The following is a 55,796-nucleotide window of genomic DNA, read 5'->3' on the forward strand; positions in this document are numbered from 1 at the left end:
CTATTAAGAGCAACACCACTAGGTGTCTCACTCAAAAAAGCACTCCACTCCTCACTCGTATTACTAGGAATAAAAATCTGATCATTCCTACTATTAACAACTCTTCTAAAATCATCATACAAACAAATATCAAACGAAGTATTTACATCAATATAAGTACCAAGAACTTTACCATCAGAATCAGAAACTACTTGACTAACACCTGTTTTAATATTGATTATTTGTGTGTTAAACGAAGCTGTTTGAGCGTTAACTATTGTTAAAATTGAAAGAAGTATTATTGCTATAAATATTAGTAGTGATTTTATTTTTTTTTTATTCATAATTAATCCTTTTAAGAGTTTATTAGTTTTGTTAACTCGTTGATTGTTTGTTGTTGTTCTTCTAGTTTTTGGGTTAGTTCGTTGATTTGTTCTTGTTGTTCTTTTATTGCTTGTATTGCTGGAACTACGAGTAATGAGTAATCTACTCCTTTGTATTCTCCTTTTTCGTGTACTAGTTCAGGGTATATTTTTTCTAATTCTTGCGCTATTATTCCTATTTGTTGTTCTTTTGATTCTTTGAAGTTGAATGTGTACGTGTTTAGAGATGTTATTTTGTTTAATGCATTGTTTAGTGGTACAAGGTTTTCTTTTAGTTCTATGTCTGAATCGTGTATGAATGCTGACGCGTATACATTACCTGTTACGATTGCGTTTCCTTTTACATGTAATTTTTCAGTAGGCGCATCTATTCCTATACCTACATCATCGTTAAAATAAGATTTTTTATCTGCTTTTAGCACAAGATTTGGTTGACCTCCTGATACACCTCTAGCCCTATCACCTGTTATGAATGCCATATAAGCAGAATCTCCTCCAGTGGCCATAATATAGTTAGCATCATTTCTACTAAATTCTAAATGATTTTGATCATCTGTAGCTGTTGATATTAATCTAGTCCCCGCTATATCTCCCGATACATCTAAAGCTCTGCTTGGTGATGTTATTCCTATTCCTAGTCTTGAATTAGTATTGTCCCAGTGTAGATTCGTAGGACTTATAACTGCGTCTTCTCCGTTTCCTACTAAGACTTTGTTTGCTGCGAGGATTGTTTTGCCTGTTCCTCCGCGAGGTACAGTTACAAGATCTAAATTTATTGTTACTTGTCTTGTTGATCCTGCTACTGTGCTTATTCCTGTTCCTCCTGTGATTGTTGCTGTTTGCATACTTCCTATTGTTTGTGCTGTTCCACTATCTCCTGCTAATGTCCAACTCGCGTAGTTATCTGCGCTATCTGGGAGTCCGTCTAATTTTGATTTATCAGCTGCACTCATCACTCCTGCAAGAGTATCTGTTGCTATGTTTAGCGTTGCGGGCGTTCCTGTGCTTGATGTTATTAGAACTGTTGTTGCGGTTCTTGTTCCTTGCGCTATGTTTGTTGGTGAAACATCTAATTTGTTTGTGTCTGAATTCCACGTTAAAAAAAGTCCCGCTATTTGACTTCCTCTTTGTGCAAATGCCGTGTTCCAGTTTCCTGAGTTTCCTCCTAGTGCTATTATTGTATCTGATACATCTAGTCCTCCGCTAATCGCTACTCTTCCACCCGAACCTAGATCCATATTAGTTATTGTGTCTGTATATAGAATTGTGTGGTATCCTGCTATTCTAGCGTTGTTTGATTGCGCTAGTGTTAGTGTTGAGCTTATTAGTATAAGCAGTGTTATTATTGTGATTGTTAAGATTCTTGATTTTTTTAAGTTAGCCATGTTGTTTGTTCTTTTCTTTTTTGTTTATATACTTTTCTATTATTTGTCGTCTTTACCACTTCTTAGTTAATTCTTTTTGTTTTGTTTTTTTTATGGAAAGTTATTTAAATAACTTAATTAATTGTTTTGTTATTATTTTTTTTTTAATTGTAGGTGAGTTGTTATGAATAATAGGTTTAAGAAGAGGTTTAAGAGGGATTTCTTGATGTTTTATCTTGGTATTTCTTTGTATATTATTTTTTTAGTTCTTTGGTTTGTTACTTTGCCTAAGCCCGAGAAATCTTTTGATGCTATGACTGTTGGTGAGAAATTGGATAGTGTTAGGGCTAGTGAGTCTAAGATGCTTGATGATTCTAATTATTTGAGAGCTGTTAACAGTAATAACAATGTTTACTGTGATAAAATCGTTGATGTTAAGCTTAGAGAAAAGTGTTTTAAGGAAGTTACTTCTTCTGAGGTTTTAGTTGTTGATGATAGGTCTGAGCAAGATATTCTTGATGATTCTAATTATTTAAGAGCTGTTAACAGTAATAATGTTGTTTATTGTGATAGAATATTTGATGTTGATTTGAGATATGAATGTTTGGTTGAGGTTCAGTCTTTAAGTAATTGATCGGTGTTTTTGAGAATGGTTGCAGGAATTATTTTATTGAATGCTTTTTTTGGGATTTTGTCTGTTGCTTGTTTAGTTTTTTCTTTGTATAAATTGGTGTTTATTATTTCTCAGTATAAGAAGTATGAAGTTGTTATGGCCAAGGTTCTTGAGTTGTCTAAGGATAATAATTCTAAGAGTTTTGTTAAAGCTAATCTTATTAGTGAGGATTATGCTGAGTACGTTGTTGATGATATTCTTGATGAGTATTATTCTAGTGAATAATAATATTTTTTTTGGAGAATTAATATTTTTTTGATTTATATGTTTCCTTTAGTTAATAAGAACATTGCGAATGCGCCTACTAATAATATTACTATCATTCCTAGTACTTTTGGGTGGAATAGTGTGGCCGTTACGTCTTCTCCGAAACTTGATGGATCAGAACTTCTTGTTGTTGTCGTAGTTGTTGTGTAGTCATCTCCGTAGTATATTTGTCCTGGTTCTCCTGTGCTTGGCGTAGTTGTTTCTGTGAGCGTGGTTGGTCCTGTTGTTGCTTCTCTTGTTGTTTGTCCGAATGCTGCGCCTAATCCGAATAACATTAGTACCACAGTTATTATTATAACCCATGTTCTTAGTTCTGATGTTGTTCCAGCTACTAAATCTTTTTGTTTTAGTCCGAACATCATTAGTACGAATAATATAAAGAATCCTATGAATATTATTGTGAAGAACCATGGCGTTATGTATGCTATTAGTGTTATGAATCCTTCGCTTGTCATACTTATTATTGCGAATCCGAATGCTATTAGTGCGTAGAGTCCTTGGTTTTTGTCTCCAAATGGTTTGGTCCAGGAGAGGAAGCCGTACATGATTACAAATACTAATATTATCATGAATAACGAGCTCACTGCTCCTAGTAAACCTATATCTAGAAACGTTACCATTTTAGGTTTTAGTTTCCTCCGAACATTTTGTTGAATTCTTTTGCGAATCCTTTTAGTCCTGAGTTGTCATCTTTTGGTTTATCTTCTTTTGTTATGAAGTTTATTATTAATGCGAAGACTAGTAATGTTACTATTAGTGCTTGGAATTGTGGATCATACAAGAAATATAGCCATCTTGGTATGTATCCTCTTCCTATCCATCCTGCTGCTATTGCGAATATTAATCCTACTGCTAGTATTGATAATGCTACGAATCCTCCGCCTAGGTAGCTTTTACTTGTGTTTAGTGGGTTTCCAAAAACGCCTGTTACTAATAATACCATCACTACTCCTACTACTAGTAGTGCTACGTTTGGTATTGCTCTGTTTATTACATCTACTACGTCTAATCCGTAGATGTATCTTCCTGTTATGTGTGGTATTACTACTCCTAGTGCCATTACTAGTGATAGTATTACGTTAAAGTTTTTTCTTGGTTTATCATGTTCATCTGTTCCTAGTATTTTGGTTTTTTGTAATACCGCGAATACTAATGTAAATATTAGTATAAATGGTAGTAGTACATCTAGAAGTCCTATTGCTTCTAAGTTTTGTATCATACCTCTGAAGTCTAAATACATTCGTGATCACCTTTTTTGTTTTTTTGTTATTTTTTAGTGTTATTTTTTTATTTGTTTTTTTTGTTCTTTTTATTTGTTTGTTTTTTTTAGTCTTTCTTTTTTTCTTGTTTAGGATTTGGATCTTTCGTTATGTACCATATAAATCCTATGAATATCGCCATCATTAGTACAGTTGCTAATATTTCTCCGCTCCAATTACTTTGTAAATACGCGTATATTTTGTCTAACCATCCTAGTGAGTTTAGGAATATTAATGCTATTCCTATGAATACTATTACTTCGAATATTATTGTCCATGTTTTGTTTAGGAAGAAACCGTCTTTTTCTTGTTTTTGGAATGCCCCTATTGTGAGTGTGAATGAGAATACTAGCACTATTAGTAGTACTACTTTTGATGTTACTTCACTTATTAGTGATACAAGTTGTGCTGATGCTACTACGAAGAATGCGATTACGAATGCTGTCATGCTGTTTAGGTTTTTTCTGGTTACTTGGTGTATTTTTCCGTCGTTTTCTGATCTGTATTCTTCTGTTCCATATATTTTTGTTTTTTCTAGGAATGCGAATACCATTGTGAATACGAGCAGGAATGGTAGTATTATTTCGAATACGCCTAGTTCAACTAAGAAATTCATCGCGTTACCTAGTACTGTGTTAGCCATAGTTGATAACTGGCGTTTAAGAGTTTATAAAACTTTTGTTTTTTTCTTAGTCTTATTTTTATTTTTTTGTTGGTTTGGAAATTTTTAAATAATACTGTTGTTTCTTTGTTTTTTATGAAGAGCAGAATTCGTAATGTGTTTTTTATTTTGATTATTGTTAATATTAGTGTGTTTTTGTTGCAATTTTTGTTAGGTGATTCTTTTACTAGGGCTTTGATGCTTGTTCCTGAAGATATTCTTAGTAGGCCTTGGACTTTGTTGACTTCTATGTTTCTTCATGGTAGTCCTGCTCATTTATTGTTTAATATGTATGCTTTGTTTATTTTTGGTGGTTTGATTGAGCAAAGAATTGGTACGTCTAGGTTTTTAGGTGTTTATTTGTTTGCTGGTTTGTTCGCAGGTGTTTTGTATTCTGTTTTTTCTTCTGTTCCTGCTCTTGGTGCTAGTGGTGCTATTATGGCTGTTCTTGGTTTGGCTATTATGTTGTTGCCTGATCTTCAGGTTTTGTTTTTCTTTGTTATTCCTATGTCTCTTAGGACTGCTGGTATTATTTTTGCTGCTATTGATATTTTTGGTTTGTTTAATCCTGGTTCTGGTATTGCTCATCTTGCACATCTTGGTGGTTTATTTGTTGGTTTGGTTTATGGTTTTTATTTGGTTTCTAAGAAAAAGAAGCTTGTTGCTAAATTTGTTAGGCCTCCTAAGAAAGTTTTTGGTAAGAAAGACACTATTGAGTTAAGTGATGAAGATATTGAAGAATATATTAAGAATGGTCGTCTTTGATTATTTTATTGTTTGTTTCCTTTCATCATGCCCGCCATGTCTAGTAGTGATGCTTTGTTGTTTCTTATTATTTGGCCTGTTTCTGCGTTGATTCTTATGTTTATTATGTTCATGCTTTTGCATATGAATGTCATGTTCCATACTGGTTCCATGATGTGTTGTAGTATTATTATTTTTTTGTTTACTAGTTCCGCAGAGTGTTCTTTTTTTAGTATTTCGTTTGTTTTTTGTGTTGCTTCTTCGTAGTTAATTTTTATTTTTTTTATTTCTAATTGTTGTATTGTTTTTCCTTCTTTGAATATGTCTTCTTCTTTTTGTTTTGTTATCGGATTAGTTTTGAATATTGTTATTTTGTCTGTTCTTGGATTGTAGTATCCTATTTCTAGTTCTTGTTCGTTTTCTGGTACTAATATGTGTACTAAGTAGTATTCTTTGTTGTTTCGCATGAATTTTTTGTATTCTATGTTTTGCGTGAGTTTTTCGTATTCTTTTATTACATTCATTATTTTTTAGAATGCGTTATTATTTATAAGTTTTTTTGAGGCGTAAAAATTTTTGTTAGTATTTAGAAAAAAGTATTTAATAATTTTAATTATGTTTTTAAATACTGTTTTTAATATTTCAAATAAATGCGAAGGATGGGATTCCTCGAACGTAGCTGAGAGGTGCCAAAAATATTTCTTGATTTTTGAGCATGTTCAAATTCCGTTTGTTGCATTTAGAATAAATGCGAAGGACGGGATTTGAACCCGTGTCCCAGCCTTGGCAAGGCCGAATACTAACCACTATACTACCTTCGCGTTTTTATTCTTGGGATGTGGTTTTTTATTTTAAAGGTTTCGATTGGTTTTAGAATTGTTTATTTTTTTAGTTCTTTTGTTATTCTTGAGAGTTCCGCGACGTTTTCTGCGAATAATGGTAGGACTTTTGAGAATACTTTTTCCATTGCTTTTACTTCTGCTCCTACGTTAGTCATGTTTCTATCGTAGTCTTCTACTTTTGATATTATTACTGTGTGTACTTTGTCAAATTCTCTTCTTAGGTCTTCGAATTTTTGTTCAAGCGTGGTTACTCTCGTTGTCATTGTGTTTTTCCATTCTGCTAGTTTTGTTAGGTCTTTTAGTAGGTCTTCCCATTTTTCTTCTATTATTGCTTCTATTAATTCTTCGTTTCCCGTCGTATTTGTTAATTGTTGAGGTTGTTGAGGAGCGTAATTTTTTTCTTGTAGTTTTTGGAATGGATTTTCATCGAATTGATTCATTGGGCACACCTTGTTTTTTTGTTATTTGGTCGAACGCGTCGAATATTGCGTTGAAGCAACAGCCTTGTTGTTTTAGTTGTTGTATTATTTTTTTGTTTTTTAGTCCTTGTTCTTTTTTTGTTTTTATTATGTTTGTTAAATTTTTTATTGAACAAAAATTATTGTTTTCCATGTCTTCTTCCTCTTGTTATTTCTGTGTTTTTGTCCTTTTTTTGTACGCTTTTATTTTTTGGGTTTTGTTTTTATAAAAAGTTTTCTAATAATTTTTTTGTTTTAGTAGTTGTTCTATTTCTTTTCTTGTTACGAATTGCATGGGTTCCCATAAGTCTAGGTATGTGTTTAGTACTTTTAGGTCTTTTTGTTTTGCTGTGTCTTTTAATTCTCCTTTCATTACGTGTAAGTCATCTGTTAATTCTTGTATTTTTATTTTTGCTTCTAGTAATTCTTGGTTTAAGTGTTTTTTTTCTTTGAAGTATTCTTTTTGTAGTTCCATGAAGTTTTGGTCTGTTAGTTGTGATTTTTTTCTTAAATTTAAGTATCTATCTTCTAGTATTCTTATGCTTGATGCTACTTCAGATATTGTTTTTGTTACTTCGTCACTGTCTGGTTTTGCCCATGCTGCTTTTGTTTGTGGAAAATTGTTTTGGAAATTAGCTTGTTCTGGTATTATTGGCTTTTCGTTATTTGGTTCCACTTAATTTCCACCTTTGTTTTTTATCTTCCTAGTTGTTCTTCTTTTTCTGCTATTGTTATTCTTGTTTTTACAACTGTGTCAGGATTTAGGCTTATGCTTTGTATTCCTTCTTCTACTAAGAATTCTGCGAAGTCTGGGAAGTCGCTTGGTGCTTGTCCGCATATTCCTATGTATTTTTCTTTATCGTTTGCTACTTTGATTACGCGTCTTAGGAATTTTTTGACTGCTTCGTTTCTTTCGTCGTATACGTGACTTACTAATTCTGAATCTCTGTCTACTCCTAATGTCATTTGTGTTAAGTCATTGCTTCCTATGCTGTATCCATCGAATACGTCTAGGAATTCTTCTGCTAATATGACGTTGGAAGGTATTTCACACATAGCATATACTTTTAATCCTTTGTGTCCTTGTTTTAATCCGTTTTCTTCCAGTATTTTAAGTACTTTTTTTCCTTCTTCTACTGTTCTACAAATAGGCACCATTATGATTATGTTGTCTAATCCGTATTCGTTTATTACTTTGTGGAATGCTTTACATTCTAAATCAAACGCTGGTTTATACTTTGGGTCGTAGTATCTTGATGCTCCTCGCCATCCTATCATAGGGTTATCCTCTACTGGTTCGAATTCTTTTCCTCCTAGCAGGTTTGCGTATTCATTTGATTTAAAATCTGACAATCTTACGATTACATCTTTTGGGTAGAACGCGGCCGCAATTGTTCCTATTCCTTGTGCTAATTTATCTACGAAGAATTGTTTTTTATCTTCGTATCCGTACGTTAGTTCTTTAATTTTTTGTTTAGCTTCTTGATCTTTTAATGTATCGTAGTTCATTAGTGCAAGAGGGTGTGCAACTATGCTATTGTTTATTATGAATTCCTCTCTTGCTAATCCTACACCTTCGTTTGGTATGAAGCTTAAATCGAATGCTTGGCTCGGGTCCCCTACGTTCATCATTATTTTTGTTTTTGGTTTTTTTACTGCGCCTAAGTCTAGTTTTTCTATTTCGAAATTTAGTAAGCCTTTGTATACGTATCCTTCATCTCCTTGTGAACAATCTACTGTTATGTCTTCTCCTGTTTTTAGTTTCTCTGTTGCGTTTCCTGAACCTACTAAGCAAGGTATTCCTAATTCTCTTGAAATGATTGCCGCGTGACAGGTTCTTCCGCCTCTGTTTGTTACGATTGCTGAGGCTATTTTCATTATTGGTTCCCAGTCAGGATCAGTCATATCTGTTACTAGTACTTCTCCTTTTTTGAATTGTCTTATGTCTTTTACGTCTTTTATTACGTTTGCTTTTCCTTTTCCTATTCTTGAGCCTACGCTTCTTCCCGTTACTATTCTTTCTCCTTGTTCTTTCATTACGTAAGTTTCTAGTACGTTAAGGTCTTTTCTGCTTTGTACTGTTTCTGGTCTTGCTTGTACTATGAATAATTCTCCGCTTTTTCCGTCTTTTGCCCATTCCATATCCATTGGTTTAAAGTATCCTGCTTTCTCTGAGTAATGGTCTTCTATTATTTGCGCCCATTTAGCAAGTGTTAATACGTCTTCGTCGTTTATGCAGAAAACTCTTTGTTCTTCTTCCGGTACTGGTATATTTTTCACGGTTTTGTTTCCTTGTAAATCGTAAACCATTCTGATTTGTTTTGATCCTATTTTTTTTGTTATTATTGGTTTGTATCCTTCTCGTAGTTTTGGTTTAAACACGTAGAATTCGTCAGGGTTTACTGCTCCTTGTACTACGTTTTCTCCTAATCCGTAAGCCGCAGTTATTAGTATTGCGTCTTTGAATCCTGTTTCTGTATCTATTGAAAACATAACTCCTGACGTTGATAAATCTGATCGCACCATTTTTTGTACACCTATACTTAGTGCTATGTTGAAATGATCAAAGTTCTTGTCTTGTCTGTAGCTTATTGCTCTGTTTGTGAATAATGATGCGAAACATTTTTTGCAGGCTTCCATTAACATTGATTCTCCTTTTATATTCAAATAAGTTTCTTGTTGTCCTGCGAAGCTAGCATCAGGTAAATCCTCAGCTGTAGCGCTACTTCTTACTGCGACGTCAGTATTATTTCCGTATTGAATGCACATGTGTTTGTATCCTTCTTTTATTGTATTTTTTAGATCTTCTGGGAATTCTGCGCTTCTTATCATATCTCTTATTTTGTGTCCTCTTTCGTATAAATTATCCATGTTATGAGTATCTAAGTCTTGCAGTGTTTCTCTTATTTTGTCAGGTAAATGATTGTGTTCTAAGAATCTTCTATAAGCGTGCGCTGTTAATGCAAAGCCATTAGGTATTTTTACTCCCTTCGGCGTTAATAATCTGTACATCTCTCCTAATGATGCGTTTTTTCCACCTACTATTGGTACGTCTTCTATTCCTAATTGATCAAACCACAGAATTAAAGCATTATGTTTATCCAAATTAATACACCTCTTTTAAGTAACCCTCTTTTTTATACTTTCTTTAAATTGATGTTGTATATAAATCTTTCTGAATGTTTAGAGTAAAAAATTAAATTATTTTTAGTACTAAGTAAGCTGTTAATCCGAGTAAAAAAGGATATATTATGAATAAGAAAAATATTGATAATATGCTTTCTTGTTTTATTGCGCTGATACCATGTTTTGTTACATTGTTTAACAAATCATACCAAGTTGTTATTTTCAGGAGGTTTGCTAACACGTTTAGTATTATAGCCATGATTAATATTGCGAAGCCCGTTGTTAGTATTTTTATTATCGTTGTTATTTCTGGTTGCATGTTTCTTGTTTTATTTTTGGATCATTTATATTTTTTTAAAAGAAAAATGCCCCCGCCGGACTCCGAACCTTTCAGGTTCGAATCCCTCTCTTTTTTATAAATATTGCTTGGATCATAATTGTTTAATTTTTTCTTGGATTTTTTGTATTTCTGTTTTTTTTAATGTTGCTATTTTCTCTCTTATTTCTGTGTTGAATTCCTCTGCGATAATTATTCCTTTTTTGACATCTTCTTTTGTTGCTTTGAAGTCTGTGTAATATTGTTTATCTACTCTTTCTTTTTTTGCTTCTTGTAATTTTTTATTATCTATTTTGAAAAATTCTTTTAATAAAATTATTGTAGCCGTGTGATTTTCTGATTTTATTCCTATTTTATATAATAATGCCAAAGAACAATAGTACATAGAATAATATGTGAGTGCTACGGCATCATCATAATTTTCTATTTTTGTTAATGTTTTTGCTGATATTAGTGATTTTTCTGATTTTTCTAAATAAGCAAAGCAAATTTCTTGGCTTGGCTCTGTTATTTTTATTTTTTCTTCTTTTTTTAGTTTTTTAATAAATGAGTTCATAGTATCTGTCTACACCTTTTAAAATTATATGATTTTTTATTATTTCCTTTGTTAATAAACTTTCCTTGTTAAAATCCCCTGTTTTTACGTTAATTTTAGAATCTTGTAATTCTATTTCTTTTTTTATTTGTTTATTTTTTGTTTCAACATATATATCAATATCGCTACTTTCTTGTTGTGTGTGTTTTGCATATGAACCAAACAATATTGCTAATTTTATGTCTGGGTTTGATTTTATTTTTTCTACTATTTTTCTTAGTCTTGGTTGTTTTTTTATTATTTCTAAGAGTTTGTAGTGTTCTATTATTTTTTTGTATTCTTTTGTTTCTAAGTTATTTTTTAAGAAATAAACTTTGTTTTTTCCCTCATAAACATAATCAACAAGGTTTTGTTGTTCTAACTCTTGCATTTTTCTCGCAATGGTTGTTTGATTCGTGTTTAGTGCTTTTGCCAATCCTCTTATATGGTTGTTCTTTTTTATTAGTTCCAAAACGATTTCGTAATTTATTTGTGACATATGTAACATAAAAGTTACAATATTATTTAAATGTATCGAAAAACTCTGAGAACAACTCGATCATTAACCTAAAAGGAAAGTGCTCCCACCGGACCCTTTTCAGTCTAGTTTCTTTTTGCTTTTTTGTTTTGGTAAAAAATTATCTTCAGAGATTACGCTTTTCCCCAGATTTTTTTCTAAGTCTTCTCTAGCTCTTTTCGCAACATTTCCGCCTTTGTTTGCAGAGTTTTTGCATTCTTGGAATCCTTGAGAATCTTTTTCTTTAGTTATCACAGTCGTAGAAGCTTCACCGAGCATGGTAAATATTAGTTCTAAGTCAGTCATGTGATCTCTTAAATTTTGATTCTTTTTTTGTAGTTGTTTGAATTCTTTATATTCAGGAATTGTTTTACCAAATGTGGCTTTACTAATCTCGTTAGTTAGTATCGCAAATTCTTGTTCTGTTTTTATATCCCTATTTTTCCACTCTTGTGTTAGTTCTTGTCTAATCGCGATTCCTCTAAGTCGCTTATCTATCCACTCTTTAGGATATCCTTTTAATTCATAATAATTCTTTATTCTATCCTGACCTAGTTCTGGGTTTTCTATTTCTTCAATACGTTCATAACCAACTTGCGCAAGCCATTGCTTGAATGGCTCGGCTTTCTTTGATGGAATTGATTGAATTATTCTAAAAAGAGATTTTGTGTTCGCACAATCAGTAGCATAAAATTTACCATCGGAGGATTCTAATTTGAGTTGTCGACAATTTGTCGATAACTCAACGCCGACTTCTGATTCTCTCTTTTTTAGCCTGTACCAATAATCTTTCGCATCCGAACTATCTGTTAAAACTCGCACCACATCAACAACAGAAAAAAACCACTCTTCATTATATCTTATTCGTCTGATTTTTTTATTTTGAAATACTACTAAATTATTGGTTTTATTATTTTGATTCATTTTAAAGTTTGATAGTATTAATTCATTTATATATTTCACGCGCGTACTTGTTCTTGTGCTAATGAAAAAACAACCATAAATATCTCATCTATAAATGCACTCATTGTTTTAGAAAAAAGAAAAGTGCCCCCGCCGGGATTCGAACCCGAGTCTTAGCCTCGAAAGGGCTAAATGATTGGCCGGACTACACCACAGGGGCGTGGTTTGTTTGTTTTATTGGAAAATTATTTTATTTATAAATTATTATGTTTTTTTTTAAGAGTGGGCCTGGGGAGATTTGAACTCCCGACCACTGGCTCTCTTAGAGCAGTTGTTTTTTTTTGTTTGAAACGTTGTCATATAAGACCAGCGCTCCACCAGACTAAGCTACAGGCCCGGTTTACTTAGTCTTATTTTGTGAATAGTTGTTCTTTTTTAAAGTTTATTAAAGTTGTTTTTTTTGGTTTTTTAGGTTTTTTATAGAAAAAGATTTAAATTGAGAGCATTATAGTGTTTTTTAGTTTAGAGGTGAGTTTTTATTTTGTTTCGTAATTTTAAGGGTCAGAGTTCAGTTGAGTATCTTAGTATTGTAGCTATTGCTTTGATGGTTCTTGTTCCTGGTTCTTATTTGTTTTTTAATTATTCTAAGAGTACTAGTGATCAGGTTGCTGCTAATCAGCTTAATCTTGCTGGTGTTGAGATTCTTAATGAGGCTGAGAAGATGTATGTTTTAGGTAAGAATTCTTGGGTTACTTTGGATGTTAGTTTTCCTGGTATCTTTATGGATGCTGGTATTTATGATGAGCGCGAATTATTTTTTAGGTATAGTACTGGTTCCGGGGAGTCTTATGTTGTTTTTTTCGCGGTTGGTTTTAATATTTCTAATAGTACTGTTGCTTGTGGTGAGTATTGTTCTTTGGGTTTTAATCCAGGTGTTAATAGGGTTAGGATTCAGTCTCAAGGTAATTATGTTAGTATCGTGAAAATATGATTTGGTTTAGTTTTTCGAGGAAGGGGCAGTCCGCGATGGAGTTTCTTATACTTGTTGGTTTTGCTTTGATTATGATTGGTGCTTTAGTTGTTGTTTTTCATAATAATATTGTTTCTATGGAGAAGGTTCGTGAGGATGTTTTGATGAATCAAGTTTTTAATATTGTTTTTAGTGAGTTCGAGTTTGCTAGGTTGGCTATGCCTGTTTATAATCGTACTTTTTATTTGCCTAGTGGTATTGATGGTAATGTTTATAATATTTCTATTTATGATGATGTTGAAGTCGTTATTAATTATAAGGGTAGGGAATATGTTAAGTTTTTGAGTGATGATGTTGTTATTGTTGGTGATTCTTTTTTGGTTCCTGGGCCCAATTATTTGGTTAAAGAATGTGTTGATTGCGCGCTTTTGTTAAATTAAGATTTTTTTGAGTGAGTGGTTGTGTGCTTCTACGTAGTTTTTTATTAGGTCTTTCCAGTCCGCTGTGTTTGCTAGTTTTTTGGCTTGAATTTTGTGTTCTACTCTTTCTGAGTGTGTGTATTCGGTGTATTCTTTGAATACTTCGTATAGTTCTTGTATTGCTTTTTCTTTGTTTTTGTAGTCTCTTTTTATTATGTATATTCCTTTTTGTTCTTCTTGTTCTTGTTCTTGTATGTATCTTCCGAATCCTGCTAGGTCAGTTGTTATTGCTGGCACTCCTAGTGCTGCTGATTCTAGGGGTGTATATCCCCATGGTTCGTAGTAGCTCGGAAATACTCCTAGGTGTGTTCCTGGTATTAGTTCATAGAATTCTTTGTTGAATAATCCGTCTGCTCCGTTTAGGTATGCAGGGTATAGTATTATTTTTACTGGGTTTTCTTTGTTGTTGTTTAGTCCTTCTTGTTTGGCTAGATTTATTATTGGGTCTTGTTCTTCGTTTTGTATGTTGTGCGTGCATATTTCTGGGTTTCCTTGTTTTTTGAATCTTTTTATTTCTTTTTTTAGTTCTTCTATGAATTCTTCTGTGAATAATTCGCAAGGTTGTGTTTTTTCTCCGTTTGTGAAGTGTTGTATTATTTTTTGTGGTAGTGATTTGTTGTTTTGATGTATATATTTTTTTATGTGTCTGTAATAATTTTTTTGTTCTAATAGTTCTTTTTTTACGCCTTGGTTCGGCATTGCTATTAAGAATAGTGCCGTGATTGTTATTTTGTTGTTTTTTTCTTTTAGGTGTTGGTTTAATTTTGATAGTGCTTTTATGAATATGTCCATTCCTTTGTTTTCGAATTCGTATCTGCTTGCTAAGTAGAATGTTAAATTATTATTTGTGTCAAACGAATAATAGGGGAAAAACATGTATTCTAGGAATTCTTGTATGTCTTTTTTTTCTTTTCTGTGTCTTATTGATGCTTCTTCCATTGATGGGAATAAATCTGTGTCTAATCCGTTGAGTGTTAATACGTGTGGTTTTTTACTTAGTATGTATTCTGCTTCTCTCGATGTTATTTGTGATACTGTTGTGAATGTTTCTGCTGTGTGTGCGCATGCTTTTTCTGTTGTGTGTTTGTCTTCTACGTTTAGTTCTTTTGCTTTTTCTTCTGGGTTGAATTTTCCTAGTGTTCCGTACAAGTCTTGGTTATTTCCTGCTATGCTTCTTCCTAGCATCGTCGCGTGCGTTGTGAAAGTTGTTCCTATCTTGGTTTGTTTGTTTTTTAGGAATAGTATTGTGAACCCAGTCATCCATTCATGTGTTTGTAGCGCTGTTTTTTGTTTTTTTCTTTGTTCTAATTCATGTATTAGTTCTGCTGCTGCGTATGAAAAAAGCATTGGTTCTTCGAAGTCCCATCTTGATTTGTATGAATCTATTTCGTGTTTTTCCCATAGCCATTGTTTTAGTTCATTTATTTTATTTATTGTTCCTGAGAATTCTAATAATATCGTGTTTGGTTGTCCTTTTATTAGCCACGTGCCGTATCTCGCGTTTATTCCTTTGTTTTTTATTGTGTTGAATGCTTCTTGGTATTCTTTGGGTGGTTCTTTTTCTTGAAATTCTTGTTTGGCTTGTTCTTCTATGTATGGCCCTATGCAAGTGTATTCTTTGTATATTTCTTTTGTTTTTTTAGCTTTTGTTGAGATTACTGAGTAGATTCCGCCTACTTTATTACATATCTCCCAAGATATTTCTATTAAGTGTTCCGCTTCTGGAACTAAGTTTTTTTGATTCATTTTTTCTTGGGTGTTTTTTTTACTATGTGTTTGTATATTGCTAGTCTTATATGGTCTTTATTTTTTAGTCCTGCTATTTCTTCTGCTAGTTCTACTTCTTCAAATACATCTTTTACCCAGTTCACGAAGTCGTTTCTGTTTTCTGTTACGTGATGATTAAATACTTCTTCTTGTATGTTTTCTAATTTTTCTGCTAGTTGAGTCACGTTTCTTACAGGATGCCCATCACAAAACACGAAGTATTTGTTTTCTGGGGCGTCTTTTAGTATTTTTGATGCTTTCTTTGTTTTTGTTGTTTTCCTGGTTGTTTTCTTTTTTGGTTTTGTTGATTTTTTCTTTTTTTCCATTTTTTTCACCTTCTTTATGTTTTTGTTCTTTTTTTCTTCGTTAGTTCGTTTTTGTTTCCAGGAGTAGTTCAGGGTTCTCCCTGATTTCGTAGGTGAATGTTGTATCTTTTTGTTTTTGTTGTTTTTGGTGTATTCTTCTAACGAAGTCGTTTAGAACCGTCATGAATATTATGTATGCGTCATATGGGCTGTCGTATGGGCTGAAGTATTTGTGTACGTCTCCATCATTGAACCACTTTGTGCACATGTAGTATACGTGGTCTGATGTTGTTAGGTTTCTCCAGTCTCTTATTAGTTCTTCGTCTTTTGTTTCTTTAACGTGTTTTTCTATTTTGTATAGTGCTTGCATGGCTGAATCTTGTAGTGGGTTTCCTAGCCACGCTGTTAAGTCACGTTCTATGTCCGCCCATGATACGTAGTTATGTACATCTATTGTGTCTCGTATAGGATATTTTTCTGCTGCTTCTGTTACTGTTAAGAATTCGTTGTGTGGATGTTTTAGTAATTCTTCTGGTAAGTGTTTCATGAATTCGAAGATTCCTGTGTCTTCCCATTGGTGTTCTCCGAATGTTTCATAATCCATGAATAGGTTTACTAGTTCTCCTCCTCCATTTATTTCATTTATCCATCTTGAATATTTATCAACGGTTAATGGGTGTTCGTTCCATTCTTTGTTGCTGAATCTGAATGCTATGTCATCGCTTAATTTGTAATTTTTTAATAATAATTTTATTTTGTCTGCGAAGACTGATTTGTAAACGTGGTTGGGTGTTCTTCCGTTCAATACGTGGTCTGCTCCTTCTGCTAGTATTGCTTTGTATCCTAGGTCTTGTACGAATTTTGCTAGTTCGTTGTTGAATATTAGTTCTGTGTTTCTGAATACTTTTGGTTTTATTCCGAATAGTTCTTTAATTTTTTTTTCGTGTAATTTTACTTGTTCTTTGAATTCTTCTTTTGAGAATATGTATGCTAGGCTGTGGTGGTATGTTTCTCCTACTATGTCTACGTGTCCTGTTTTTATTAGTTCTTTGAAGCTTTCTAGTGCTTCAGGGGAGTATTTTTCCATTTGTTCTAGTACTGTTCCTGTTATGCTGAAGCTTATTTTGAATTTTCCTTTATGTTTTTTTATTAAATCTAATAATACTTTGTTTGTTGGTAAGTAGCATTTCTTGGTTACTTTGTGCATTATTTCTTTGTTTTTTTGTTCGTCAAAATAGTTTGAGTGTTCTCCGAAGTCTAGTACTCCGTATTTTCCTAGTCTGTGTGGTTGGTGTACGTGAAAGTAAAAGCATATGCTTACCATTTTTGTTTTTCCCCTTGTTTTATTTTTTTGATTTTATTTTTTCATGTTTATTGCTTCGTTGTATACTTCTATGCATCTCGTGGCTGGTTTGTCCCATGTGGATAGTTTGGCTTCCCAGTATCCTTTTTCGCTTAATTCTTTGTTTAATGTTGTATATTTTAGTAATGCTAGTATTTTGTTTGCTAATTCTCTGACGTCCCAGAAGTCTACTTTTAATGTGTGGTATAGTACTTCTGCTATGCCTGATTGTTTTGATATTATTGTTGGTGTTTTTTTGATTTGTGCTTCGAAGGGTACTACTCCGAATGGTTCGCTTACGCTTGGCATTACGAATACGTCGGCCATGCTGAATAACTTTTCTGCTTGTTCTCTTGTGTAGAATCCTGTGAATATGAATTTTTCTGATAGTCCTATTCTTGCTACTTTTTCTATTATTTGTGGTAGCATATCTCCTGATCCTGCTACTATGAACATAGTGTTTGGTTGTTTTTCTAGGACTAATTTTGCTGCGTCTACGAAATAATCTGGTCCTTTTTGTAGGGTTACTCTGCCTGCGAATAGTACTACTTTGTCTGTTGCTTTTATGTGTTTGTTATCGTAGAATACGTTATCATTCATAGGTGTCGCGGCGTTGTGTATTACTCTTATTTTGTGTTCTGGTACTCCGTATCTTTCCATGCATGTTTGTTTTATTTTATTGCTTACTACTATTATTAGGTCTGATTCGTGCATTCCTCTTCGTTCTATTTCGTATACTTCTGGGTCTGCACAAGTTTGTCCTGTTTTGTCAAATTCTGTTATGTGTACGTGTGCTATTAGTGGTTTTCCTGTTTTTTCTTTTAGTGCAATTCCTGCTATGTTTGTTACCCAGTCATGTGAGTGTATTACATCGAACTCTTCATCTTCTACTAGTAGTTTTACTTGTTCTGCGAATCTGTATATTTCTTGTTTTAGGTCTTTTCCATATATTGGTTTGTTTTTAGTTAAATTTTTTCCTCGTTCTATGTATGATTCGTATTCTTTTTTGTATGATAATGTGTCTGTGTATGCTGTTAGTAAAGAATTAATTTTTGCTGTTTTTAATCTGACATTTTTGTAACGGTTATTCGTTATTATTATTTTGAATTTTCCTTTACCGCAAGGTGATCTTTTTTGGTTTAAATCTTGATATAAATCTTCGGGTCCTGAGGGCATTACGTAAGTTAAATCTATGCCATGATTTACTAATGCGTCTGATAGTGCTGCGCACACCATGCCTACGCCTCCTGCGAAGAAAGGCGGGAACTCCCAACCTAGTTTTAATACTTTCAAATATCGACCCTCTTTTTCCTTTTTTGTTTTGGATTTTTTGAATCCTTTGTTGTGTTTTTTTTTAACAAAAATTTGTGTTAATTAATCTATTTTTGTTATTTTTGTTTATGTGGGTTTAACCCATATATAAATGTTATGCATTTTCAGTCGAGAAAAAAATATCTTGAGTTTTTTATGTTATTTTGAGTTTTTTTGTGATTTTTTTTGTGAGTTTTGTCGTGTTAAAAACAAAAATATATTAAATCTAATACTTTATTATGTTATTTTGATATTATTTTATTTAAATAATCAAACAATACATTATCATCTTATCATAATATATGTTGTAAGACATAAATGTTTATAAAAAAAAGAATTAATTTTTTTAGTTGAATGAGTGACTTTGATTTTGATTTTTCAGGAACTAAATGGGTATTATTAAAACAGCTTGAAAAAGAGCCTTTATCACCTAAGGAACTTGCTAGTTTAACTAGTACTAGTGTTGCTAATGCTAGTCAGCAATTAAAGCTTTTGGAAGCTCAAGGTTATCTTAAAAAAATTAAGATTAAAGGAGATTATACTAGGAAGGATCGAGATGCTAGAATTCTTTACAGCATATCTAAGCCCATGGTTTGGATTAGTAAGATTGGTAAAGATTATGTTAATAGGAAAGAAATTAAGAATCCTGATAATTTTTTGTTTAATCTTTTACTTTGTGATTTGAAAGATGCTATGCCTGTTTTGAAATTTTTTCTTAATAAAGAAGAGTTGTTTAAGCGCATTAATTGTTTGTTTTATTTGCAGACTATTAACAATGAAATTCATTTCCTCATAGTTACTGATGATTTAGATTTTTTTAGGAAAGAACATCATTCTTCTGAAGTTTTATTTGATAATAAGAAGCACGTGGTGAAATTTTGGAGTCATTCTGTTGATGAGTTAAAAGTTGGTTTGGAACGTAATGAGCACTACTTTGTTGATTTGATTAAGCGAGCTGAGATTGTTCTTTGTGATAATGAAGATGTTAAGGTTTTGTTTAAGGAGTGGCGGAAATGAATAAGCTTTCAAGAATTATTAGTTCATTGAGTGAAGAGGATTTGTTGAAGATTAAGCGCGACTTAGTTGCAGGCAATGTTGATAGATTAGTTGAGATGCGTTTGTCTGAGTTTCAAGAAGTTAAATTTTCGTCTAAGCAGTGTCCTGTTTGTGGTGGTAAAATAACTAATGATTCGTTTGTTTTAGAGTTTGGTAAATCATATATTAGGAGACGTGCTTTTTTTGATGGGTTAGATTGTCTTGAGTACTTTGTTAGTGTTAAGCTTAAGAAGGAAGATTTAAAAGAAGTTCATGATTAGTTTTTTTTAAAAAGAGGGGATTTATTTTGATTAGAAAGAAAAAAGGAAGTGGGTTTTTTGAAGATTACTCTATTAGTAAGGAAAGTGTTGATAATGTTTTAAAGGTTAATTATTTGAATACTCCTAGGATTCCTTCTATTGAAGAAGATTCTTTGTGTATGGCTAAGACTTGTGAGTTGCTTGCTAGTAATCCTAATATTACTAAGATTATTTTTTCTCAGAAGCATGATTTCGAGTACGAGTATGATCAAGTTCGTTTGTTGTTAGAAATTGCTAAGTTATATAAGCGTTTAATTAAGCAAAAAGATGTTTTTTCTTATTCTTCTCTTAATTCTATTAGTTCTGGTCCTGATATGTTGACTGAGCGTTATAACGAGGTTCAGAGTCTTATTTTTAGTCATTTAACTAAGGATCCTATTGGTTGTTATGTTGAGTTAAAGCGTATTACTCGTAGGGAAAAAATTGAATTGGATAAAGAAATTGATCCTGTTATTCTTGAGTCTAGGAAGAAGTACGTTGAATTGCTAAATTATCTTATTCAGAGTCTTGAGAATACTCGTTTGATCCAGTTGTCTTCGCATTATTTGGCTGGTTTTAAGGTTGGTAGTAGAGATATTTATCGTAAGTTATTCAAGCCTAATATTAAGCCTGATTTTATGTTTACTAAGCTCATGGCTACTTATCCTAAGGGCGCTGAGGAAATTATGAATTATAGTCTTGGTGATACTGAAGTTATCATTTTTAAGTTGCCTGAGAATGTTCAGTATTTGTATCATGTGACTCCTCCTGAGTTTAATCTTAGTGAAGATAAATATGAAGTTCTTGATATGGCTCGTAATATTATGTCTGAGTATAGTCCTGATGAGCAAGACTTTGTTGATCCTGAGCGTATCAGAGAAATTTTTTATAACGTGGGTGCTGATTTGTTGGAGGAGCTTTGCGTTCATAAAAATCTTGATGTTGATACTACTGAGCTTGAGGAGTTGACTCAGATTCTTGTTCGTTACACTGTTGGGTTTGGTTTGATTGAAGTCTTGTTGAAAGATACTAATGTTCAAGATATTAGTGTTAATAGTCCTACTGGTCAAGCACCTATTTTTTTAGTTCATAATATTTTTGGTGATTGTAAGACTAATATTTGGCCTAGTCTTAGTGATGCTGAGTCTTGGGCTTCTAAGCTTAGAATGATTTCTGGTCGTCCTCTTGATGAGGCTAATCCTATTCTTGATACTGATTTGGAAATTCCTGGTGTTGCTACTGCTAGGATTAGTGTTATTAATAAACCTTTGAATCCTACTGGTTTGGCTTATTCTTTTAGGCGTCATCGTGATAAGCCTTGGACTTTGGCTTTGTTTATTAAGTATAAGATGATTAATTCTTTGGCTGCTGGTCTGCTTAGTTTTTTGATTGATGGTAATAGGACTATGTTGGTCGCTGGTACTCGTAGTGCAGGTAAATCTTCTTTGCTTGGTGGAGTTTTGGTTGAAATTATGCGTAATTATCGTATTATTACTATTGAGGACACTCTTGAGTTGCCTAGTTCTGCTTTGCGTCAGCTTGGTTATAATATTCAGTCTATGAGGGTTGCTTCTGCTTTGTCTAAGGGTACTAATGAGCTTGCGGCTGATGAGGGTATTAGGACTACTCTTCGTCTTGGTGATAGTGCTTTGTTTGTTGGTGAAGTTCGTAGTACTGAGGCTCGTGCTTTGTATGAAGCTATGAGGGTTGGTGCTCTTGCGAGCGTGGTTGCTGGTACTATTCATGGCGATAGTCCTTATGGTGTTTTTGATCGTGTGGTGAATGATTTGAATGTTCCTAGAACTAGTTTTAAAGCGACTGATTTGATTATTGTTGCTAATCCTATTCGTAGTCCTGATGGTCTTCATAAGTGGAGACGTGTTACTCAAATTACCGAGGTTCGTAAGGATTGGGAGCATGATCCTATGGTTGAGAAGGGTTTTGTTGATTTGATGAAGTATAATTCTGTTACTGATGAGTTAGAGCCTAGTGATGCTTTGATTAATGGTGATTCTGAGATTTTGAAGGCTATTGCTAGTAATGTTAAGGAATGGGCTGGTTCTTGGGATGCTATTTGGGATAATATTTTGCTTAGGACTCGTATTAAGGAGACATTAGTTAATAGTGCTGAGACTCATAATGATCTTGATATGTTGGAGGCTGAGTTTGTTATTCTTTGTAATGATCAGTTTCATAAAATTAGTGAACGAGTTAAAGATGAACGCGGAGTGCTTGATAGTGAGAGGATTTTTTTTGAGTGGAATGAGTGGCTTAAGAAACAGGTTAAATTAAGGATGGATGAGCGTAATGCTTAGGGTAGGTTATTATGAAAAAGGACGAGCTTGATTTTTTGAATGTGAAGAATAAGTATAAGCGTAAGTTAGTTCAGGAAATCGGCGGTACTCCTGAGGAGGTTAAAAGGGTTAGTTCTAGTGATTATGATTCTTTTAAGAAATCTTTTATGCCTAAGAATCTTTCTTTGTATGAGAAAGTTTGTAATTTTGGTGAGAAAATTCTTCCTATTAAGCCTGATAAGAATGATATTCCTAAGATTCAAGATGCTATTAAGACTAGTCATTTGAATATTACTCCTAGTGGTACTATGAGTTTTGCTGCTGTTGGGTCTATTAGTGTTGTTCTTGCGTTTATTGTTCTTGGTTATATGGTTCCTTTGGTTCTTAGTGGTGGTAAGACGATCGATATGTATTTTTTCGTGTTTTTTGGTTTAATGGCTGGTTTGGCTTTGTTTGTTCCTATGACTAAGTTGCCTTTTATTATTGCTAAATCTTGGCGTATGAAGGCTTCTAATCAGATGGTTCTTAGTATTTTTTATGTTGTTACTTATATGCGCCATACTCCTAACTTGGAGTTGGCTATTAATTTTGCGGGTGAGCATTTGGCTCCTCCTTTGTCTTTGGATTTTAAAAAGATTATTTGGGATATTGAGACTGGTAAGTTTGATAATGTTAATCAATCTTTGGATTCTTATTTGGATGGTTGGCAGAAGCATAATCCTGAGTTTGTTGAGAGTATTCATTTAATTCAAGGTAGTTTGTTTGAGTCTTCTGAGACTAGGCGTATTAGTGCTTTGGATAAGAGTTTGAGTGTTATTTTGGATGAGACTTTTGAGAAGATGCTTCATTATTCTCATGATTTGAAGAATCCTATTACTACTCTTCACATGCTTGGTATTGTTTTGCCTATTCTTGGTTTGGTCATTCTTCCTTTGATTACTGCTTTTATGTCTGAGATTAAATGGTATCATTTGTTTGCTTTGTATAATTTGGCTTTGCCCGCGATGGTTTTTTATCTTGGCAAGGATATTTTGTCTAATCGTCCTACGGGTTACGGTGGCATTAATCTTTCTGAGTTGGAAGAAGATACTCCTTTGGTTAAGTTGAAGCTTGGTTCTAGTAGTTTTGATTTGGCTCCTCTTAGTGCTGCGTTGTTAATAGGTGTTTTTTTCTTATTTATTGGTTTTTCTCCTTTGCTTATTTATTCTGTTAATCCTGATTTTGATTTGTATTTGACTGAGGATATTCAGATTTTACAGCCTGGTGATGTTGATCCTAGGACTGTTGTTTATGCTAAGTTCTTAGATTATAGGGAGCAGAAGGATGAGAATCATCTTTTTACTGGTGATTATATGGGTCCTTATGGTGTTGGTGCTAATCTTCTTAGTATTGCTATTCCTCTTGGTCTTGGTTTGGCTTTTGGTTTATTTTATTCTTGGAAGACTAAGCGTTTGGCTAATCTTCGTAAGGAAACTATGAAGTTGGAGCAGGAATTTGCGTCTGCTTTGTTTCAGCTTGGTAATCGTTTGGGTGATGGTATTCCTGCTGAGTTGGCTTTTAGTAAGGTTGCTCAGGTTATGCAGAATACTAAGTCAGGTAATTTTTTTGATAAGATTTCTTTGAATATTGTTAAGCTAGGCATGGGTGTTGAGGATGCTATTTTTGATCCTGAGCGCGGAGCTATTAATGATTTTCCTTCTAGTATTGTTGAGAGTGCTATGAAGGTTTTTGTTGAGAGTAGTAAGAAGGGTCCTTTGATTGCTAGTCAGGCTTTGGGTACCGTTGCGGAGTATATTAAATCTATGCATCGTGTTGATGAACGTCTTAAGGATTTGATGGCTGATGTTGTTAGTAGTATGCGTAGTCAGATTAATTTTTTGACTCCTATTATTGCGGGCATCGTTGTTGGTATTACTAGTATGATTATTCAGATTCTTGGTATTTTGAGTGAAAAAATGGATGAGTTCGGTGATATTCAAGGTACTGGTACTGGTATGGAGGGTATGTTGGAGATGTTTGGTCAGGGCGGTATTCCTACTTTCTTTTTTCAAGTTATTGTTGGTTTGTATGTTGTTCAGATTACTTATATTTTGAGTATTATTATTAATGGTATTGAGAATGGTTCTGATAAGATTGGTGAGATGCAGTGTTTGGCTACTAATATGATGAGTTCTACTCTTCTTTATTTGGCGGTTTCTGCTTTGTCTACTATTGGTTTTAGTTTTGTTGCTGCAGGCGTTGTTTCTAGTATTTGATTCTTTGTGATTATTTTTGTTGTCGTTACTGGAAATATTTATATACTTAGGTTATTGGTTTTTATGTAATTGTTTGGAGGTCGTCTTTATGGGTGATTCTGAGTTGAGCGTGATTTGTAGGGTTTGTCAGCGTAAGGTTAGTATGGATCGTGTTAGGTTTGATGAGGTTCGTAAGCTTTATGTTTGTGATAATTGTTTTAATTCTAATCATGGGTTTGATGAACGTAATTCTTTTGTTGGTGAGGCTGAGCGTAGTGTTAAGTCTTTGAAGGATAGTTTGGTTAAGTATACTTGTGTTAAGTGCAGGTATCATTTTGTTAGGCAGAAGAATAAAGAAATTAGTAGTTGTCCTTATTGTGGTTCTGATAAATTAGAGATTCTCGATACTGGGGCTAGTAAGATTATTGAAGAGTCTCATAAGTTTTTTTGATTTTTTTGGTTATTTTTTTATTGTTTCTAATTTTGTTTTTCCGTACATGTATGGTTGTAGTGCTTTTGGTATTGTTACGCTTCCATCTTTTTCTTGGTAGTTTTCTAGTATTGCCACCATGATTCTCGAGGTTGCTAGTGCTGTATTATTTAGTGTGTGTAAGTATTCATAAGTGTTGTTTTGTTTTCTGTGCATTTTTATGTTGGCTCTTCTTGCGTGGTAGTCTGTAAAGTTTGAGTTTGATCCGGTTTCTTTGTATTCTTTTTGTCTTGGCATCCATGTTTCTATGTCGTATTTTTTTGCTGCTAAATCTCCTATATCTCCTGTGCATATGTTTACTACGCGGTACGGTAATTCTAGTTTTTCGTATAGTTCTTCAGCATTTTTTTGTATTTCTTCATGATATTTCCATGATTCTTCTGGTTTGCATAATATTATTTGTTCTACTTTGTTGAATTGGTGCGTTCTGAATAATCCTTTAGTATCTATTCCTCTGCTTCCTACTTCTCTTCTGAAGCACATGCTGTATCCTATTAGTTTTATTGGTAGTTCGTCTTCTTGTAGTGTTTCGTCTTTGTATTGTGCTAATAGTGGATGCTCGGAAGTTGCGATTAGGTATGTGTTTTCTCCTTCTATTTTGTACATTACGTTTTCAAAGTCAGCCATGGATACTCCTGTTTCGTATGCTTCTCGGTTCATCATTAGTGGTGGTTCTACGTAGGTGTATCCTTTTTTTATTAGTTCGTCTACTGAGAATCTTATTATTGCTTGGTTTAGTAATGCGAGATCTCCTTTTAGGAAGTAGAATCCGTGGCCCGCTATTTTTGCGCTTCTTTCGAAATCTGCTACGCCTAGGTTCTCTGCTATTTCTTGATGTGGTTTTAGTTCGAAATCTTGTTTTTTTGGTTTGCCTATTTTTTTTAGTTCTACGTTTTCTGTGTCATCTTTTCCGTAGGGAACTGAGTCGTGTAACATGTTAGGTATTGATTTTAAGTAATTATTTAGTTCTTTTTCTAATTCGAGTCTTTTTTCTTCTATTTTTTTTAGTTGTTCAGGTATTTTTTTGGCTTCTTCCAGTATCGGTGTTGGGTCTTTTCCTGTTTTTTTGGCTTCACTTATTAGTTTGCTTGTTTGGTTTCTCTTGCTTCTTATTTGGTCTTCTTCGTGTTTGAGTTCTCGCCATTCTTTATCTAGATTTATTGTTTTTTGTAGAAGTTTTATTTTTTCTGGGTCTTTTCTTCTTTCTAAGTTTTTTTGTACTTCTTCTGGTTTTTCTCTTATTAGTTTTATGTCGAACATTTTGTTAGAGGAGTTTTTTTATTATAAAAATGTTGTTATCTTTTTCAAAACCACTTAAAACTTATTATCACTTGAGAGTGGAAACATTTATATATTTGTTGTTGTTAATCTTTTTTAAATTTTTTAATTAATTTATTAGAGGTAATTTTTATGGATAAAAAAATGGAAGTTTTGAAAAAAGCAGTTATGAGTGTTAATGACGCTAAGCATAGTTATAAAAAAGTTTTGGAAGATACAAGGAGTAAGATTACGACTATTCAATTCATGCTGAACAATGAACGATTTCCTGTTTCTGAGTCCATTGATACTGTTCTTGATGAATTTAAAAATCTTAAGGCTCAGGAAAGAGTATTAATTAGTAATTTGTCTGGTTTAAGTGTTGTTCAATCTGAACTTAAAGATCCTTGTTATTTGAGCTTGGTTGGTAAAGTTACTAGTTCGGCTGTTTCTAATGCTTATGCTTTGAATGGAAATAATTATTTGTAATTAGGTGAATTTTTTATGAATGAAGTTAAACTTGGTTTGATAAGAACAAGTATTTTTAGTGGTTTGTTAGTTGGTTTGATGTATTTAGCTAGTACTTACTTGGTTGGTGATAAGCCTAAGCATCCTGGTATTATTTCTAAGGGTTTGCCTGAGAGTCATTTTGTTTTTGATTATTCTTTGAATAATACTAACGTTGTTACTAGTATTAGTATTGATACCGCTAAATTTAATTATGATAAGTTTGTTAATGATAAAGGTGTTAAAACTTTTTCAGGTCCTGTTTTTTATGAGCAAGTCATTTTTAATAAGGATTTTAATTTTTCTGATTTCAATAAAGGAATTTATGATTCTAAATTAAGAATTGATAGGTTTGGTTCTGTTAGTGTTGCTCCTGATTCTTTAGAGCACGTGTTAAAGAAATTCTAATTTGTTTAATGAAAAAATATAAATAAGACTTGAGCTATTTTTTGTTAATGGTTAAAATTCATGGCTCTGTATGGATGATTCTCGGCGTGTTAATGGCTGTTTATTCTAAGTTTATTCAAAGTAAGATTCAGAAGAGTAGTTTGTCTTTGTTTTTTTGGGTTGGTATTGGTTTCGTTGTTTTTGGAGTTTTTAGGTTGATTATTGATTATGTTTTAAGTGATTCTTCTAAAAAATCTAGAAAAGATAATGATGTTGATTCTGTTTTGGATCGTTTAAAGAAAGAAAAAGATGAAATGTCTAAGAATCATGTTTATTCTAGCAAAGAAATTATTTCTTGTGCTAGGTGCGGTACTAGGCATTATAGTAATAGTAATTTTTGTCATATGTGTGGTTATTCTTTAAAGTGATTATTTTAGCAATATGAACTTTGCGAGTAGTGCTTCTAGTTGTATGTATTCGTCGCTTCCTTCTACCATTCTGAATTCTGCTTCTCCGCATGCTTTTATCATTTCTAGTTTTGATTTGTTGCTTACTTGGGAGTTCCATGCTTCTTTTTGTATTTGTTTTATTATGTCTATGCCTGATAATCCTTGTTTTATCATTGTTTCTAAGAGTAGTTTTCTTGCTTCTTGAAAGTTTTCTTGGAAGCATAATTCTAGTATTTTTCTGATATCTTTTGGTTCTGCGAAGCTCGCTACTGAGTATATGCTTTCTTCATCTATGTTCTTGGTTAGGGATGACGTGCTTTGCATTATGTTTTCTAGTTTTCTACAGTCTCCTCCTGATACTTGGTACAGGGCTTCTTTTGCTGAATCTGTTATTTCTAATCCTTCTTTTTTTGCTATTGCTTCTATGATTTCTATTATTTCTTTTTTTGGTATTGGTTTGAATTTGAATACTGCGCATCTGCTTTGTATGGGGTCTAAGATTTTACTGCTGTAGTTGCATGATAATATGAACCTAGTGGTTTGTGTGTAGTTTTCCATTGTTCTTCTTAGTGCTTGTTGTGCTTCTCTTGTTAGTGCGTCCGATTCGTCTAAGTATATGATTTTGAATGGTGCGTCTCCCAGGGTTTTTGTTCTTGCGAAGTCTTTTACTTTTTGTCTTATCACATCTATTCCTCTTTCATCTGACGCGTTTAGTTCTAAGAAGTTTTCTCTCCATTCTTCTCCAAATAATTGTTTCACTATTACTAGTGCCAGAGTAGTTTTTCCTACTCCTGCTGGGCCTGAGAATAATAGGTGAGGCATATTTTTTGTTTTAACGAAGGATTCTACTCTTTGCACTATGGGTTCTTGTCCTTTTATTTCTTTGAATGTTTGTGGTCTGTATTTCTCTGTCCATATGCTGTATTCGTTTATTTTAATGTCCATGTTTTGAGGGAAAGAAATTGTTTTTATATAGTTTGTTGTTAAAAGAAAAAAAAGAAAAAAAAGTTTTTTTGGGTTTATTCAGGTGTGTATACTACTGTTACTGTTTCGTCTATGTACGTTGAATAGTCGTATCCTAGTGTTATTCTGAATGGTTGCACTCTTGTGTTTCTGTCTGCTAGTGTTATTGTACAAGATACTTCTCTTGGTTCGTTCTTCGTCAAGGTTATGTATCCTGATGAGCTATCTCCTCCTATTAAACCTATGCATCTTACTTCGTCTGTTGTTCCTGTTACTAGTCCTGTTACGCTTACGAATACTCTTTCTTCATCTTGTTGAGCAGTACTACATTCTGTGTTTGTTCTTGAGACTTTTCCTGCTGGATTAAGATCTTTTTGTTGTATTGAGAATGTTATTGTGGATTTATCTCTTCCTTGTGGTGCTTGTCTTATGCTTGTTACTTGTACTGGTGCTCCTGAGTTTGATACTGTTCTTTCACCACTTACTTTACATAAGTCTCCTGCTCTGTCATCGTTGTAATTTTCTTTTACACAAATATCTGTTATTGCTATTGTTTCGTATGTGTAACAAGCTTTTGCTCTAAAAGTAAAAGGTACATTTGCTGGAGCACTTAGTTGATAATTTAATCCTTCAAATACTACAGGTATTGATGGTGATGTTATTATTGATCCGTCCGGACTTTTTCTTACTGCGAATAAGTCATCTTCTGGGTGTGCTATTAAGTCGTTGTTTGTTACTCCGAAAGAACTAGCTGAGAATCCTTCTAGTTTTACGAATACATCTTCTCTTAGAACTTCGTGTTCCCCTCTATTTGTTAGTTCTATTACTACGTCAAAAGGTTCTTGTCCTCCATCTGATACTTTTTCTGGGGGCGCGTTTGTTACAAAGGACATTTCTATTCCTTTTGTTCCACCAACAAATCCTGTTTGTTGATTTGGAGCTTGTCCTTCTTCGCACGCAGTTAATAATAGTAGTGTAACTGCGAGTATTATTAATAGTATTTTTTGTTTCATATTTTTACCTCCTTTAGGGTTTTTTTTGTTTGATTATCTTACTCTTCTAACTGTTATTGGTGGTGCAGGCGCGTGTTTTTCGTATCCGTACCATAGTTCTAGTCTCAGTGGTGTTTCGTATGCGCTTCCTATGTATGCTGAGTCTGCGATGTCGTATCTGCATCTTAGTGTTGCTTCGTTTGTTCTTGGATCTAGTCTCATTCTGAACGTGTTTCCACAATCTAGTAATCTGTCTTCCATTATTGCATATCCTACGTATATCACGTTTTTCATTGAGTCTCTTACCGTTGATGGATAATATGGGCTGCAGTATTCTAAGTATCCTACGTCCCAGACTTCTCCCCCGCCTATATTTCTTATTGTCATTTCTATGAATACGTTGCTTCCTGTGTTTTCTGTTCTTATGTTGGTTACTGCGACTGGTGCTCCTTGTGAGCTTTGTATTTTTTGTGAGTAGTCACTGCATACTTTTTTTTCTGATGAGAATGGATCAGGGTCTATGCATACTTGTGGACTTACATAAGTCGTGTATGCGTAGCACGTTCTTATTTGATAATTTAATGTGTAGTAATCTGTTCCTGCTGGCCAAGGTCCTACCATTTGCATTTGGAATGTTTTATAGTCTGCTTCTCCTCCTGGGAATTGAGGGTTGTTTCCGTGTAAGTAGAATGATGCTCCTCCGAATGATTCAAAGTCTAGTGATGATACTAATAGCATTAGTGATCTTCCAAAATTTAGAAGTCCTAGGTTTGATCCTAGTGAGAATTGTGTTAGTTCTCCATCTCTTAGTTGTAATCTTACATCGTTTATTCCTAAGTCTACCACTCTTTGAAATATTGGTATGTTTTCTGCTAGTGTTCTGAAGTTTACATCTATGTTTGTTCTGTCGCCGTATTTGCTTATTCCTCCTCCTGTGCATCTAGTCATGAAGTTCCATGTTCCTACGTCTTTTATGTCGCCTACGTTGAAGATGTCTAAGTAGCATGCTTGTGATGTTCTTAATCCGTCTACTGGTCTTTTTCCCATTGAGTCTATTCTGAATAAGTCAAATGTTGTTAGGCTTATTCCTGTTAGGAATACTGCGCCGTACGCGTCTGATGCTCCTTTGTTATCTACTCTTAGGTTTACTTCCACCATGTTTCCTTCAGCGGTTCCTGCGTCTAAAGTGTTGTAATAGAAATTTGTTGGTGGTCTATTCATGTAGGTTTCTACTCCTTGTGATCCTACGAAGTATCTGCAGTGGTCTCCTGTGCATGCTGGTGTTCTTCCAGGCATTCCACTGCACGCAGTTATTAGCAGTAAAGACATTATTAGACTTGTTAGTATTATTTTTTTCACGAGCTCTTTTTTCATTTTTATCACGCTTATGTTGTTTAATTTGATACGATTAGTATATAAATATTGCTTTTTGTTTTTTTTTATGATGTTCTTTGTATTCTTATTGGTTTAGTTATTGATTCTCTGTAGTAGTAGTCTAGTTCTATATATAATGGTACTTCTAGGTTTTGTCTTAAGTATCCTGTTTGGTTCGGGTGTAATCTACACGTTATGAAATCTGATGATAGTGCTAGGTTTAATGTGTTTTTTGTTCCGCAATCCATGTCTAGTCCGTCTAGTGTCGCGTTTAGTAATTTTACTTTGTTGTGGTCTCTGTACATGAATGATTCGTCTCTGAATGTACATAAGTTCATTGTTTCTGTGTTTTCTTGTTTTGATATGAATACATCTCCTCTTCCTAAGTTTCTTGCATATATTCTTATTACGGGTTCTACTAGTACTAATGTTCCTGCTCCTGATGTTAGTTCTAGTCCTATTAGTTCTCCTGTTTCGTTAACTACGGGTGCGTGGCTGTCTGTTACTGGTGATTCTATGAATCCCATTGGTAGTATGTCTACTTCTATCTTTGTTATCGCGATGGGTGCTCCTTGGTTTGAATGAATATATGTTTCTCTGTTTCTACATATTGGGTTTTTGTCTACTCCGTATATGTCTGTGTCTAAGCATATTGTTTGTGTTAGGAATGTTTTGTAAGGATAGCAAGCTACTAATTCTATGTTCGTTGTTGGTGTTTCTCTTGTTCCTAGTATTTGTAAAACGTTTAGTCTTGTTAAGGGCAGTAGTAGTCTTTCTCCTGCGGGCCATTCTTGTGATTTTCCTGCTAATTCATTTTTTAGTAGTCCTTCTGGGTTTTGTGATGTGAATAAGTATTCATCTGTTAAGTCTTCTTTGAAGTATATGTCGTCGTATTTTAGGCTCAGTAATAATTCGTTTTCTGGTATGTTGTATGCTCCTTTGTTCCATATTTCTATCATTATGTTTGTGAATGAATTTTCTTGTACTGTGTTTGGTGGTGCATTATTCATGAAGCTTAATTCTATTCCTTGTGTTCCTCTGTACGTGTCTGGTATTTGATGGTTTGTTGCACATCCTTGTATTGTTATTAGTGTTAGTACTAGGAGTATTATTTTCGTTGTTTGTTTTTTTGTTTTTGTTTTCATATGTTTCTCACATCTATGAATTCTCTTCTTGTTAATTTGTAATCGTATGTTGTTGATCCTGCTATTGTTATGTCTCTTTTTCCTGTCGGATCATTTAGTAGTGTTCTTGCTCCTGTTGCCGTTATTTCTGCGTTGCATGAAACTGTTAAGTATTTTCCTGGTAGTTCTTCGCTTACTTTGAATGAGTAAATATCGTATCCGGTTACTTTGTCTTTTGTTTTTTCTAGTTCTGTTCCTGTTATTCCACCAGGCATTATGCATTTTTCTTTTGATATTTGTATTTGTGGTGGAACTCTTATTTGGAACGTGTTTACGCTTATTAGTTCTCCTCTCGCTGTTCCTGTTGGTGGTCTGTCATCTATTGTTATTCCTAGTGGTATGCTGTTTGTTTGATCTGTTTGTGTTGATATTGCTAGTGGTAATTCTAGGTTATCGTTTAGTCCTAGCATGATTGGTCCGTTTGTGTATATTGTTCTTATTCTTGGTTGGATGTTGTATCTTCTTTGTATATCTACGTCATTTAAGTATAGGCTTGATAAGAAGTCTCGGTCCATGAATGATATTGTTATGTATGCCCATGTTTCGAAGTTAAATTCTACTTCGAAGAATACTTCGTATCTTCCTCTTGGTAAATTAGTTGAGTTGAATGAGCATTTTACTCCTCGGTAGTCTTCTCTGTATACATTTATTAGTTTTGGTGGATCCGTTGTTCCGTATGCTACGAATTCTCCTCTTGCATCTTTTGCGTAGCAACTCGTTGTTAGGTTTATTTCATCTACGAAGCTTCTCATTCTTAGTGTTGCGAATAGTTCTACTGGTTGTCCTTCGTAGTATGTTCCCATTGTTCTTAGTTCTGTTATGAATACTCCTGTTAGTTCTTTGTTTTGTTCTACTTGTCCTGTGTAGTATTCTCCTAGTGAATCATTTCTTAGTTGAGTGTATGTATTGTTTAGCTGTGTGCCTATTCCTTTTATTGCGTTTAGTACACTTTCGAAGGGTGTTGATATTATTTTTATGGCTCCGCTTATAGCTATTCTAGTATCAAATCCTGATCCTGTTATTCCTGCTTGTTCTGATCCTAGTGTTGCTAGGTTTATCATTAGTGACATTAGTGAGAATGTTATTATTATGAATAATAGAACTGTTAGTCCTCTTACCCATCCTGATGGTTTTAATATTCCGTCTTTGAATCTGTCCCATCTCGTGGCTCCGTTTAATGAATAATCTATTCCTGATAAGTATAATAAGTATAATGCGTATATTGGTAGCATTAGTGAGAATCCTGCTATTATTTCTGTTACTTCTGGTGATACTCCTAGTAATCTTACTGTGTAGTCTAGTAGTGGGATTATGAATAGTACTACTGCTGCTGGTTTAAAGAATTTGAAGAATGCGTGAAAGAAATGGCTTAGTTGTCCTACTAGTATTGATGTTAGTATTAATAGTATGAAGTATATTGTTATTCTTCCTTGTATGGCTCCTGAGTCTATTGATAGTCCTGTTAGTGTCCAATCGATTATGTGAGCTATTAATGCGAGTAGCATTATTATTTCTGCTAGGAATCTGTCTTGAGGCATAGGTACGTTCTTTGATGATAATACATTACCTATTTTTTTGAATAGTGTTTTTCCTCCTCTGAGTATTCCTCGTCCTAAGTTTTTTGTGCCTCTTGCTGTTTTTCTTAGTCCTTGTCCTATGTTTCTTCCAGGAATAGTTGTTCCTTCTCCTATGTCTTCATAATTATTTTCTGGTTCCTCAGTTGTTTCTGATTCTTCATTTTTTTCTTCGTGTTCTTTTATTCTGTGATAATTATTAGTTCTTACAAAAAAAGTTGTTTTTTTTCCATTACTTTGTATGTATAGTAATTGTACTCCTTCAGGGTCGCTCATAGGTTGTACTACTTCGCAAGTTATTACGTCAGAACCATCAGCTTTTGTATAATCTACTTTATCTCCTTTTTTGTATGTTTTTCCGTTTATTTCTATTTCGTCGCTCATTTTTTCTTTAGAGAATAGTTTGTTTTATTTTTTATTTTTCTCTTATTCTAATTCTTATCTCTGTTATTGTTAGTTCGCTTTTAGGATTTATTTGTATCGAGTTAGTTCCTGGTTGTAAGAAGAACTGCATGCTTCTTGTTTCTCTTAGTCTCGCTGTGTTGAAGCTTATTGGTTTTCCGTTTATTGTTAGTTCGAATCTTTTTTGGTTATTGTTTGGAAAAGTTATATCTAGCATTGTTTCGTAATTATTTTTTAGTTCGTATTCGTCATTTACGAAGTTGAAGTATTTGTCTTGTACTTCGAAGTAATATGTTAATGTGTATGGTTTTTCTAGTGAGTTTTGTATTATTGCTCTGTCTATGAGTACTCGTCCTTCTTCTATTTGAAATGTTATATCATTTATTCCTTCGTACAAGTAGTTTATTGGTATTTGTATTGTGTTGAATACTTCGCAATCTGGTATTCCTGAGAATATTTCAAAGTTATTTATGTGTACTCTTAAGTTCTTGGTTGTTTCTGGTTTACATGCTGGTAAGTATCTTATGTTTGATGCTTTTAGTTCGTTTGCTTCTTTTGTTGCTATGTTGAATACTTGTGTTGCTTTGCTTCTTGTTAGGTCCGTTATGTCTCCGTACAAGTTTATGTCTTTTATTGTGTAATGATTGTATCTCCAGAAGGCTGCTCCTGGTCCTGATACTTGGAATTGTAATGTGTTTTCTTGTCTTAACAGTGATGGTGCTATGTTTATTGGTGGTGAGTTTCCTGGTCTTATTGGCGCGTTATATATTGTTTCTCCGTTTAAGTGTATTATTAGTGAGCCTGATGATTGTTCTACGTTAAAATTTAGTAATATGTTGTTAGTTGTTTCTGGGTTTATTTTGAATGTTATTGTGTCTGTTATTTTTTCGAACGCGGAATTTTTTAAGTACATTGAGTTCTTTGTGTGTATTAGTTCTCCTTTCACTTCCGCGTTTAAATTAAATGGTGAGAATTCGTGTATTATTTCTGTTTCTGGAGAATATTTGACTTGTCCTGGTACTGCTCTTATTAGTGTTGTTGATCCTGGGAATAATGGGTCTTCCCCGTTAGTTGTTGTTTCATCATTCAATAGTTTTTCTCTTTCTTCAGGGGATATGGATAGTACGAATAGTACTAGTAGCCCTGTTATTATTATTACTAGAATTGCAGCATGATTTCCTGCTTGAGCTTTTGTTTTTTTTATCATATGGATTCTCACATTGTTTAAACGTGAATATTCCTATATAAACGTTTTGTTTTTTTTGTTCGTGGTTTATTCTCGATTATTTGTTTTGTTGTGTTATCACTTCGTTATCTTTTATGTTGTGGTTTTGTTCCGTTATGGTTATTTTTCCTTTGAATGTGACGTTTCTTCCTATTTTTCCATCTTTAGCGTCCCATTTTAGTTCTTCTAATTCTTCGAAATTGGTTGTTTCTCCTCCGTCTGCTATTTTTTGTTCAAAGTCTTCTAGGTTTTTTAGGAATGTTTCTGGTATTTTCATGATTGGTTTTTTTTCTTTTATTTGGTGTACTGCTGATGTTTCTTCTTGTAATTTCATGAAGTTACTTCTTAGTAACCATAGGTCTGATAAGTATTTTATTGGTAGAAATCTTTGTTGTCTTTTTACTTCTATTAGTTTTGAGGGTTTTATTCCGAATATTAGTCCTATTGCTGCTTCGAATCCTATCATTTCTTTTTCGTCTATTTTTTTCTTGTTTATGAACGTAGGTATTTGGTTGTTTATTTCTTCGTAGTAATCTAATATTTTTGTGTCTAAGTATATTAGGTTAGTGTTGAAGTATTTGTTCGTGTTTGTATCGTTAAATTGTTCTTCGTATTCTTTTGGTACCATTGGTCCTTCTAATAGTCTTAGTTTGTTTGATATTCTTGCGAATGTTCCTCCTTTGTCATTTGGTTCTTTTCTTGATATTTCTGGTGTGAATAAGGATTCTTCTTTTAAGTGTATTCCTAACAGTAAAGGATTTATTGTTGCTCCTAAGTTATCTATGTTGTTTATGAATATTGTTTGTATTCCTTTTTGTTTTAGTTCTTGTTTTATTTCTTTTAGTAACGTGAAAGCGTCATAGTGTCCGCCTGGTGCGTAGCTTATTTCTCCGTTTTTTTGTTTTGCTACGTTTAGTTCTTTTCTTGTTTTGTTTTCTTGTTCTTCGAATCTTATTGTTACTGGTTGTATTATTTTTATTAAGTCTATGTTTTGTAATCTGTTTTCTTTTTCTAAGAATTCTGTTATTGATTTGTCTGTTTCTTCATTAGTCATTATTATGACTGGTATTTTACAATCATATTTTTTTTGCGTTTTTCTTATGTGATCTAATTTTATTTCTAAGAATGTCTTGTTTTGTTTTGCATTTAGTATTGCTTTTGAGCATCCTCCCATCGAGGTAGATATTCCTCCTGCCATTACGAAGTAAGCGTACTTTGATTCTTTTAGGTGTTGTATTCCTTTTTTTTCTATTTCTTTTTTTTTGTTTTCAATAATGAGTCGTGGTTTTATTATGTCTTCTTCTTTTAATGGTTGTATGTTTTTTGCTTCATATTTTGTGATTAGTGTTCCTTCTTCGTATTTTTTTGCGTTTTGTATTGCTCTTTGTGTTACCCATTCTGGTTGTGTTAGTAGTGCTTTTTTTATTTCTTCTATGTTCAAAGTATCACCTTTGTTTATTTATTTAGATTAAATTATTTAAAATTAACTAATGTTTTTTTATCGAAAAGCATTTAAATTCTTTGAGTGTTGTTTGTGGTTCTTTTTTTTGATTGCTGAATTAGTAATTTTGTTTTTGTTTTTAATTGAGTATATATTAAGGATTTATTCTGCTAGGAATAGGAAGAAGTATGTTTTTAGTTTTTATGTCGTCATTGCTGTTCCTACAGGTATCATTGTTTCTGATTATGGTGATGTTTTTAGAAAAACTAAAGATGATGTTGTTTCTAGTGATAAATAAAACTTGATTTTTTTTTTAAGAATAGTTTTATATATTTTGTTTGTTTTTGTTTTTTTATGTCTTTGAAAAGTAAGGGTATTAATGCTGAGCGTGATTTGGTTCATAAGTTTTGGGAGTTTGGTTGGGCTTGTATAAGGGTTGCTGGTAGTGGTAGTTCTAAGTATCCTAGTCCTGATTTGCTTGCTGGTAATAATCTTCGTAAATTCGCTATTGAGACTAAGACTACTTCTGGTACTAATCAGTATTTTTCTAAGAAGGAGATTATTGAGTTGAAGGATTTCGCAGGTAGGTTCGGCGCTGAGTCTTGGGTCGCGATTAAGTTTAAGGGTTGTAGTTGGTTTTTTCTTAGTTTGGAAGATTTGGTTGAGACAGGTAAGGGTTTTTCTGCTTCTAAGTCTTTATGTGAGCGTCGTGGGTTGTTGTTTGAAGAATTAACTCGTGGTTTTTGATTATTTCATTTAATATTATTTTTGATGGGTCAAATGTGTATGTGTTTTTGTCATCAAAGTATCCGCACATGAATTCTGTTAGTGGTATTCCTGATCTTTTGCTTAGCATTAATGCGTAGAAATATGTTTGTGTTGTTGCGTATTTTTCTCTGTGTGCGTTTGGTTTGTAGTCCCATATCCATATCTTGTTGTTTTCTATTCTTATTATGTCTATGTGTCCTGTTAGTGGTTTTTCTTCTTTGAATATTGTTTTATATTCTTCTATTTCTTCAGGGAGTAACCATATAGGTGTTTCTATTGCTATTGTTTTTTGGTCGTAGGATAGCATGAACATTTGTACGTTACTGTGTGCGTCTTGGTAGTAATTGCTGTCCAGTCCCATTCTTGCTAGTAGTGTTACTTCGTGTTGTATTCGTGGTGGTTTTTCTTTTAGTACTGAGAATTTTAGTATTGAGCTTCTTGGTCCTTCTAAGAAGTATTTGTTTGGGCAATTAGTGAAACTAGTCATTATGTATTTTTTTAGTTCCGCATATTTTTTTTCGCATAGTTGTTCTAATTTGTGTTTGTGTATTCTGTAGTGGTATCTTACTCCGTGTGGGAGTGACGCGCTTATTATCATGTTTTTTTAGAAATTGTGTTTGTTTAAAAAAATTGTTGTTATAAAAAAATAAAAAAATAAAAAAGATTAAGGATTTATTTTCTTTTTTTCTTTACTGTTTTCTTTTTCGTTGTTTTTTTCTTCGTCGCTGGTTTCTTTACTGCTTTTTTTAGTCCTTTAACTTCGTTTAGTAGTGTTTCTATTTTTATTTCTTCTTGTTCTATTTTGTTTTCTTCTGCTAGGACTCTTGTTACTAATGATTCTATGTGCATGTCTATTCTTGCTATTCTTCTTTCCATTAGTACTAATACTCTTAAACTATATACTATTGCGAATAGTGTTCCTAGTATTATTGCCAATATTACAACTTCTAATCCATGGGTTGCCATTTTGTTTTTTCACCTCTCCTTTGCGAAACATAAATTTTTTTTTAATTTATTTTTTTTTACTTATTGTTTCTAATTTGTTTGATATATATTTAAATGTTTCTTTAATTACATTGCTCTTAGTCTTTTTATTCTTTCTTCTGTTGGTGGATGAGTGCTAAATAGTTTAGTCATCATTCCTGTTTTTTTCTTTGATGGATTGCTTATGTATAAGTGTGCCATCGCGTTGTTTTGGCTTTTTAGTACCGCGGTATCTTTTGATATTTTTTCTAGTGCGCTTGCTAGTCCTTCTGGGTATCTTGTTAGGATTGCGCCTCCTGCGTCTGCTGAGTATTCTCTTTTTCTGCTTATTGATAGTTGTATTAGTTTTCCTATTATTGGCGATAGTATTGCTAGTGCTATTCCTATTAGTATGAATATTAGTTGTGCGTTTCCTTTGTCTGATCTGTTTCTTCCTCCACCCCATAGGAATGTTCTTAGTAAGAAATCGCTTAGTAGCACTATTACTCCTACCATTACTGCTGCTATCATCATTGATCTTATGTCATAGTTTTTTATGTGTGACATTTCGTGTGCTATTACTCCTTCTAGTTCTTGTCTGTTTAGTTTTTGTAATAATCCCCTAGTTACTATGATTGCTGAATTTTCTGGGTTTCTTCCTGTTGCGAAAGCGTTTGGTGCTGAGTCTTCTATTATGTATGCTTTCGGGGTTGGTATTCCTGCTGCGAGTGCTAATCCTTCTACTGTGTGGTATAAGTAAGGTTCTTCTTTTTTTGTTACTTCTTTTGCGTTCGCGAAGGATACTAGCATTTTTCTTCCTGAGTAGTATGCTATTACTGAATAAGTTATTCCGAATATTGTTGCTATTATTAATCCGAAGTATATGTTTCCCCAGACTAGTCCTATTATTGCTCCTAGTCCTATTATTATTGTTAGAAATACTATGAATAAGATTATTGATTTTATGTTGTTGTTTCTTATCTCGTCAAAGTTCACTAGTTTTTTTTTCATTTTTTATGCACCTTTTTTTGTTAAAGAAAATAATAAAAAAAAGGTTTTTAGAATTTTACTTTTACGTTTTTCTTTTCTTGTTCTGTTGCTTTAAACATTTGTTCTTGTTTAAAGTTTAGCATGTTGGCGAAAACGTTGTTTGGAAATAATTCTATTTTTGTGTTGAATCTCATTACCATGTCGTTGAAGTGTTGTCTTGAGTATGCTATTTTGTTTTCTGTTCCTGTTAGTTCTTCTTGTAGTTGTAAGAAGTTTTCGTTTGCTTTTAGTTGTGGGTAGTTTTCTGCTACTGCGAATAATGATTTTAACGTGTTGCTTAGTTGGTTTGATGCTTCTGCTTTTTTTTCTGGGCCTGTTGCTTTCATTACTGATGTTCTTGCTTTTGTTACGTTTTCGAAGACTGTTTTTTCGTGTTTTGCGTATCCTTTTACTGTTTCTATTAAGTTAGGGATTAAGTCGTTTCTTCTTTTTAGTTGAACGTCTATTTGTGCCCACGCGTTTTTGACTTGGTTTTTTAGTCTTATTAGTGAGTTGTAGATGCTCCAAATCATTAGTATTATTAGTACTGCTATTCCTAGTATTATCCATGCTGTTGCCATTTTATTTTTCCTCCTTTATTTTTTATTTTTTTTAGAGTTTTGTTGCGAGTTTTATGTCTTCTGCTTTAACTGTTTTTCTTCCTGCGTGTATTGCGTATTTTGATGCGCTTTCTCCTATTCTTAGAGCGTATTCTTCTAGTGAATCTTTGAGGGCTTGTTTCGCTGATTCTGATACCCTTGTTGCTCCTGCATCTTTTAGAAGTCTTTCCATTGCTGCTAATGGTATTCCTTTTTTATTTGCCATTTTTTACCCCTCCTTTTACGCGTTTCATGTTTTTATTTAGTTATTGTTACTTTTATTGGTAGTTAAGCTTTTATTATAAATGTTTTGGAGAAAAAAGGGTTTTAATAGGGTTTTTTTATTTTTTTGTGTCTTTTTTGTTATTTTTTATTTTTTTATTTTTTTCAAAAGAGTTATTAAATAGTTGTTTTTTCTTTTTGTGTATGGTTAAATTAATTGGTAAGGGTGCGGAGGCTGATTTGTTGTTGGATAACGATGTTTTGAGAAAAGTTAGGTCTTTTAAGAGTTATAGGCTTAGGGAGTTGGATGATAGTATTCGTAAGAGTAGGACTCGTTCTGAGTCTAAGATTTTACAGAAGGTTGGTGATATTGGTCCTGGTTTTCTTGGTGGTGATGATATTCAGGAGATTAGGATGAATTTTATTCAGGGTGATTTGGTTAAGAATATTTTAGATAGTAATGTTTCTTTGGCTAAGGAGATTGGTTTAAAAGTTGGTTTGTTGCATGATTTGAATGTTGTTCATGGCGATTTGACTACTAGTAATATGATTCTTTCTCCTCAAGGTTTGAAGATTATTGATTTTGGTTTAAGTTTTATTTCTGATAAAGTTGAGGATAAAGCTGTTGATTTGCATTTGTTTCGTGAGGCTGTGGAGAGTAAGCATTTTTCTAGAGAAGATGAAATTTGGAGTGCTTTTCTTGAGGGTTATAGTCCTAGTAATAGGGATTTTGTGCTTAAGAGATTGAATGTTGTTGAATCTCGTGGTAGGAATAAATTAAAGTATTAAGGGTGTTAATTTATGAGGGTTATGTTTGTTTTGTTGTTTTTTGTTTTGTTGTCTTCTTTTGTTTTTGGTGCTGAGGGCGAGATTACTTTGGTTACTATTGGCGAGTCTTCTTCTGGTTCTGTTGTTGGTGGTACTGCTGATCTTTTTTTGGTTGTGAAATCTGGTTCAGGTAGGATTTTTATTGATTCTTTTCCTTTTACTAGGGAGGATACTCAGGTTTCTATTCGTTTTGCCAGGGATGTTGCTTGTAATTTTTTAGAGGTTGATTGTTCTAGGTTGGATTTTTTTTATACTATTAATATTGGTTCTTCTTCTGTTGGCGGTCCTAGTGCTGGTGCTGCGATTGCTGTTCTTACTATTGGTGTTTTGAATAATGATGTTCTTGATGATGGTGTTGTTATTACTGGCACTATTAATTCTGGAGGTATTATTGGTCCTGTTTCTGGGTTGGAGGGTAAGGCTGTTGCTGCTAGGGATGCTGGTTTTAGTAAGATTTTGGTTCCTAGGAATAGTGTTTTGGTTAATAAGACGCTTAGTGGTTTGAATGATTCTATTAGTGGTTCTGATAATGTTACTGTTTTTTATGCTGATTCTCTTGTTGTTTCTGGTATTGATATTGTTCCTGTTTCTACTTTGGAAGAGGCTTTGTTTGAGTTTACGGGTGTAGTTTATCCTGATTTTTCTTATGACGTGGTTGTTTCTGATCAGTATCAGTTCATTATGGAGAGGGTTGCTTCTCAGTTGTGTAATCGTAGTTTTGATATTATTGATTTGGTTTCTGATGATGTTAAGTTAAGTCATGAATCTGAGTTTGAGGATGCTTTGGATTATGTTTCTTTGGGTGTTAATGCTAGTGAGTCTTTTGATTTTTATAGTGCTGCGAGTTTTTGTTTTTCTGCTAATTCTATTTTGAGGTCTTTAGAGTTTGAGTCTTATGATTTTGATATTTTGGTTGGTTTTGCTGATGATTTGGTTGTTAGTATTGATAATTCTCTTGATGAGTTGAATGCTCGTAAGTTGAGGACTTTGTCTGATTTGGAAACTTATATTATTGTTAAGGAGCGTTTGTTGGAGGCTAAGTCTTTGCTTGAGGAGGATTCTTTTGTTGAGAATCTTGGTTATATTGTTGAGCGTCGTTATAGTGCTATTGCGTGGTCTTCTTTTTTTGATTTTGTTGGTAAGGATGTTGTTTTGGATGATAATTATTTGTCTGATGCTTGTATTGCTAAGATTTCTGAGGCTGATGAGCGTTTGAGTTATATTGATTTTTTGATTGGGTCTGTTTTTGATAGGTCTGAGTTGGATGAGGCTAGGTTTTTTTTTGATAGTGGCGATTTTGCTTTTTGTATTTTTAGGGCTTCTAAGGTTAAGGCTGATGCTAATGCTATTATTTTGTCTATGTATTTGAGTAGAGATAGGGTTGGTGAGCTTATTGATGATCAGTTGGCTTTTGCTAGGATGCAGATTAATAAGCAAGGGGATGATTTTCCCATTCTTGGTTATAGTTATTATAATTATGCTTCTACTCTTAGGGATTCTAGGCCTCAGTTGAGTATGATTTTTGCTGAGTATGCTTCTGAGTTTAGTAATCTTGGGATGTATTTTCCTTCTGAGCGTAGGGTTCCTTGGCGTTTGATTATTGGTTCTTATGAGGTTTTTTTGTTGGGTGTTTTGGTTGGTTTTTTTGTTTTTTTTAGTTTTTTGTTGGGTTTGATTTTGTTTTTTAGGTTTCGTAGTTCTAAAGTTATTAAGAAACACGTTGTGAAGCGTAGGAAATTTAAGGGTTCTAAGAAGTAGTTTTTTTTTGGGTGATTTTAAACCCAGGAAGACCAAAGAACTTGCGTACGACGGTCTCCCCGGGAAAAAGAGGTGAGTTTTATTTGTTATTTTTTTTCTGATTTAGATTATTATGTTTTTTTGAACGCTCTTTTTTATTTGTTTCTACTTTAGAAGAGTTATAAAACTATTTAAATTTTTCTGTTCTGTAACTATTATTTAATAGATACACATTCTTGCATTTGTGGTTTTATAATGTGCCGTGTTAAATAAATATCGTGTTTCTTATTTTCTTTAATTGTTGAATTAGAATTTGTGGGTGAAGGAGTACGAAGTTTTTTTTTAGAATTCTTCTTCGTACTGTTCTTCTGCTTCGTCTAAAAAAAGTTCATCCATTTCCCATTTACTTAGTTTTTTTTGGTTTAGGATGTTCATTTTTGGTTTTCTTATGGTTTCGCCTCTTATTTTTTCTAGTTGGCGTTCATCTTCTAAGTTGTCTATTTCTATGTTTTCCATTTTTTTACCTCCTTTTGTTTTTTTGTTATTATTGATGTTTATTCACACATATATAAATGTTTTGGTTTTTTTACTACTTTGCAGTAAAAAATGTAGTGTTTTTTATAAGTACTCAATAACCCCCTTTAAGCAACCCTTGGACAAATAATATAACATTAAGAATTTATAAATTTTGTTGAAAATATTAAACATGTTTTTTTAGACGAGAAAAAACAATTTTGTCGTCATTTATATTTATATCTGGAAATGTGTTTACAATTTAAACAAAGAATCTTTATTTTTCCATCTGAAACCCTTATTCTTGACGTTTTAGCAGGCGTTAAATAAGTTCCACAATTTTTACAATATTGTTGTTTTTGTTCTTTTGAAAAAGAAACTTTGTATTTTAAAGCTATTTTTCTTGCCAATTTAACACAATTATCAGCATATTCTTGTTTTACACTTAAAAATTTATTTGCTTGGTCAAATAATTCTCTTATTCTTTTTTCTGCTTGTATTTGAAAAGATTTCTTTTTAGATCTGTTACTTCTAAGAATTTTAGTACTTTTAGTACTTTTTTGGTTTTTTTCTGACATTTACTTCTTTTAGAATTTTTAAATTATTTAAAAATGACGATTTAATTTTTTAAAAATTAATACAACCAAAAAAAGCTATAAAACCAATAAGTATTATATTTTAAACATCATACAACCAAAAAAAATTGTACAACCTATTTTTATTGTATTTTTATTTTTTTTAGAAGGTTTAATATAGAAAAAACAGTATTATGTCCAAAAAGATTAAAAGTAACAAAGATTTAACATCATTAGAAGCTTCATTGAGAAGTTATTTGTTGAAGGGTTAATCATGGTTTTTGGTTTATTTAAAAAAAAGAAGAAAATAGAAGTTATTCACGTTCAAGATATTGATTCTTGGATTAAAAAGACTTTTGAAGCAGAGAATCTTGGTTTAAAAATTGGTATTTTGAAGCGAGAGCTTAATTCTAAGAAAGCTAAAATTTATGAACTTTTAGAGGATTTAGATAAAGCAGAACTTGTTGATAGTAGCGTTATTCCTGAGAGGGCTAAAAGCATATTTCATGGAAATAAAAAGTCTTATGTTCAAAAAATTAGTTTGTTTCTTGATCAATTAATTTGTCCTGATGATGTTTCTGAGATTGAGTCTTTCTTAGAAGATGTTTCTTTGAAGCTTGAAGATTTAGCTCAGGAAACTAATAAGAATTATTTTATTATTAAGGAATTCATCGAGGATGATGTTAGAAAAGTTGCTAGTAAAATAAAAGAGATTGATGATGTTGTTAGTTCTGCTAGGTCTTCTGTTGATAAAACACCTATTAGTAAGTTTCGTGAACTTAAAGATCTTTTAAGTTTGTATTATGATAATGTTTCTAAGATTGATGAAACTAAGAAATTAATTGAGGCTGTTTTAGAAAGAAAGAGTTTAGAAGTTGAGAGGCGAAAAAAAGTTGAATCTAAGATTCGTGATTTGGAGAAGTCTCCTCATTTTGTTGATTATTCTGAGTTGAATGAAAAGAAAGGTGTTGTTGAGGAAAATTTGAAAAAAGTCGAATATTCCGTTATTAATTTGTTTTCTGGTATTAGTTCTGTTTTGAAGAAGTATAGTAAAAAGAAAAAAAATAAATTGGCTGCGAGTTATTCTGATAATGCTGTTAATGCGTTATTATCTGATTCTAAGTTAGGTATTCTTAAAGTTTTAGAAGATGTTGTTAAAATTAAGGATTCTTTAGATATTAAAAGCACTAAGCTTAAGAAGTTAGATTCTGAAGTTGATAGTATTAGTGAGAAGAAATTGGATAAGTTTAGGTCTGAGCTTGTTAAGTTGGGTGATGATTTGAATGATTTGAATAATGTTATTAAGAATCATTCTTTTGGTCTTAATCTTAAGGAGCTTAAGGGTCGTTTAGATATTATTAATCAGAACATTGTTGATGTTGAGCGTGAAGAACAAGAATTAGAGGATGTTTTGGAGCGTCTTAATCCTAGGTTGGTTAAGCAAAAGATGAGGGATTTGATTAAGAGTATCAGAGAAGGTACTGTTTTAGAATGATTCGTGCTAAAGATTTGGATGAGTTTGTTTCTTTTTTTGTGAATGATTTTAGTTATAAGTACGTTAAAGTAGGTAAGAATTATTTTTTGGTTAATTCTTTTTCTGATTCTTTTTCTGATAATAATCTTAGTTCTTTCATGATTGGTTCTCCTTTAGGTAAGGATAATAAGTTTTTTGAGCCTAGTTTGTTTTTATTAGAGCTTTTATCTAAGGATTCTAGGAATAAAGTTTTTATTAATGATCAGGCTGAGTGGTTGTTTCTTTGTGGTAGAGATGTGTTTCTTGATAACGTTGTTAAGAATCAGTCTAGTGGTGATGTTTTCTTGGTTCAGAATTCTAAGGATGAGAATCTTGGTCTTGGTTTTAAGACTAAGATAAATGGTAAAGTCATGGTTAAGAATTTGTTTGATCGAGGGGATTTTCTTAGGCGGGAGAATTAGTTATTTTTTGTTTTTAGGGCTTTTTATGAGTGCTTGTATAGCTGTTAATTGTTTGCCTTCCATTAGTGTTAGGCTCGCTCCTCCGCCTGTTGATACGTGATAAAATTCGTTTTGTATTTTTAGTTGTTCTGCTATGCTCGCGGTGTCTCCTCCTCCTATTATTGTTTTTATGTCTTTTCTGTTCGCTAAGTATTGTAGTATTTTTTTTGTTGCTTTTAGGAATTCGGGGTTTTCGTAATAACCTAAGGGGCCGTTCCATATCATTGTTTTGCTGTTTCCTAGTATTTTTTTGAATTCTTCTATTGTTTCTTTTCCTAGGTCTAGTCCTGTTAAGTAGGATGGTATGTTTTTTGGTTGCATCGTTATTATTGTGCTTGGGTTATCTTTATCATCTGCTACTACTACGTCTTTTGGGAGTGTTATTTTTTCGTTGTTTCCTAGTAGTTTAGCGTTCATTACGTATTTTTTGTCGTACATGCTTTTTCCGATGCTGTATCCTTTTGCTTTGTAGAAGGTGAATATCATTGCTCCTCCTAGTAATAAGTGGTCTACTTTGTGTATTAGGTTCATTATTAGTGGGAGTTTTGTTTCTAGTTTTGATCCTCCTATTATTGCTGTGAATGGTTTTTCTGGTTTTTCTAATTCTTTGAATATGTTTAGTTCTTTTTCTACTAGTAATCCTATTCCTCCTGGTATGTATTTTGTGATTGCGTGGACTGATGCGTGTTCTCTGTGGCTTACTCCGAATGCGTCATTTATGTATATGTCTGCTAGTTTTGCTAGTTTTTTTGCGTATTCTTTATCGTTTAATTTTTCTTCTTCTCTGAATCTTAGATTTTCTAGTAGTACTATTTTTGCTTCTCTCGGTGTTGGGAATTCGTCGAAGTCAACTGAATCATCTACTTTAGTTGTTTTTCTTCCTGTTAATTTGTATATTCTTTTTGCTATTTTGTTTGTTGTGTATATTTCTTCTTTGTTTTTTGGTCTTCCTAGATGAGTTGCTATTATTATTTGTGTTGCTCCTTCTTTTATTAGTAGTTTTATTGTTGGTAGGCTTGCTTTTATTCTGAAGTCATCTGTTATGTCTCCTTTTTGGTTTATTGGTACGTTGTAGTCTGTTCTTAGAAGTATTTTTTTTCCTTTTATTTTGAAGTCTTTGATTGTTAGTGGTTTTTGCATTTTTCTTATTAGTTTTGGATAATATATAAATATAACTGTTGGATTCTTTTATTATGGATTTGTCAGTTATTTTGGTTAGGCCTTTGTATCAAGGTAATGTTGGTGCTGTTGCTCGAGCTATGGTTAATTTTGGTTTGTCTAATTTGATTATTGTTGGTTCTTTTAGTGTTGAGGATGAGTCTCGTTGTAGGGCGAAGCATGCTAATCATGTTCTTGATAATATTAGATTTGTTGATTCTTTAGATAGTTTAAAATCTGATTTTGGTGTTCTTGTTGGTACTACTGGTGTTGTTGGTTCTGATTTTAATTTGCCTAGGAGTCCTTTGTTGCTTGAAGAGGTTGTTTCTGAGTGTAAGCACTTGAGTGGTAAGATTGGTTTGGTTTTTGGTTCTGAGGATTCTGGTTTGAGCAATAATGATTTGTTGTTGTGTGATTTTGCTTTACATATTCCGTCTAGTTCTGATTATCCTGTTCTTAATCTTAGTCATGCTGCTTCTATTGTTTTTTATGAGTTTTTTAAGAATGATGCTTTGCGTGGTACTCACAGTGTTGCGTCTGTGCGTGAGCGCGAGGAAGCTTTGGTTGTTTTGAATGAAATAATTGATGGTATGAGTTTTAGGTCGGAGAGTGATCGTGATACTCAAAGAGTTGTTTGGCGCAGAGTTATTGGTAAGAGTTTTTTGACTAAGCGAGAATTGTTTGCTGTTATTGGTTTTTTTAGGAATGTTCTTTTTTCTTTGAAGAAGAAATAGTTTTTTTTGGGAAGTTTTTTATATTTCTTTGTTTTTTGTTGTTTTTATGAGTAAGTCTAAGAAAGTTAATGATGATTCTAAGATTAGTGTTTGGTTTAGAGTTCTTATTTTTATTGGTAAGGTTTCTTGGTTTATTTTTAGGATTCCTTATTTTATTGGTAAGTATTTTTATTTGTTTGTTAGGTCTTTGTGTTGTAAGACTGAGCCTTTGCCTAGTATTAAGGGCGTTGTTTTTGTTAAGGGTGCTATTCGTAGTTCTAAGCCTGATGATGTTTCTTTTAGTGTTTTGGATTCTTTAAAGGGTAGTTTTAAGGGTTTTTTTAATTATTTGAGGAAGAATGATTCTTTTATTGCTTTGGTTATTGGTGCTCGTGGTTCTGGTAAGACTGCTGTTTCTCTTTCTTTGATGGATGCTTTGCGTGGTTCTAAGAAGCATTATTTTGCTATGGGTTTTTCTAGGGAAGCTTTGCCTAATTGGATTTTTTTGGTTGATGATGTTTCTTTTATTAAGAATGATTCTCTTGTTTTGGTTGATGAGGGCGGTATTTTGTTTTCTTCTCGTGATTCTATGTCTGATGCTAATAAGTTGTTGTCTGATCTTTTAATGATTGCGCGTCATAAGAATATTAGTATTATTTTTATTTCTCAGAATTCTTCTAATCTTGAAATTAATACGTTGCGTCAGGCTGATGTTCTTATTTTGAAGAAGCATTCTTTGTTGCAGAAGAGTTTTGAGCGTAAGATTATTGCGAAGCTTTATGAAGAGTATGATTCTTATTTTGATAAGCATAAGTCTTTGAAGGGTGCGGCTTTGATTTATTCTGATTCTTTTGTTGGTTTTGTTAATGTTGGTCTTCCTAGTTTTTGGAGTGTTAAAACTAGTAAGAGTTTTGAGCATACTCAATCTAAGGATTCGAAGAGTGTTAAGAAATAGTTTTTGTATTCCTGTACTATGTTTGGTTGTGTAATAATTAGTATGTTTTCGTCGTTTATTGTGTTTGCTACGTTTGTTGGGTTGTAGCTTCCTGTTATTATTAAGTTGTCTATTATGATTATTTTGTTGTGTTGAAAAATGTTTGATGAGTGTATTTTTATTGTTATATTATTTTCTTGTAGCATAGGTGTTGTCCAGTATTGTTTGTTTTGAAAATTTTCTATTATTCCTTGTACTTGTAATCCTTGTTCGTGTTTTTTTATTATTTCTTGAGTTATTTCTTTATCTGTAAATGTGAATAACATGAATTGTATTGTTTGGTTTGCTTGTTTTATTTTATTTATTATTTGTTCTTTGCATGCGTCTTGTGGGCAGAAATAATTTTCTAATGTGTAATTGTTGTATTTTATCTTTGTTGTTTGTGTTTTTTTCTTTGGTTGTTGTTCTTCGTTTATTTTTTTTAGTTGTTCAAATTCTTCTTCGTAATTCTTTGCGAGTGTTTTTGATTCTATTATTATTAGGTTTTCATGGTGTTGATTATTTTCTGTTGGATTATAGCTTCCTGTTATTATTGTTGTTTGGTTTATTACGCAAAATTTGTGATGCATTAGTCCTTTTGTGTTTATTTTTTCGAATTCTTCATCGTTATGCGTTATTATTTCCGCGTTTTCTTTTTTTAGTTTGTTTATTATTTCTTTGTTTGATATATCATAGAACGCGCATTTTAGTGTTTTGGAGTTGTTTGTTATTTTTATGAGTTGATGTTCGCAATTTGTTTCTTTACAAAAATATGTTTTTATTTCTCCTTGTTCTTCGACTATTATGTTTTGTTTTTGTATTTCAAATAAGTCTATGTATATTATTGTTAATACAATAAGTAGTAGTATTATTTTTAGTTTTTTGTTCGTGTCCACTTTGTTTATTAATTTTTTTTTATTAAAATATTCTTCTTAGAAAAATCCGGAAAAAAACAAAAAGTATTTAAATAATCAATTCAATAAAACAATTAATAAAATTTGTGAGGTAATATTTATGGCAGCAAAAAAGAAAGCAACCAAAAAAGCAACTAAGAAAAAAGCAGCTCCAAAAAAAGCAGTAAAAAAAGTTGTAAAAAAAGTTGTAAAAAAGGCAAAAAAAGTTGCAAAGAAGGCAGCTCCAAAAAAGAAAGCGGCTCCTAAGAAAAAAGCAGTAAAAAAGAAAGTCGCTAAGAAGGCAGCTCCAAAAAAGAAAGCTAAAAAATAAATGTTTTTTTTAGTTAATTGTTTTTTTTATTTTTTTTTATTTTTTTCTCAATCTTTGTTCTATGAATTCTTTTGATTTTAGTGTTGAGAATAGTATTTGAGGGTCTTTTTTTGTTAGTTCTTCGTGTTTTTTTGGTTTTATTGTTATTTTTATGTTTAGTATTTCCGCTATTTTTTTGAGTTCTTCATCTGTTATTACGTTTAAGGGTTTTATTTCTTGTTTTGTTATTTCTTTTTTGTTCATGAAGAAGTTTAGTAATTCTTCTGCTTCGTCATTCAAGGTTTTAGAGCTTATTATTTCTTTTTTTTCTTTATTTGTTATTTTTAGTTTGTCTTGGAATATTTTTTTTAGAAAATATTTAGTTATTAGGTGCGTGTTTTCTTTGTTTTCTTTTAAGTAGTATTCTTGTTCTTTGTTTTTTATGTTTATTGTTTTGTTTATTCTTAGGTTTTTTCGTATTCTTTTTTCTATTAGTTCTAAGAAGTGGTTTTCGCAGAATGTTTGATTCGTGTGATCAGTCCAGGTTGATTCTTTTTTGCACTTAATGCATTTTTTGGCATTCATTTGTTTGAGAAAGAAAAAGTTTTATATTAAGTTATTCTTTTCTAGTATTGCGATGATGACGTGAACACCCGCTGATACGTGATGAACGGAAGTAACTGCTGAGCAATTATTATTATTTTTATCCGAACATGGTTTGGTACGTTGTGTCTTTTTGTCTGTCTTCTCCTCTGATTTTGTTTATTGCTTTTATGAAGTCTTTTTCTGATACTTTTGTTTTGTTTTTTCTTATTGCGAAGTATCCTGCTTCTGTGCATACTGATTTTATGTCTGCTCCTGAGAAGTCATGCATTTTTTTTAGTAATGATTCTGAGTTTATTGATTTTTCTAAGCTCATTTTCTTTGTGTGTATTTTGAATATTTCTGTTTGTCCTTCTATTCCAGGTATTGGTACTTCTACTAGTCTGTCTAGTCTTCCAGGTCTTAGTATGGCTGGGTCTAAGATATCTTTTCTGTTTGTGCATCCTATTACTTTGACGTTGTCTAGTGCTTTGAATCCGTCTATTTCTGCTAAGAACTGCATGAATGTTCTTTGTACTTCTCTTTCTCCCGAGGTTCCTATTTCTATTCTTTTTGCCGCTATTGCATCTATTTCGTCTATGAATATTATGCTTGGTGCTCTTTCTCTTGCTAGTTTGAATATGTCTTTTACTAGTTTTGCTCCTTCTCCTATGAATTTTTGGACTAGTTCTGATCCTACTATTTCTATGAATGTGCTGTTAGTTGATGATGCTACTGCTTTTGCTAGTAGTGTTTTTCCTGTTCCTGGTGGTCCGTATAGTAATACTCCTTTCGGGGGCGTGATTCCTATTTTTTTGAATAATTCTGGTTTTGTTAATGGTAATTCAATGACTTCTTTTAGTTCGTTTTCTTGTATGGATAGTCCTCCTATGTCTTTCCAGGAAGTGTTAGGATGATCTATTATTACGAATTGTTCTATTTCTACTTTTTTTTCTTGTAGTATTTTGTCTACTATTGTTAGGTTTTTTTGTTCTACGGCTACGTTATCGCCTGGTTTTAAGTCTTTGATTGTGCTTGATATGTTTACTAAGAATTTGTTTCCGTTTGGTACTTTTATGATTGCGGTGTTATCAAATATGTCTGCTACTTCTGCTAGCATTAGTGCAGGTGATCTGTATCTGTCTACTTCTAGTTTTAGTTGAAATACTGTTTCTCTTAAGATTTTGTTTTCGTTTTCTAAATCCATTAGGTTCTCAGAGTATTTTGTTTCTTCTTTATCTTGTTTTTTTGATTCTGCTCTCATGTTTTTTAAAGAAAGTGGTTTTGTTATTTAAATATTAGGGTTATTTTATTGTATTATTTTTAGTGTTTTTGGGGCTTTTTTCGTTAAAATTATTGGTTTTTCTTTTATTATGATTGTGTCTTCTATTCTTATTCCATAATTTTCGTAATATCCTGGTTCTATTGTTAGTACTTGACTTTTTCTTATTATGTCTTCTGAATCAGGTTTTATGCTTGGTTTTTCGTGTATTTCTAGTCCTACTCCGTGTCCTAATCCGTGTATGAATAGTTCTGGTTTCTTCATTATTCTTAGTGTTTCTTCATAGAGTTTTTTTGCTTTTATTCCTGTTCTTGTCTTTTTTATCATTGTTTCTTGCACGTTTAATAATTCTTCATAGATTTGTTTTTCTTGGTTTGTTGGTTTTCCTAAGTAAATTGTTCTTGTCATGTCTGATTTGTATCCTTCGTAGTCAAATCCTAAGTCTATTACTAAGAATCCTTTGTTTAATTTTTTTTGTGGTTCGTGGTGAGGTATCCCCGCGTTTTTTCCTGAGGCAACTACTGGATTGAATGCTAATCCTAGATTATTTCTTAATGCGTATATTTTTATGTGTTGTTCTATTTGTTTTTCTGTGTTTAGTTCTTTTTTTTCTAGTTTTTTTATTATTTGTTTCCAGCATTTAACTGCGTGGTTACACGCTGTTTTTATTTTTTTTATTTCTTCTTCGTTTTTTTGACTTCTTAGTTCTTGTAATTCTGTGTTTATGTCTTTTGTTCTCCTTAGGTTTAGTTCTTCTTTGTCTTTTAGTGTGATTTGTTCATGATTTGTTAGTGTTAGTCCTTTTATGTTTATTTTTTTTAGTTCTTTATTATTTTTTATTGTTAATATTTTTAGGTCTTTTTTTAGGAATTCTTTATTTATTGATTCTAATGGTTTTGTTAGTAAAATGTTTTCTTTTCTTGTTATTATTAGTGTTGCTTTTGTTATTTCTTTTTCAAGAAGCCATTTGAAATTTGGATCAGTTGATTTTAGAATTATTTGGTTAGCTTTGTGTTTTGTTAATATTTTCTTTATTGTTTTTAGTTTGTTTTGATATTTCATATTATTATTGTGTTAATACAAGGGTTTTTAAACTTTAGGTTCTCTCTTGGTTTTATGGTTGAAGAGCTTAAGTTTAAGGATTTTGTGCTTGATCGTTTTCAGATCGAGGCGATTCATAGCATTGAGAATAATCATTCCGTTGTTGTGAGTGCTGCTACTGGTACTGGTAAGACTTTGATTGCTGATTACGTGATTGATAAGTATTTGAAGCAAGGTAAGAAGATTGTTTATACTGCGCCTATTAAGGCTTTGTCTAATCAGAAGTTTAATGATTTTAGGAAGGATTATGGTGATGAATCTGTTGGTATTCTTACTGGAGATGTTACTATTAATCATGGTGCTCCTTTGTTGATTATGACTACTGAGATTTATAGGAATATGCTTCTTAGTAATGATCCTTTTATTGATGATGTTGCTTATGTTGTGTTTGATGAGATTCATTTTCTTGGTGATGTTGAGCGTGGTACGGTTTGGGAGGAGAGTATTATTTTTAGTAAGTCTCATACTCGTTTTCTTTGTTTAAGTGCGACTATTCCTAATGCTCGTCAGTTCGCGAATTGGATTAGTCATGTTAAGAATCACGAGGTGGATGTTGTTACTGAGAAGAAGCGCGCGGTTCCTTTGAAGCATGAGTTTTTTGATTCTGAGCATGGTTTTGCTAAGCTTGATCAGATTGAGGAGTGGAAGCAACTTGATAAATATCCTAAGTATTATAGTTCTTTAAAGCATAAAAAGCGTGCGAGAGAGGAGCGTATGAATGTTAAGAAGAAGTCTCATGTTGATTTGGTTCGTGATCTTGAATCTAAGAATAAGTTACCTTGTATTTATTTTTGTTTTTCTCGTTTGCTTACTGAACAAAAAAGTGATTCTTTGAAGCGTTTTAAGAATTATCTTAATGCTCAGGAAAGCGCGGAAGCTGGTAGGATTATTAGGGAAAAGATTAGTGGTGCTGATCCTAGTATTCGTGATTTGAAGACGACTAAGCTTCTTCGTGAGTGTCTTAGTAAGGGTGTTGGTTTTCATCATGCTGGTCTTCTTAGTGTTTTGAAGGAGTTAGTTGAGGATTTGTTTGGTCGTGGTTTGGTTAAGGTTTTGTTTGCTACGGAGACTTTCGCCGTTGGTATTAATATGCCTGCTAGGACTGTTTGTTTTGATTCTTTGGAGAAGTTTGATGGTATTAATTTTAGGTATTTGAATAGTAAGGAATATTTTCAGTTGGCTGGTAGGGCTGGTCGTCGTGGTATTGATAAGGAGGGTTTGGCTGTTAGTGTTATTGAGCGTAGGATGGCTGATATTCCTAAGATTAAGATTATTACAAGTGATGATAAAGAACCTTTAAAGTCTCAGTTCAAGGTTAGTTTTAATACTGTTCTTAATTTGCTTAGGAGTCATACTCCTGAGGAGCAGGAGTTGTTGTTGAAAAAGAGTTTTTATGCTTATCAGCAACTTGGTACTAAGGGCGCTTCTAGGATTGTTGCGAGTTTTGAAAAGAAGAAAGGTAGGTTGCTTAGTAAGGGTTTTATTTACAAGCAAGATGGTTCTTTTGAGTTGAGTGAGAAGGGTTTGTTTGCTAGTCGTATTTATAATGATGATTTGGTTGTTACTAACATTTTTTGTTCTGGTAAAACTAAGGAGTTGGGTGAACGTGATATTTTGTTGCTTATTGGCGCGATTTCTTTTGAGGAGCGTAAGAATACTCGTTTTAAGTCTCGTTATAATAAAGTTACGAATAATGTTTTTGATTTGTTTCGTGATGATAAGGATGTTATGATTTATTTGAAGAAGAAGCCTGTGCAGAAGTTGGAGCAGTTCTTGATGAGTTGGCTTGATGGTTTTGAGTTTGTTGATGTTATGCAATTCACGAATATTCTTGAGGGCGACATTGTTAGGTTTTTTAGGCAGATTATTGATTTGTTGCAACAGATTCAGCACGCGACTCTTGATGATGAGCTTCGTGAGAAAGTTATTGCGTTGAAGAAGAAGATTGATCGTGATGTTATTAGTGTTGCTTTTTAGTTTTTGTTTTTTTTTAAGAAATTATTTTTTTGAGTAAGAAGTAGTCGTAGAGGTCTTTTTCTATGTCGTGTCTTTCAGGTTTTATTACTGAGTCTATTAATACTTGTTCGTGAAAGGATGATATGTTTTCAAGATTTAAGTAGCTGTTATTTAATATTTTTTTTCTTAAATCTTCGTAATCAGGTCTTAGTTCTTGTTTGAATTCTGCTTTTTTTTCTATTCTTTTTAATTTTCTTTTTAGTTCTAGTTCTGGTTTTCTTACTTTTAAATATAAATTGTTAGTATCTTCTATTTTAGCTTTGGTCATTATTGTTTCTGGTGTTATGTCTAGTTTTTTTAGAGGTATATTGTAAAAGTTGTTTTTTAGTTCGTGTTCTATGTCTTCTTTTATTTTTTTATATAATTCGTCTTGATATCTGGTGAAGCTTAGTAAAAAAACGTCTTTAGAACTTTCTACTTTGTTAGTGGTTGTGGTTATTGTGTTGGCGTTGTGATTTCTTTGAACGTGATAGTGTAGGTCGAATTTGTTTTTTAGAAAAACGCTTATTTCTTTTCCGTATCCTTGTAAGAAGTCTTTGAAAGATATGTTTTTTACTAGTATGTCTGCGTCAATTGTGGTTCTTAGGTAATTTTTGAATTGTTCATATGCGTGTATTTGAACATTTAAACCGCCAACAATCATGTATTCTAGTGTGGGGTTGAGAGAATCTATTTTTGCTAAGGCGTACAAATCTATTTTTGTTAATTTTTTATTTAAACTCATTATTTCTGATCACTCAACAACAATATATAAACATTTCTATTTTTTTGTCACTTTATAGTAGATTCAAATGTTTTTTTTTGGTGTTTAAATCCGGACTTTTTTTATTAAATTAGTGATTTATAAATTTTATTAATTAGTTGATTAAATAATAAAAAAAACAATTAAGTTATGGTTTTGAAAGGTAACTTTTTTATTATTTCTTTATTTTCTAATGTTTATGAAGCGAATATTTGTTGGTTTAGGCATTATTGTTGCGTTATTCGTAGGATTCATTGTTTTCTCTGATTATTGCGTGGCTTGTGGTTGCGTTATTTGTAAAGCTGATTTTACAACCCCTGTTGTTAGTTCTAGCGTTGTTAATCAAGATGTTGTTAGTGTTGTTTCTGCTTCTGATTTTAATGATTTATTATCTGATAACGTTGTATTGATTGATATTCGTACACCTCAAGAATTTGATGAAAGACACAT

63 protein-coding genes and 3 tRNA genes (1 of these 66 running past the window's edge) are annotated in these 55,796 nt (G+C 32.6%); 24 read left to right on the plus strand and 42 right to left on the minus strand.

The window, feature by feature from the left end; all coding sequences use genetic code 11:
- Both KO361_03625 and KO361_03630 read right to left on the minus strand, forming a co-directional pair.
- Positions 1–323 (minus strand): hypothetical protein (locus tag KO361_03625; protein ID MCC7574656.1); only part of this gene is annotated, 323 nt, incomplete at its 3' end.
- 11 nt (positions 324–334) lie between these two features.
- The gene (locus KO361_03630) at positions 335–1,747 is read right to left on the minus strand and encodes a tail fiber domain-containing protein (protein MCC7574657.1); all 1,413 of its coding nucleotides are present in this window, start codon (positions 1,745–1,747) and stop codon (positions 335–337) included.
- A gap of 163 nt (positions 1,748–1,910) precedes the next feature.
- On the opposite strand from KO361_03630, the gene KO361_03635 reads away from it, so the two are divergent.
- Complete coding sequence (locus tag KO361_03635) at positions 1,911–2,360, plus strand: hypothetical protein (GenBank protein MCC7574658.1); 450 nt, start codon at positions 1,911–1,913, stop codon at positions 2,358–2,360.
- A 15-nt stretch (positions 2,361–2,375) separates the two neighbouring features.
- Entirely contained in the window at positions 2,376–2,624 is a 249-nt protein-coding gene (locus tag KO361_03640) for a hypothetical protein (GenBank protein ID MCC7574659.1), read from the plus strand.
- A 35-nt stretch (positions 2,625–2,659) separates the two neighbouring features.
- Here the strand turns inward: KO361_03640 and KO361_03645 are convergent, their stop codons facing one another.
- The 3 genes from KO361_03645 to KO361_03655 all read right to left on the minus strand — a co-directional run bounded on the left by KO361_03645 (position 2,660) and on the right by KO361_03655 (position 4,568).
- Positions 2,660–3,286, minus strand: a complete 627-nt coding sequence (locus KO361_03645) for a hypothetical protein (protein MCC7574660.1) — start codon at positions 3,284–3,286, stop codon at positions 2,660–2,662.
- Between the two features lie 8 nt (positions 3,287–3,294).
- Positions 3,295–3,906, minus strand: a complete 612-nt coding sequence (locus KO361_03650; GenBank protein MCC7574661.1) for a hypothetical protein — start codon at positions 3,904–3,906, stop codon at positions 3,295–3,297.
- Between the two features lie 86 nt (positions 3,907–3,992).
- Positions 3,993–4,568: a hypothetical protein gene (locus tag KO361_03655; protein ID MCC7574662.1), complete on the minus strand. Its 576-nt coding sequence runs from the start codon at positions 4,566–4,568 to the stop codon at positions 3,993–3,995.
- Between the two features lie 114 nt (positions 4,569–4,682).
- Here KO361_03655 and KO361_03660 point away from each other — a divergent pair, with 114 nt between their 5' ends.
- The gene (locus tag KO361_03660; protein ID MCC7574663.1) at positions 4,683–5,351 is read left to right on the plus strand and encodes a rhomboid family intramembrane serine protease; all 669 of its coding nucleotides are present in this window, start codon (positions 4,683–4,685) and stop codon (positions 5,349–5,351) included.
- 5 nt (positions 5,352–5,356) lie between these two features.
- Here the strand turns inward: KO361_03660 and KO361_03665 are convergent, their stop codons facing one another.
- The 12 genes from KO361_03665 to KO361_03720 form a co-directional block, all read right to left on the minus strand.
- On the minus strand, positions 5,357–5,854 hold the full coding sequence (locus KO361_03665; GenBank protein ID MCC7574664.1) for a hypothetical protein: 498 nt from the start codon (positions 5,852–5,854) through the stop codon (positions 5,357–5,359).
- A gap of 225 nt (positions 5,855–6,079) precedes the next feature.
- A tRNA-Gly gene (locus KO361_03670) sits at positions 6,080–6,151 on the minus strand.
- Positions 6,152–6,210: 59 nt separating this feature from the next.
- On the minus strand, positions 6,211–6,612 hold the full coding sequence (locus tag KO361_03675; protein MCC7574665.1) for a hypothetical protein: 402 nt from the start codon (positions 6,610–6,612) through the stop codon (positions 6,211–6,213).
- The gene (locus KO361_03680; protein ID MCC7574666.1) at positions 6,596–6,784 is read right to left on the minus strand and encodes a hypothetical protein; all 189 of its coding nucleotides are present in this window, start codon (positions 6,782–6,784) and stop codon (positions 6,596–6,598) included. The genes KO361_03675 and KO361_03680 overlap by 17 nt, the downstream gene beginning before the upstream one ends.
- Before the next feature lie 84 nt (positions 6,785–6,868).
- Entirely contained in the window at positions 6,869–7,306 is a 438-nt protein-coding gene (locus KO361_03685) for a hypothetical protein (protein MCC7574667.1), read from the minus strand.
- A gap of 20 nt (positions 7,307–7,326) precedes the next feature.
- Positions 7,327–9,735 (minus strand): phosphoenolpyruvate synthase, encoded by a 2,409-nt coding sequence (gene ppsA, locus KO361_03690; protein ID MCC7574668.1) that lies wholly within the window; start codon positions 9,733–9,735, stop codon positions 7,327–7,329.
- Positions 9,736–9,826: 91 nt separating this feature from the next.
- Positions 9,827–10,075, minus strand: a complete 249-nt coding sequence (locus tag KO361_03695; protein ID MCC7574669.1) for a hypothetical protein — start codon at positions 10,073–10,075, stop codon at positions 9,827–9,829.
- Between the two features lie 112 nt (positions 10,076–10,187).
- A complete protein-coding gene (locus KO361_03700; GenBank protein MCC7574670.1) occupies positions 10,188–10,649 on the minus strand; it encodes a HEPN domain-containing protein in 462 nt (153 codons plus the stop codon).
- Complete coding sequence (locus KO361_03705) at positions 10,633–11,166, minus strand: nucleotidyltransferase domain-containing protein (GenBank protein MCC7574671.1); 534 nt, start codon at positions 11,164–11,166, stop codon at positions 10,633–10,635. The genes KO361_03700 and KO361_03705 overlap by 17 nt, the downstream gene beginning before the upstream one ends.
- Positions 11,167–11,265: 99 nt before the next feature.
- Complete coding sequence (locus tag KO361_03710; protein MCC7574672.1) at positions 11,266–12,108, minus strand: Bro-N domain-containing protein; 843 nt, start codon at positions 12,106–12,108, stop codon at positions 11,266–11,268.
- A gap of 124 nt (positions 12,109–12,232) precedes the next feature.
- Positions 12,233–12,307, minus strand: a tRNA-Glu gene (locus KO361_03715).
- A 63-nt stretch (positions 12,308–12,370) separates the two neighbouring features.
- Positions 12,371–12,484, minus strand: a tRNA-Ile gene (locus tag KO361_03720).
- A 144-nt stretch (positions 12,485–12,628) separates the two neighbouring features.
- On the opposite strand from KO361_03720, the gene KO361_03725 reads away from it, so the two are divergent.
- Positions 12,629–13,078, plus strand: coding sequence for a hypothetical protein (locus KO361_03725; GenBank protein MCC7574673.1), 450 nt, complete (start codon positions 12,629–12,631; stop codon positions 13,076–13,078).
- A gap of 35 nt (positions 13,079–13,113) precedes the next feature.
- On the plus strand, positions 13,114–13,497 hold the full coding sequence (locus tag KO361_03730; protein ID MCC7574674.1) for a hypothetical protein: 384 nt from the start codon (positions 13,114–13,116) through the stop codon (positions 13,495–13,497).
- Here KO361_03730 and KO361_03735 read toward each other — a convergent pair.
- The 4 genes from KO361_03735 to KO361_03750 are packed head-to-tail and all read right to left on the minus strand — an operon-like array spanning position 13,489 to position 18,243.
- On the minus strand, positions 13,489–15,282 hold the full coding sequence (locus KO361_03735) for a glycogen/starch synthase (protein ID MCC7574675.1): 1,794 nt from the start codon (positions 15,280–15,282) through the stop codon (positions 13,489–13,491). The two genes, KO361_03730 and KO361_03735, sit on opposite strands and share 9 nt — an antisense overlap.
- Positions 15,279–15,629, minus strand: a complete 351-nt coding sequence (locus tag KO361_03740; GenBank protein MCC7574676.1) for a hypothetical protein — start codon at positions 15,627–15,629, stop codon at positions 15,279–15,281. Before KO361_03740 ends, KO361_03735 begins: the two co-directional genes overlap by 4 nt.
- Positions 15,630–15,669: 40 nt before the next feature.
- Positions 15,670–16,932, minus strand: coding sequence for a glycoside hydrolase family 57 protein (locus tag KO361_03745; GenBank protein MCC7574677.1), 1,263 nt, complete (start codon positions 16,930–16,932; stop codon positions 15,670–15,672).
- A gap of 33 nt (positions 16,933–16,965) precedes the next feature.
- Positions 16,966–18,243 carry a glycosyltransferase family 4 protein gene (locus tag KO361_03750; GenBank protein MCC7574678.1) on the minus strand — a complete coding sequence of 426 codons (1,278 nt, stop codon included), beginning with the start codon at positions 18,241–18,243 and terminating at the stop codon, positions 16,966–16,968.
- A gap of 372 nt (positions 18,244–18,615) precedes the next feature.
- Between KO361_03750 and KO361_03755 the strand changes: the two genes are divergently transcribed.
- From KO361_03755 to KO361_03775, 5 genes are all read left to right on the plus strand, one after another.
- A complete protein-coding gene (locus KO361_03755) occupies positions 18,616–19,278 on the plus strand; it encodes an ArsR family transcriptional regulator (protein MCC7574679.1) in 663 nt (220 codons plus the stop codon).
- Positions 19,275–19,577 carry a hypothetical protein gene (locus tag KO361_03760; protein MCC7574680.1) on the plus strand — a complete coding sequence of 101 codons (303 nt, stop codon included), beginning with the start codon at positions 19,275–19,277 and terminating at the stop codon, positions 19,575–19,577. Before KO361_03755 ends, KO361_03760 begins: the two co-directional genes overlap by 4 nt.
- A gap of 26 nt (positions 19,578–19,603) precedes the next feature.
- Positions 19,604–21,910: a Flp pilus assembly complex ATPase component TadA gene (tadA, locus tag KO361_03765; protein MCC7574681.1), complete on the plus strand. Its 2,307-nt coding sequence runs from the start codon at positions 19,604–19,606 to the stop codon at positions 21,908–21,910.
- Positions 21,911–21,921: 11 nt separating this feature from the next.
- Complete coding sequence (locus KO361_03770) at positions 21,922–24,144, plus strand: hypothetical protein (GenBank protein ID MCC7574682.1); 2,223 nt, start codon at positions 21,922–21,924, stop codon at positions 24,142–24,144.
- An 88-nt stretch (positions 24,145–24,232) separates the two neighbouring features.
- Positions 24,233–24,574 (plus strand): hypothetical protein, encoded by a 342-nt coding sequence (locus tag KO361_03775; GenBank protein MCC7574683.1) that lies wholly within the window; start codon positions 24,233–24,235, stop codon positions 24,572–24,574.
- 9 nt (positions 24,575–24,583) lie between these two features.
- Here KO361_03775 and serS read toward each other — a convergent pair whose 3' ends face one another.
- Entirely contained in the window at positions 24,584–25,873 is a 1,290-nt protein-coding gene (gene serS, locus KO361_03780; GenBank protein ID MCC7574684.1) for a serine--tRNA ligase, read from the minus strand.
- 150 nt (positions 25,874–26,023) lie between these two features.
- Between serS and KO361_03785 the strand changes: the two genes are divergently transcribed.
- From KO361_03785 to KO361_03795, 3 genes are read left to right on the plus strand one after another with little or no spacing between them, the layout of a single operon-like run.
- Positions 26,024–26,359 carry a hypothetical protein gene (locus KO361_03785; protein MCC7574685.1) on the plus strand — a complete coding sequence of 112 codons (336 nt, stop codon included), beginning with the start codon at positions 26,024–26,026 and terminating at the stop codon, positions 26,357–26,359.
- Positions 26,360–26,374: 15 nt separating this feature from the next.
- Positions 26,375–26,785, plus strand: a complete 411-nt coding sequence (locus KO361_03790) for a hypothetical protein (protein MCC7574686.1) — start codon at positions 26,375–26,377, stop codon at positions 26,783–26,785.
- 47 nt (positions 26,786–26,832) lie between these two features.
- Positions 26,833–27,192: a hypothetical protein gene (locus tag KO361_03795; GenBank protein ID MCC7574687.1), complete on the plus strand. Its 360-nt coding sequence runs from the start codon at positions 26,833–26,835 to the stop codon at positions 27,190–27,192.
- Here the strand turns inward: KO361_03795 and KO361_03800 are convergent, their stop codons facing one another.
- From KO361_03800 to KO361_03830, 7 genes are all read right to left on the minus strand, one after another.
- Positions 27,193–28,158: a replication factor C small subunit gene (locus KO361_03800; protein ID MCC7574688.1), complete on the minus strand. Its 966-nt coding sequence runs from the start codon at positions 28,156–28,158 to the stop codon at positions 27,193–27,195.
- A 74-nt stretch (positions 28,159–28,232) separates the two neighbouring features.
- On the minus strand, positions 28,233–29,189 hold the full coding sequence (locus KO361_03805; GenBank protein MCC7574689.1) for a hypothetical protein: 957 nt from the start codon (positions 29,187–29,189) through the stop codon (positions 28,233–28,235).
- A 33-nt stretch (positions 29,190–29,222) separates the two neighbouring features.
- Positions 29,223–30,542: a hypothetical protein gene (locus tag KO361_03810; GenBank protein MCC7574690.1), complete on the minus strand. Its 1,320-nt coding sequence runs from the start codon at positions 30,540–30,542 to the stop codon at positions 29,223–29,225.
- Positions 30,543–30,607: 65 nt separating this feature from the next.
- Positions 30,608–31,687: a hypothetical protein gene (locus KO361_03815; protein MCC7574691.1), complete on the minus strand. Its 1,080-nt coding sequence runs from the start codon at positions 31,685–31,687 to the stop codon at positions 30,608–30,610.
- On the minus strand, positions 31,684–33,684 hold the full coding sequence (locus tag KO361_03820) for a hypothetical protein (protein MCC7574692.1): 2,001 nt from the start codon (positions 33,682–33,684) through the stop codon (positions 31,684–31,686). The genes KO361_03815 and KO361_03820 overlap by 4 nt, the downstream gene beginning before the upstream one ends.
- A gap of 31 nt (positions 33,685–33,715) precedes the next feature.
- Positions 33,716–34,909: a hypothetical protein gene (locus tag KO361_03825; GenBank protein MCC7574693.1), complete on the minus strand. Its 1,194-nt coding sequence runs from the start codon at positions 34,907–34,909 to the stop codon at positions 33,716–33,718.
- Between the two features lie 76 nt (positions 34,910–34,985).
- Positions 34,986–36,368, minus strand: coding sequence for a UTP--glucose-1-phosphate uridylyltransferase (locus KO361_03830; GenBank protein ID MCC7574694.1), 1,383 nt, complete (start codon positions 36,366–36,368; stop codon positions 34,986–34,988).
- Between the two features lie 106 nt (positions 36,369–36,474).
- On the opposite strand from KO361_03830, the gene KO361_03835 reads away from it, so the two are divergent.
- Together KO361_03835 and KO361_03840 are read left to right on the plus strand one after the other, a co-directional pair.
- Entirely contained in the window at positions 36,475–36,666 is a 192-nt protein-coding gene (locus KO361_03835) for a hypothetical protein (GenBank protein MCC7574695.1), read from the plus strand.
- A gap of 56 nt (positions 36,667–36,722) precedes the next feature.
- On the plus strand, positions 36,723–37,115 hold the full coding sequence (locus tag KO361_03840) for a Holliday junction resolvase (GenBank protein MCC7574696.1): 393 nt from the start codon (positions 36,723–36,725) through the stop codon (positions 37,113–37,115).
- Here KO361_03840 and KO361_03845 read toward each other — a convergent pair.
- The 5 genes from KO361_03845 to KO361_03865 all read right to left on the minus strand — a co-directional run bounded on the left by KO361_03845 (position 37,057) and on the right by KO361_03865 (position 39,953).
- Positions 37,057–37,734: a PD-(D/E)XK nuclease family protein gene (locus KO361_03845; protein MCC7574697.1), complete on the minus strand. Its 678-nt coding sequence runs from the start codon at positions 37,732–37,734 to the stop codon at positions 37,057–37,059. The two genes, KO361_03840 and KO361_03845, sit on opposite strands and share 59 nt — an antisense overlap.
- Positions 37,735–37,808: 74 nt before the next feature.
- Positions 37,809–38,102 (minus strand): hypothetical protein, encoded by a 294-nt coding sequence (locus tag KO361_03850; protein ID MCC7574698.1) that lies wholly within the window; start codon positions 38,100–38,102, stop codon positions 37,809–37,811.
- Positions 38,103–38,207: 105 nt separating this feature from the next.
- The gene (htpX, locus tag KO361_03855) at positions 38,208–39,110 is read right to left on the minus strand and encodes a zinc metalloprotease HtpX (GenBank protein MCC7574699.1); all 903 of its coding nucleotides are present in this window, start codon (positions 39,108–39,110) and stop codon (positions 38,208–38,210) included.
- 47 nt (positions 39,111–39,157) lie between these two features.
- Positions 39,158–39,709: a LemA family protein gene (locus KO361_03860; protein ID MCC7574700.1), complete on the minus strand. Its 552-nt coding sequence runs from the start codon at positions 39,707–39,709 to the stop codon at positions 39,158–39,160.
- 31 nt (positions 39,710–39,740) lie between these two features.
- Positions 39,741–39,953 carry a histone family protein gene (locus KO361_03865; protein MCC7574701.1) on the minus strand — a complete coding sequence of 71 codons (213 nt, stop codon included), beginning with the start codon at positions 39,951–39,953 and terminating at the stop codon, positions 39,741–39,743.
- A 200-nt stretch (positions 39,954–40,153) separates the two neighbouring features.
- Between KO361_03865 and KO361_03870 the strand changes: the two genes are divergently transcribed.
- Both KO361_03870 and KO361_03875 read left to right on the plus strand, forming a co-directional pair.
- Positions 40,154–40,738, plus strand: coding sequence for a Kae1-associated serine/threonine protein kinase (locus tag KO361_03870; GenBank protein ID MCC7574702.1), 585 nt, complete (start codon positions 40,154–40,156; stop codon positions 40,736–40,738).
- A gap of 12 nt (positions 40,739–40,750) precedes the next feature.
- Entirely contained in the window at positions 40,751–42,535 is a 1,785-nt protein-coding gene (locus KO361_03875) for a hypothetical protein (GenBank protein ID MCC7574703.1), read from the plus strand.
- Between the two features lie 321 nt (positions 42,536–42,856).
- On the opposite strand, the gene KO361_03880 is transcribed toward KO361_03875, so the two are convergent.
- Together KO361_03880 and KO361_03885 are read right to left on the minus strand one after the other, a co-directional pair.
- Positions 42,857–43,030, minus strand: coding sequence for a hypothetical protein (locus KO361_03880; GenBank protein MCC7574704.1), 174 nt, complete (start codon positions 43,028–43,030; stop codon positions 42,857–42,859).
- A 224-nt stretch (positions 43,031–43,254) separates the two neighbouring features.
- Positions 43,255–43,605, minus strand: a complete 351-nt coding sequence (locus KO361_03885; GenBank protein MCC7574705.1) for a ribonuclease P — start codon at positions 43,603–43,605, stop codon at positions 43,255–43,257.
- A 271-nt stretch (positions 43,606–43,876) separates the two neighbouring features.
- Between KO361_03885 and KO361_03890 the strand changes: the two genes are divergently transcribed.
- Positions 43,877–45,097, plus strand: a complete 1,221-nt coding sequence (locus tag KO361_03890) for a hypothetical protein (GenBank protein MCC7574706.1) — start codon at positions 43,877–43,879, stop codon at positions 45,095–45,097.
- A complete protein-coding gene (locus tag KO361_03895; protein ID MCC7574707.1) occupies positions 45,094–45,537 on the plus strand; it encodes a hypothetical protein in 444 nt (147 codons plus the stop codon). The genes KO361_03890 and KO361_03895 overlap by 4 nt, the downstream gene beginning before the upstream one ends.
- Here KO361_03895 and KO361_03900 read toward each other — a convergent pair whose 3' ends face one another.
- Positions 45,538–46,716, minus strand: a complete 1,179-nt coding sequence (locus KO361_03900) for a phosphoglycerate kinase (GenBank protein MCC7574708.1) — start codon at positions 46,714–46,716, stop codon at positions 45,538–45,540.
- Positions 46,717–46,769: 53 nt separating this feature from the next.
- Here KO361_03900 and KO361_03905 point away from each other — a divergent pair, with 53 nt between their 5' ends.
- Together KO361_03905 and KO361_03910 are read left to right on the plus strand one after the other, a co-directional pair.
- Positions 46,770–47,468: a TrmJ/YjtD family RNA methyltransferase gene (locus KO361_03905; protein ID MCC7574709.1), complete on the plus strand. Its 699-nt coding sequence runs from the start codon at positions 46,770–46,772 to the stop codon at positions 47,466–47,468.
- Between the two features lie 46 nt (positions 47,469–47,514).
- Entirely contained in the window at positions 47,515–48,402 is an 888-nt protein-coding gene (locus KO361_03910) for a zonular occludens toxin domain-containing protein (GenBank protein MCC7574710.1), read from the plus strand.
- Here the strand turns inward: KO361_03910 and KO361_03915 are convergent.
- Positions 48,369–49,316 carry a hypothetical protein gene (locus KO361_03915; protein ID MCC7574711.1) on the minus strand — a complete coding sequence of 316 codons (948 nt, stop codon included), beginning with the start codon at positions 49,314–49,316 and terminating at the stop codon, positions 48,369–48,371. The genes KO361_03910 and KO361_03915 overlap by 34 nt on opposite strands.
- 118 nt (positions 49,317–49,434) lie before the next feature.
- On the opposite strand from KO361_03915, the gene KO361_03920 reads away from it, so the two are divergent.
- Positions 49,435–49,644, plus strand: a complete 210-nt coding sequence (locus KO361_03920) for a hypothetical protein (GenBank protein ID MCC7574712.1) — start codon at positions 49,435–49,437, stop codon at positions 49,642–49,644.
- A 36-nt stretch (positions 49,645–49,680) separates the two neighbouring features.
- Here KO361_03920 and KO361_03925 read toward each other — a convergent pair whose 3' ends face one another.
- The 3 genes from KO361_03925 to KO361_03935 all read right to left on the minus strand — a co-directional run bounded on the left by KO361_03925 (position 49,681) and on the right by KO361_03935 (position 52,549).
- Entirely contained in the window at positions 49,681–50,208 is a 528-nt protein-coding gene (locus tag KO361_03925; protein ID MCC7574713.1) for a hypothetical protein, read from the minus strand.
- 118 nt (positions 50,209–50,326) lie between these two features.
- Positions 50,327–51,469 (minus strand): proteasome-activating nucleotidase, encoded by a 1,143-nt coding sequence (locus tag KO361_03930; GenBank protein ID MCC7574714.1) that lies wholly within the window; start codon positions 51,467–51,469, stop codon positions 50,327–50,329.
- 45 nt (positions 51,470–51,514) lie between these two features.
- A complete protein-coding gene (locus tag KO361_03935; protein ID MCC7574715.1) occupies positions 51,515–52,549 on the minus strand; it encodes a Xaa-Pro peptidase family protein in 1,035 nt (344 codons plus the stop codon).
- 54 nt (positions 52,550–52,603) lie between these two features.
- On the opposite strand from KO361_03935, the gene KO361_03940 reads away from it, so the two are divergent.
- Positions 52,604–54,565, plus strand: coding sequence for a DEAD/DEAH box helicase (locus tag KO361_03940; protein ID MCC7574716.1), 1,962 nt, complete (start codon positions 52,604–52,606; stop codon positions 54,563–54,565).
- Between the two features lie 13 nt (positions 54,566–54,578).
- Here the strand turns inward: KO361_03940 and KO361_03945 are convergent, their stop codons facing one another.
- Positions 54,579–55,328, minus strand: coding sequence for a hypothetical protein (locus tag KO361_03945; protein MCC7574717.1), 750 nt, complete (start codon positions 55,326–55,328; stop codon positions 54,579–54,581).
- Between the two features lie 217 nt (positions 55,329–55,545).
- Between KO361_03945 and KO361_03950 the strand changes: the two genes are divergently transcribed.
- Positions 55,546–55,796, plus strand: partial view of a rhodanese-like domain-containing protein gene (locus KO361_03950; GenBank protein MCC7574718.1) — the 5' portion only. It continues 214 nt past the right edge of the window; the window shows 251 of its 465 coding nt (coding positions 1–251); it begins with the start codon at positions 55,546–55,548; the stop codon falls past the right edge of the window.

The organism is Candidatus Woesearchaeota archaeon (assembly GCA_020854775.1).
Classification (GTDB): domain Archaea; phylum Nanobdellota; class Nanobdellia; order Woesearchaeales; family 21-14-0-10-32-9; genus 21-14-0-10-32-9.

Excerpts from the sequence above, each read along its gene's own strand:
- KO361_03630 (MCC7574657.1), bottom strand. The coding sequence starts at position 1,747 with ATGGCTAACTTAAAAAAATCAAGAATCTTAACAATCACAATAATAACA.
- KO361_03635 (MCC7574658.1), top strand. The coding sequence starts at position 1,911 with ATGAATAATAGGTTTAAGAAGAGGTTTAAGAGGGATTTCTTGATGTTT.
- KO361_03640 (MCC7574659.1), top strand. The coding sequence starts at position 2,376 with ATGGTTGCAGGAATTATTTTATTGAATGCTTTTTTTGGGATTTTGTCT.
- KO361_03645 (MCC7574660.1), bottom strand. The coding sequence starts at position 3,286 with ATGGTAACGTTTCTAGATATAGGTTTACTAGGAGCAGTGAGCTCGTTA.
- KO361_03650 (MCC7574661.1), bottom strand. The coding sequence starts at position 3,906 with ATGTATTTAGACTTCAGAGGTATGATACAAAACTTAGAAGCAATAGGA.
- KO361_03655 (MCC7574662.1), bottom strand. The coding sequence starts at position 4,568 with ATGGCTAACACAGTACTAGGTAACGCGATGAATTTCTTAGTTGAACTA.
- KO361_03660 (MCC7574663.1), top strand. The coding sequence starts at position 4,683 with ATGAAGAGCAGAATTCGTAATGTGTTTTTTATTTTGATTATTGTTAAT.
- KO361_03665 (MCC7574664.1), bottom strand. The coding sequence starts at position 5,854 with ATGAATGTAATAAAAGAATACGAAAAACTCACGCAAAACATAGAATAC.
- KO361_03675 (MCC7574665.1), bottom strand. The coding sequence starts at position 6,612 with ATGAATCAATTCGATGAAAATCCATTCCAAAAACTACAAGAAAAAAAT.
- KO361_03680 (MCC7574666.1), bottom strand. The coding sequence starts at position 6,784 with ATGGAAAACAATAATTTTTGTTCAATAAAAAATTTAACAAACATAATA.
- KO361_03695 (MCC7574669.1), bottom strand. The coding sequence starts at position 10,075 with ATGCAACCAGAAATAACAACGATAATAAAAATACTAACAACGGGCTTC.
- KO361_03700 (MCC7574670.1), bottom strand. The coding sequence starts at position 10,649 with ATGAACTCATTTATTAAAAAACTAAAAAAAGAAGAAAAAATAAAAATA.
- KO361_03705 (MCC7574671.1), bottom strand. The coding sequence starts at position 11,166 with ATGTCACAAATAAATTACGAAATCGTTTTGGAACTAATAAAAAAGAAC.
- KO361_03710 (MCC7574672.1), bottom strand. The coding sequence starts at position 12,108 with ATGAATCAAAATAATAAAACCAATAATTTAGTAGTATTTCAAAATAAA.
- KO361_03730 (MCC7574674.1), top strand. The coding sequence starts at position 13,114 with ATGGAGTTTCTTATACTTGTTGGTTTTGCTTTGATTATGATTGGTGCT.
- KO361_03735 (MCC7574675.1), bottom strand. The coding sequence starts at position 15,282 with ATGAATCAAAAAAACTTAGTTCCAGAAGCGGAACACTTAATAGAAATA.
- KO361_03740 (MCC7574676.1), bottom strand. The coding sequence starts at position 15,629 with ATGGAAAAAAAGAAAAAATCAACAAAACCAAAAAAGAAAACAACCAGG.
- KO361_03745 (MCC7574677.1), bottom strand. The coding sequence starts at position 16,932 with ATGGTAAGCATATGCTTTTACTTTCACGTACACCAACCACACAGACTA.
- KO361_03755 (MCC7574679.1), top strand. The coding sequence starts at position 18,616 with ATGAGTGACTTTGATTTTGATTTTTCAGGAACTAAATGGGTATTATTA.
- KO361_03760 (MCC7574680.1), top strand. The coding sequence starts at position 19,275 with ATGAATAAGCTTTCAAGAATTATTAGTTCATTGAGTGAAGAGGATTTG.
- KO361_03770 (MCC7574682.1), top strand. The coding sequence starts at position 21,922 with ATGAAAAAGGACGAGCTTGATTTTTTGAATGTGAAGAATAAGTATAAG.
- KO361_03775 (MCC7574683.1), top strand. The coding sequence starts at position 24,233 with ATGGGTGATTCTGAGTTGAGCGTGATTTGTAGGGTTTGTCAGCGTAAG.
- serS (MCC7574684.1), bottom strand. The coding sequence starts at position 25,873 with ATGTTCGACATAAAACTAATAAGAGAAAAACCAGAAGAAGTACAAAAA.
- KO361_03785 (MCC7574685.1), top strand. The coding sequence starts at position 26,024 with ATGGATAAAAAAATGGAAGTTTTGAAAAAAGCAGTTATGAGTGTTAAT.
- KO361_03790 (MCC7574686.1), top strand. The coding sequence starts at position 26,375 with ATGAATGAAGTTAAACTTGGTTTGATAAGAACAAGTATTTTTAGTGGT.
- KO361_03795 (MCC7574687.1), top strand. The coding sequence starts at position 26,833 with ATGGTTAAAATTCATGGCTCTGTATGGATGATTCTCGGCGTGTTAATG.
- KO361_03800 (MCC7574688.1), bottom strand. The coding sequence starts at position 28,158 with ATGGACATTAAAATAAACGAATACAGCATATGGACAGAGAAATACAGA.
- KO361_03805 (MCC7574689.1), bottom strand. The coding sequence starts at position 29,189 with ATGAAACAAAAAATACTATTAATAATACTCGCAGTTACACTACTATTA.
- KO361_03810 (MCC7574690.1), bottom strand. The coding sequence starts at position 30,542 with ATGAAAAAAGAGCTCGTGAAAAAAATAATACTAACAAGTCTAATAATG.
- KO361_03815 (MCC7574691.1), bottom strand. The coding sequence starts at position 31,687 with ATGAAAACAAAAACAAAAAAACAAACAACGAAAATAATACTCCTAGTA.
- KO361_03820 (MCC7574692.1), bottom strand. The coding sequence starts at position 33,684 with ATGAGCGACGAAATAGAAATAAACGGAAAAACATACAAAAAAGGAGAT.
- KO361_03825 (MCC7574693.1), bottom strand. The coding sequence starts at position 34,909 with ATGATAAAAAAAACAAAAGCTCAAGCAGGAAATCATGCTGCAATTCTA.
- KO361_03840 (MCC7574696.1), top strand. The coding sequence starts at position 36,723 with ATGTCTTTGAAAAGTAAGGGTATTAATGCTGAGCGTGATTTGGTTCAT.
- KO361_03845 (MCC7574697.1), bottom strand. The coding sequence starts at position 37,734 with ATGATAATAAGCGCGTCACTCCCACACGGAGTAAGATACCACTACAGA.
- KO361_03850 (MCC7574698.1), bottom strand. The coding sequence starts at position 38,102 with ATGGCAACCCATGGATTAGAAGTTGTAATATTGGCAATAATACTAGGA.
- htpX (MCC7574699.1), bottom strand. The coding sequence starts at position 39,110 with ATGAAAAAAAAACTAGTGAACTTTGACGAGATAAGAAACAACAACATA.
- KO361_03860 (MCC7574700.1), bottom strand. The coding sequence starts at position 39,709 with ATGGCAACAGCATGGATAATACTAGGAATAGCAGTACTAATAATACTA.
- KO361_03865 (MCC7574701.1), bottom strand. The coding sequence starts at position 39,953 with ATGGCAAATAAAAAAGGAATACCATTAGCAGCAATGGAAAGACTTCTA.
- KO361_03870 (MCC7574702.1), top strand. The coding sequence starts at position 40,154 with ATGGTTAAATTAATTGGTAAGGGTGCGGAGGCTGATTTGTTGTTGGAT.
- KO361_03875 (MCC7574703.1), top strand. The coding sequence starts at position 40,751 with ATGAGGGTTATGTTTGTTTTGTTGTTTTTTGTTTTGTTGTCTTCTTTT.
- KO361_03880 (MCC7574704.1), bottom strand. The coding sequence starts at position 43,030 with ATGGAAAACATAGAAATAGACAACTTAGAAGATGAACGCCAACTAGAA.
- KO361_03885 (MCC7574705.1), bottom strand. The coding sequence starts at position 43,605 with ATGTCAGAAAAAAACCAAAAAAGTACTAAAAGTACTAAAATTCTTAGA.
- KO361_03890 (MCC7574706.1), top strand. The coding sequence starts at position 43,877 with ATGGTTTTTGGTTTATTTAAAAAAAAGAAGAAAATAGAAGTTATTCAC.
- KO361_03895 (MCC7574707.1), top strand. The coding sequence starts at position 45,094 with ATGATTCGTGCTAAAGATTTGGATGAGTTTGTTTCTTTTTTTGTGAAT.
- KO361_03900 (MCC7574708.1), bottom strand. The coding sequence starts at position 46,716 with ATGCAAAAACCACTAACAATCAAAGACTTCAAAATAAAAGGAAAAAAA.
- KO361_03905 (MCC7574709.1), top strand. The coding sequence starts at position 46,770 with ATGGATTTGTCAGTTATTTTGGTTAGGCCTTTGTATCAAGGTAATGTT.
- KO361_03910 (MCC7574710.1), top strand. The coding sequence starts at position 47,515 with ATGAGTAAGTCTAAGAAAGTTAATGATGATTCTAAGATTAGTGTTTGG.
- KO361_03920 (MCC7574712.1), top strand. The coding sequence starts at position 49,435 with ATGGCAGCAAAAAAGAAAGCAACCAAAAAAGCAACTAAGAAAAAAGCA.
- KO361_03925 (MCC7574713.1), bottom strand. The coding sequence starts at position 50,208 with ATGAATGCCAAAAAATGCATTAAGTGCAAAAAAGAATCAACCTGGACT.
- KO361_03930 (MCC7574714.1), bottom strand. The coding sequence starts at position 51,469 with ATGAGAGCAGAATCAAAAAAACAAGATAAAGAAGAAACAAAATACTCT.
- KO361_03935 (MCC7574715.1), bottom strand. The coding sequence starts at position 52,549 with ATGAAATATCAAAACAAACTAAAAACAATAAAGAAAATATTAACAAAA.
- KO361_03940 (MCC7574716.1), top strand. The coding sequence starts at position 52,604 with ATGGTTGAAGAGCTTAAGTTTAAGGATTTTGTGCTTGATCGTTTTCAG.
- KO361_03945 (MCC7574717.1), bottom strand. The coding sequence starts at position 55,328 with ATGAGTTTAAATAAAAAATTAACAAAAATAGATTTGTACGCCTTAGCA.